Annotated in this window: 47 protein-coding genes and 4 pseudogenes; 39 read left to right on the top strand and 12 right to left on the bottom strand. The window is 60.2% G+C overall.

The features are described 5' to 3' along the window. Nucleotides 1-79: pseudogene (locus ACQKEK_RS22805) on the bottom strand (hypothetical protein); the annotation flags it as partial. Here ACQKEK_RS22805 and rplV point away from each other — a divergent pair. The 22 genes and pseudogenes from rplV to rplQ all read left to right on the top strand — a co-directional run. Continuing rightward, nucleotides 80-322, top strand: a pseudogene (gene rplV / locus ACQKEK_RS22800) (50S ribosomal protein L22); the annotation flags it as partial. A 13-nt stretch (nt 323-335) separates the two neighbouring features. Further along, nucleotides 336-1,022 carry a 30S ribosomal protein S3 gene (gene rpsC / locus ACQKEK_RS22795; RefSeq protein ID WP_046164400.1) on the top strand — a complete coding sequence of 229 codons (687 nt, stop codon included), beginning with the start codon at nt 336-338 and terminating at the stop codon, nt 1,020-1,022. Between the two features lie 12 nt (nt 1,023-1,034). Continuing rightward, nucleotides 1,035-1,448, top strand: coding sequence for a 50S ribosomal protein L16 (gene rplP / locus ACQKEK_RS22790; RefSeq protein ID WP_003176421.1), 414 nt, complete (start codon nt 1,035-1,037; stop codon nt 1,446-1,448). Beyond that, nucleotides 1,448-1,639 carry a 50S ribosomal protein L29 gene (rpmC, locus tag ACQKEK_RS22785; RefSeq protein ID WP_003289209.1) on the top strand — a complete coding sequence of 64 codons (192 nt, stop codon included), beginning with the start codon at nt 1,448-1,450 and terminating at the stop codon, nt 1,637-1,639. The genes rplP and rpmC overlap by 1 nt, the downstream gene beginning before the upstream one ends. Nucleotides 1,640-1,641: 2 nt before the next feature. Then, entirely contained in the window at nt 1,642-1,908 is a 267-nt protein-coding gene (gene rpsQ, locus ACQKEK_RS22780) for a 30S ribosomal protein S17 (RefSeq protein ID WP_025240347.1), read from the top strand. A gap of 23 nt (nt 1,909-1,931) precedes the next feature. Then, nucleotides 1,932-2,300 (top strand): 50S ribosomal protein L14, encoded by a 369-nt coding sequence (gene rplN, locus ACQKEK_RS22775; protein WP_003289207.1) that lies wholly within the window; start codon nt 1,932-1,934, stop codon nt 2,298-2,300. An 11-nt stretch (nt 2,301-2,311) separates the two neighbouring features. Continuing rightward, nucleotides 2,312-2,626: a 50S ribosomal protein L24 gene (gene rplX / locus ACQKEK_RS22770; RefSeq protein WP_019339971.1), complete on the top strand. Its 315-nt coding sequence runs from the start codon at nt 2,312-2,314 to the stop codon at nt 2,624-2,626. Between the two features lie 19 nt (nt 2,627-2,645). Next, on the top strand, nt 2,646-3,185 hold the full coding sequence (gene rplE / locus ACQKEK_RS22765; protein WP_019339970.1) for a 50S ribosomal protein L5: 540 nt from the start codon (nt 2,646-2,648) through the stop codon (nt 3,183-3,185). A gap of 13 nt (nt 3,186-3,198) precedes the next feature. Beyond that, a complete protein-coding gene (gene rpsN / locus ACQKEK_RS22760; protein WP_046164401.1) occupies nt 3,199-3,504 on the top strand; it encodes a 30S ribosomal protein S14 in 306 nt (101 codons plus the stop codon). Between the two features lie 185 nt (nt 3,505-3,689). Next, on the top strand, nt 3,690-4,082 hold the full coding sequence (gene rpsH / locus ACQKEK_RS22755) for a 30S ribosomal protein S8 (RefSeq protein ID WP_003281824.1): 393 nt from the start codon (nt 3,690-3,692) through the stop codon (nt 4,080-4,082). A 12-nt stretch (nt 4,083-4,094) separates the two neighbouring features. Further along, complete coding sequence (rplF, locus tag ACQKEK_RS22750) at nt 4,095-4,628, top strand: 50S ribosomal protein L6 (protein ID WP_499144368.1); 534 nt, start codon at nt 4,095-4,097, stop codon at nt 4,626-4,628. Nucleotides 4,629-4,638: 10 nt separating this feature from the next. Continuing rightward, nucleotides 4,639-4,989, top strand: a complete 351-nt coding sequence (gene rplR, locus ACQKEK_RS22745) for a 50S ribosomal protein L18 (protein ID WP_019339967.1) — start codon at nt 4,639-4,641, stop codon at nt 4,987-4,989. Nucleotides 4,990-4,992: 3 nt separating this feature from the next. Further along, on the top strand, nt 4,993-5,493 hold the full coding sequence (gene rpsE / locus ACQKEK_RS22740; protein ID WP_019339966.1) for a 30S ribosomal protein S5: 501 nt from the start codon (nt 4,993-4,995) through the stop codon (nt 5,491-5,493). Between the two features lie 2 nt (nt 5,494-5,495). Further along, nucleotides 5,496-5,675, top strand: coding sequence for a 50S ribosomal protein L30 (rpmD, locus tag ACQKEK_RS22735; protein ID WP_003281818.1), 180 nt, complete (start codon nt 5,496-5,498; stop codon nt 5,673-5,675). 3 nt (nt 5,676-5,678) lie between these two features. Next, nucleotides 5,679-6,113 carry a 50S ribosomal protein L15 gene (gene rplO / locus ACQKEK_RS22730; protein WP_499144369.1) on the top strand — a complete coding sequence of 145 codons (435 nt, stop codon included), beginning with the start codon at nt 5,679-5,681 and terminating at the stop codon, nt 6,111-6,113. Next, complete coding sequence (gene secY / locus ACQKEK_RS22725; protein WP_046164402.1) at nt 6,114-7,442, top strand: preprotein translocase subunit SecY; 1,329 nt, start codon at nt 6,114-6,116, stop codon at nt 7,440-7,442. 30 nt (nt 7,443-7,472) lie between these two features. Continuing rightward, nucleotides 7,473-7,589 (top strand): 50S ribosomal protein L36, encoded by a 117-nt coding sequence (gene rpmJ / locus ACQKEK_RS22720; protein WP_014854209.1) that lies wholly within the window; start codon nt 7,473-7,475, stop codon nt 7,587-7,589. A gap of 131 nt (nt 7,590-7,720) precedes the next feature. Next, entirely contained in the window at nt 7,721-8,077 is a 357-nt protein-coding gene (rpsM, locus tag ACQKEK_RS22715) for a 30S ribosomal protein S13 (RefSeq protein ID WP_073301056.1), read from the top strand. 30 nt (nt 8,078-8,107) lie between these two features. Beyond that, on the top strand, nt 8,108-8,497 hold the full coding sequence (gene rpsK / locus ACQKEK_RS22710) for a 30S ribosomal protein S11 (protein ID WP_014854207.1): 390 nt from the start codon (nt 8,108-8,110) through the stop codon (nt 8,495-8,497). 17 nt (nt 8,498-8,514) lie between these two features. Next, nucleotides 8,515-9,135: a 30S ribosomal protein S4 gene (gene rpsD, locus ACQKEK_RS22705; protein WP_045430555.1), complete on the top strand. Its 621-nt coding sequence runs from the start codon at nt 8,515-8,517 to the stop codon at nt 9,133-9,135. 22 nt (nt 9,136-9,157) lie between these two features. Then, nucleotides 9,158-10,159 (top strand): DNA-directed RNA polymerase subunit alpha, encoded by a 1,002-nt coding sequence (locus ACQKEK_RS22700; RefSeq protein ID WP_499144370.1) that lies wholly within the window; start codon nt 9,158-9,160, stop codon nt 10,157-10,159. Nucleotides 10,160-10,204: 45 nt separating this feature from the next. Next, nucleotides 10,205-10,591 (top strand): 50S ribosomal protein L17, encoded by a 387-nt coding sequence (gene rplQ / locus ACQKEK_RS22695; RefSeq protein WP_025240355.1) that lies wholly within the window; start codon nt 10,205-10,207, stop codon nt 10,589-10,591. A gap of 492 nt (nt 10,592-11,083) precedes the next feature. Here rplQ and uvrA read toward each other — a convergent pair whose 3' ends face one another. Further along, nucleotides 11,084-13,921, bottom strand: a complete 2,838-nt coding sequence (gene uvrA, locus ACQKEK_RS22690) for an excinuclease ABC subunit UvrA (protein WP_499144371.1) — start codon at nt 13,919-13,921, stop codon at nt 11,084-11,086. Nucleotides 13,922-14,052: 131 nt separating this feature from the next. On the opposite strand from uvrA, the gene ACQKEK_RS22685 reads away from it, so the two are divergent. The 4 genes from ACQKEK_RS22685 (at nt 14,053) to ACQKEK_RS22670 (ending at nt 17,903) form a co-directional block, all read left to right on the top strand. Next, nucleotides 14,053-15,420, top strand: coding sequence for an MFS transporter (locus ACQKEK_RS22685; RefSeq protein ID WP_499144372.1), 1,368 nt, complete (start codon nt 14,053-14,055; stop codon nt 15,418-15,420). Between the two features lie 165 nt (nt 15,421-15,585). Next, nucleotides 15,586-16,086, top strand: coding sequence for a single-stranded DNA-binding protein (locus ACQKEK_RS22680; RefSeq protein ID WP_216706983.1), 501 nt, complete (start codon nt 15,586-15,588; stop codon nt 16,084-16,086). A 10-nt stretch (nt 16,087-16,096) separates the two neighbouring features. Next, nucleotides 16,097-16,981: a sugar nucleotide-binding protein gene (locus tag ACQKEK_RS22675; protein ID WP_499144373.1), complete on the top strand. Its 885-nt coding sequence runs from the start codon at nt 16,097-16,099 to the stop codon at nt 16,979-16,981. Then, a complete protein-coding gene (locus tag ACQKEK_RS22670) occupies nt 16,974-17,903 on the top strand; it encodes an NAD-dependent epimerase/dehydratase family protein (RefSeq protein WP_499144374.1) in 930 nt (309 codons plus the stop codon). Before ACQKEK_RS22675 ends, ACQKEK_RS22670 begins: the two co-directional genes overlap by 8 nt. Before the next feature lie 73 nt (nt 17,904-17,976). On the opposite strand, the gene ACQKEK_RS22665 is transcribed toward ACQKEK_RS22670, so the two are convergent. Beyond that, nucleotides 17,977-18,672 carry an OmpW/AlkL family protein gene (locus ACQKEK_RS22665; RefSeq protein ID WP_499144375.1) on the bottom strand — a complete coding sequence of 232 codons (696 nt, stop codon included), beginning with the start codon at nt 18,670-18,672 and terminating at the stop codon, nt 17,977-17,979. A 198-nt stretch (nt 18,673-18,870) separates the two neighbouring features. Here ACQKEK_RS22665 and ACQKEK_RS22660 point away from each other — a divergent pair, with 198 nt between their 5' ends. Genes ACQKEK_RS22660 through ACQKEK_RS22635 form a run of 6 tightly spaced genes read left to right on the top strand, consistent with a single transcriptional unit; the run spans nt 18,871 to nt 23,749 of the window. Continuing rightward, entirely contained in the window at nt 18,871-19,641 is a 771-nt protein-coding gene (locus tag ACQKEK_RS22660; protein ID WP_499144376.1) for a DUF3450 domain-containing protein, read from the top strand. Then, entirely contained in the window at nt 19,638-20,984 is a 1,347-nt protein-coding gene (locus ACQKEK_RS22655; RefSeq protein ID WP_499144377.1) for a MotA/TolQ/ExbB proton channel family protein, read from the top strand. The genes ACQKEK_RS22660 and ACQKEK_RS22655 overlap by 4 nt, the downstream gene beginning before the upstream one ends. Next, a complete protein-coding gene (locus ACQKEK_RS22650; protein WP_128120957.1) occupies nt 20,977-21,522 on the top strand; it encodes a MotA/TolQ/ExbB proton channel family protein in 546 nt (181 codons plus the stop codon). The genes ACQKEK_RS22655 and ACQKEK_RS22650 overlap by 8 nt, the downstream gene beginning before the upstream one ends. 10 nt (nt 21,523-21,532) lie before the next feature. After that, a complete protein-coding gene (locus ACQKEK_RS22645) occupies nt 21,533-21,946 on the top strand; it encodes an ExbD/TolR family protein (protein WP_045430526.1) in 414 nt (137 codons plus the stop codon). Continuing rightward, a complete protein-coding gene (locus ACQKEK_RS22640) occupies nt 21,946-22,656 on the top strand; it encodes an energy transducer TonB (RefSeq protein ID WP_499144378.1) in 711 nt (236 codons plus the stop codon). The genes ACQKEK_RS22645 and ACQKEK_RS22640 overlap by 1 nt, the downstream gene beginning before the upstream one ends. A gap of 1 nt (nt 22,657) precedes the next feature. Continuing rightward, nucleotides 22,658-23,749, top strand: coding sequence for a tetratricopeptide repeat protein (locus tag ACQKEK_RS22635; protein ID WP_499144379.1), 1,092 nt, complete (start codon nt 22,658-22,660; stop codon nt 23,747-23,749). Between the two features lie 321 nt (nt 23,750-24,070). On the opposite strand, the gene ACQKEK_RS22630 is transcribed toward ACQKEK_RS22635, so the two are convergent. From ACQKEK_RS22630 to ACQKEK_RS22615, 4 genes are all read right to left on the bottom strand, one after another. After that, nucleotides 24,071-24,583, bottom strand: a complete 513-nt coding sequence (locus ACQKEK_RS22630; protein ID WP_499144380.1) for a DUF3299 domain-containing protein — start codon at nt 24,581-24,583, stop codon at nt 24,071-24,073. Nucleotides 24,584-24,591: 8 nt separating this feature from the next. Beyond that, complete coding sequence (locus tag ACQKEK_RS22625; protein ID WP_499144381.1) at nt 24,592-25,857, bottom strand: ABC transporter permease; 1,266 nt, start codon at nt 25,855-25,857, stop codon at nt 24,592-24,594. Between the two features lie 3 nt (nt 25,858-25,860). Beyond that, nucleotides 25,861-26,568: an ABC transporter ATP-binding protein gene (locus ACQKEK_RS22620; RefSeq protein WP_499144382.1), complete on the bottom strand. Its 708-nt coding sequence runs from the start codon at nt 26,566-26,568 to the stop codon at nt 25,861-25,863. Nucleotides 26,569-26,638: 70 nt separating this feature from the next. Further along, a complete protein-coding gene (locus tag ACQKEK_RS22615) occupies nt 26,639-27,217 on the bottom strand; it encodes a DUF2796 domain-containing protein (RefSeq protein ID WP_499144383.1) in 579 nt (192 codons plus the stop codon). A gap of 108 nt (nt 27,218-27,325) precedes the next feature. Here ACQKEK_RS22615 and ACQKEK_RS22610 point away from each other — a divergent pair, with 108 nt between their 5' ends. Next, a complete protein-coding gene (locus ACQKEK_RS22610) occupies nt 27,326-27,667 on the top strand; it encodes a hypothetical protein (protein WP_499144384.1) in 342 nt (113 codons plus the stop codon). 21 nt (nt 27,668-27,688) lie between these two features. On the opposite strand, the gene ypfJ is transcribed toward ACQKEK_RS22610, so the two are convergent. Continuing rightward, nucleotides 27,689-28,549: a KPN_02809 family neutral zinc metallopeptidase gene (gene ypfJ / locus ACQKEK_RS22605; RefSeq protein ID WP_499144385.1), complete on the bottom strand. Its 861-nt coding sequence runs from the start codon at nt 28,547-28,549 to the stop codon at nt 27,689-27,691. An 89-nt stretch (nt 28,550-28,638) separates the two neighbouring features. Further along, nucleotides 28,639-29,073 (bottom strand): DUF411 domain-containing protein, encoded by a 435-nt coding sequence (locus ACQKEK_RS22600; protein ID WP_499144386.1) that lies wholly within the window; start codon nt 29,071-29,073, stop codon nt 28,639-28,641. A gap of 173 nt (nt 29,074-29,246) precedes the next feature. Between ACQKEK_RS22600 and ACQKEK_RS22595 the strand changes: the two genes are divergently transcribed. Then, nucleotides 29,247-29,792 (top strand): DUF4345 domain-containing protein, encoded by a 546-nt coding sequence (locus tag ACQKEK_RS22595; protein WP_499144387.1) that lies wholly within the window; start codon nt 29,247-29,249, stop codon nt 29,790-29,792. A 90-nt stretch (nt 29,793-29,882) separates the two neighbouring features. Here the strand turns inward: ACQKEK_RS22595 and ACQKEK_RS22590 are convergent, their stop codons facing one another. From ACQKEK_RS22590 to ACQKEK_RS22580, 3 genes and pseudogenes are all read right to left on the bottom strand, one after another. Continuing rightward, nucleotides 29,883-30,665 (bottom strand): type IV pili methyl-accepting chemotaxis transducer N-terminal domain-containing protein, encoded by a 783-nt coding sequence (locus ACQKEK_RS22590; RefSeq protein ID WP_499144388.1) that lies wholly within the window; start codon nt 30,663-30,665, stop codon nt 29,883-29,885. 157 nt (nt 30,666-30,822) lie between these two features. Beyond that, nucleotides 30,823-31,431, bottom strand: a complete 609-nt coding sequence (narL, locus tag ACQKEK_RS22585; RefSeq protein ID WP_231108059.1) for a two-component system response regulator NarL — start codon at nt 31,429-31,431, stop codon at nt 30,823-30,825. Next, nucleotides 31,409-33,359, bottom strand: a pseudogene (locus ACQKEK_RS22580) (ATP-binding protein). Before ACQKEK_RS22580 ends, narL begins: the two are co-directional and overlap by 23 nt. Before the next feature lie 296 nt (nt 33,360-33,655). Between ACQKEK_RS22580 and ACQKEK_RS22575 the strand changes: the two are divergent. The 5 genes and pseudogenes from ACQKEK_RS22575 to narH all read left to right on the top strand — a co-directional run. Beyond that, nucleotides 33,656-35,257, top strand: coding sequence for an MFS transporter (locus ACQKEK_RS22575; protein WP_046163936.1), 1,602 nt, complete (start codon nt 33,656-33,658; stop codon nt 35,255-35,257). Between the two features lie 15 nt (nt 35,258-35,272). Continuing rightward, the gene (locus ACQKEK_RS22570) at nt 35,273-35,731 is read left to right on the top strand and encodes a universal stress protein (RefSeq protein ID WP_045430483.1); all 459 of its coding nucleotides are present in this window, start codon (nt 35,273-35,275) and stop codon (nt 35,729-35,731) included. A gap of 14 nt (nt 35,732-35,745) precedes the next feature. Further along, nucleotides 35,746-37,233 (top strand): MFS transporter, encoded by a 1,488-nt coding sequence (locus ACQKEK_RS22565; RefSeq protein WP_499144389.1) that lies wholly within the window; start codon nt 35,746-35,748, stop codon nt 37,231-37,233. Nucleotides 37,234-37,337: 104 nt separating this feature from the next. Further along, complete coding sequence (locus ACQKEK_RS22560; protein ID WP_499144390.1) at nt 37,338-41,093, top strand: nitrate reductase subunit alpha; 3,756 nt, start codon at nt 37,338-37,340, stop codon at nt 41,091-41,093. A gap of 99 nt (nt 41,094-41,192) precedes the next feature. After that, nucleotides 41,193-41,672 (top strand): annotated as a pseudogene (narH, locus tag ACQKEK_RS22555) (nitrate reductase subunit beta); the annotation flags it as partial.

Here is a 41,672-nt window from a genome sequence, read left to right as displayed (position 1 = left end):
AATCGGCGTACTTGTTGGTCAGTACCGAACCCTGGGCTTCCATCACCGCCGGGCTGGTGTAGTTCTCCGAGGCGATCACGAAGCGCTCAACCTGCTGGCTTTCAGCAGTAAGAAAGCCGCCGAGATCATGAAAAAAGTGCTGGAGTCGGCTGTAGCCAACGCCGAGCACAACGAAGGCGCTGACGTGGATGACCTGAAGGTCTCTACGGTCTTCGTAAACGAGGGGCGTTCGCTTAAGCGCATCATGCCGCGTGCCAAAGGCCGCGCTGATCGCATCGTCAAGCGGTCTTGCCATATCACTGTCAAGGTTGCGGACAAGTAACGGAGTCGATCAGATGGGTCAGAAAGTACATCCCACTGGCATACGCCTGGGAATCGTCAAGGAGCACACTTCCGTCTGGTATGCAGACGGTCGTACATACGCCGATTATCTGCTTGCAGATCTGAACGTGCGTGCGTACCTCCAAGACAAATTAAAAAGCGCGTCCGTAAGCCGTATCGACATCCATCGTCCGGCTCAAACCGCACGCATCACCATCCACACCGCTCGTCCCGGCATCGTGATCGGCAAGAAGGGTGAGGATGTTGAGAAGCTGCGTCAGGACCTGACCAAGAGAATGGGTGTGCCTGTGCACATCAACATCGAAGAAATCCGCAAGCCGGAGCTCGATGCAATGCTGGTAGCACAGAACGTCGCTCAGCAGCTGGAACGTCGCGTAATGTTCCGCCGCGCCATGAAGCGCGCGGTACAAAACGCAATGCGTATTGGTGCCAAGGGCATCAAGATCCAGGTGAGCGGTCGTCTGGGTGGGGCTGAAATCGCCCGTACGGAATGGTATCGGGAAGGTCGTGTGCCGCTGCACACCCTGCGTGCCGATATTGACTACAACACCTACGAAGCGCACACCACCTACGGTGTGATCGGCGTCAAGGTCTGGATCTTCAAAGGCGAAGTAATTGGTGGTCGCCATGAAGAGCTCAAGCCTCAAGCGCCTGCGCCTCGTAAAAAAGCTACCAAGTAAGGAGTACGCCAAATGTTGCAACCAAAGCGTACAAAATTCCGCAAGCAAATGACTGGTCACAACCGTGGCTTGGCTCAGCGCGGTAGCAAAGTCAGCTTCGGCGAATTCGCTCTGAAGTCTGTCGCTCGTGGTCGTTTGACTGCGCGTCAGATTGAGTCCGCACGTCGTGCGTTGACTCGTCACGTGAAGCGTGGCGGAAAGATCTGGATCCGTGTTTTCCCCGACAAGCCTATCTCCAAAAAGCCGCTTGAAGTGCGGATGGGTAAAGGTAAAGGCAACGTCGAGTACTGGGTAGCCCAGATTCAGCCGGGCAAAGTGCTCTACGAGATCGAGGGTGTTTCCGAAGAGCTGGCGCGTGAGGCATTCGCCCTGGCTGCTGCAAAGCTGCCGCTCGCCACCTCCTTTGTTAAGCGGACGGTGATGTGATGAAAGCGAATGAACTTCGTGAAAAATCCGCTCAGCAGCTAAACGAGCAATTGCTCGAGCTGCTGCGCGACCAGTTCAATCTGCGTATGCAGAAAGCAACTGGCCAGTTGGGGCAGTCTCACCTGCTCTCGCAAGTCAAGCGCGACATCGCTCGTGTCAAGACTGTGCTCAACCAGCAGGCAGGTAAGTGATCATGGCTGAAGTTGAAAAAACTGTCCGCACGCTGACTGGCCGCGTCGTCAGCGACAAGATGGACAAAAGCATCACCGTTCTGATCGAACGTCGCGTCAAGCACCCGATCTACGGTAAATACGTGAAGCGTTCGACCAAACTGCACGCCCACGACGAAACCAACCAGTGCCGTATCGGCGACAAGGTCACGATTCGCGAGACTCGTCCTATGGCGAAGACCAAGTGCTGGATGTTGGTTGATGTCGTCGAACGTGCCGTCGAAGTCTAAGGGCTAAGGGTCGGAGAAATTATATGATTCAGACTCAATCGATGCTCGATGTCGCTGATAACAGTGGCGCTCGTCGCGTTATGTGTATCAAGGTTCTCGGCGGTTCGCACCGCCGTTATGCCGGCATCGGCGACATCATCAAGGTTACCGTGAAGGAAGCGATTCCACGTGGCAAGGTCAAAAAAGGCCAGGTAATGACTGCTGTAGTAGTCCGTACCCGTCACGGTGTTCGTCGTCCAGACGGCTCCATCATCCGCTTCGATGGCAATGCTGCTGTTTTGTTGAACAACAAGCAGGAGCCAATCGGCACCCGTATTTTCGGGCCGGTGACGCGTGAACTTCGTTCAGAGAAGTTTATGAAGATTGTCTCGCTCGCGCCTGAAGTGCTGTAAGGAGAAGCCGCATGCAAAAGATTCGTCGCAACGACGAGATCATCGTCATCGCCGGCAAAGACAAGGGTAAGCGCGGTAAGGTGCTCCGGGTTCTCGCTGACGACCGTTTGGTTGTTGGTGGTATCAACCTGGTGAAGCGTCATACCAAGCCGAACCCGATGTCGGGCGTTCAGGGCGGTATCGTCGAGAAGGAGGCGCCACTGCACGCCTCTAACGTCGCTATTTTCAATGGCGAAACCAACAAGGCTGACCGCGTTGGGTTCAAGGTTGAAGACGGCAAGAAAATTCGTGTCTTCAAGTCGACCCAAAAGCCGGTTGAAGCTTGAGACTGCTAGGTAGATAACCATGGCACGACTAAAAGAAGTTTATCGGAAGCAGATCGCTCCCAAGCTGAAAGAAGAGCTTCAGCTTGGTAACGTGATGGAAGTTCCGCGCATTACCAAGATCACCCTCAACATGGGTATTGGCGAGGCAATCGGTGATAAGAAAATCATCGATAACGCGGTTGCCGATCTTGAGAAAATCACCGGCCAGAAGGTCGTTGTGACTCACGCTCGCAAGTCTATCGCTGGCTTCAAGGTCCGTGAAGGCTGGCCGATCGGTGTCAAGGTGACGTTGCGCAGTGATCGTATGTACGAGTTCCTGGATCGCTTGTTGTCGATCTCCCTGCCTCGGGTTCGCGACTTCCGCGGCCTGAATGCCAAGTCGTTCGACGGCCGCGGCAACTACAGCATGGGCGTGAAAGAGCAGATCATCTTCCCGGAAATCGATTACGACAAGATCGATGCCCTGCGTGGTCTGGACATCACTCTGACCACTACTGCTCGGACGGATGAAGAGGGTCGCGCGCTGTTGCGTGCATTCAACTTCCCGTTCCGTAACTGATTGGAGTAGGCACATGGCTAAGCAAAGCATGAAGAACCGCGAGCTGAAGCGTCAGCAAACGGTTGCTAAGTACGCCCAGAAGCGTGCCGCGCTGAAAGCAACCATCGCCAATCCGGAGTCCACTCCGGAAGCGCGCTGGGAAGCTCAGGTGGCTCTGCAGAAGCAGCCTCGTGATGCAAGCGCTTCGCGCCTGCGTAACCGCTGCCGTTTGACCGGTCGTCCGCACGGTGTTTATCGCAAGTTCGGTCTTGCGCGTAACATGTTGCGTCAGGCCGCTATGCGTGGCGACGTACCAGGTCTGGTCAAAGCCAGCTGGTAAGAATGGTAGCCCGGCGTTCCTGTCGGGCTTGCTGTTCCAAAATCAAGCCCCTATGGGGCTTGATTCGTTTCTAGACTATCTCTAGAATGTCCGGCTCGCCCGAGCCACGCCTTTGGCGTTCGCTCTTCTAGCAGGCGACACGAGCCTTCGCGGGCTTATTTTTTTGTATTAGGAGCCAAGAGCCCATGAGTATGCAGGACCCGTTAGCGGACATGCTAACTCGTATCCGTAATGCCCAGATGGCTGAAAAGTCCGTCGTAAGCATGCCGTCTTCCACTCTGAAGGTGGCAGTAGCCAACGTTCTTCAGGGTGAAGGCTATATCGCAGGATACAACGTCAGCAGCGACGCCAAGCCGCAGCTGTCTATCGAGCTTAAGTATTTCGAGGGCCGTCCGGTCATCGAGGAGCTGAAGCGCGTAAGCCGTCCTGGCCTTCGCCAGTACAAATCCGTTGATCAGTTGCCGAAGGTTCGCGGCGGTCTGGGTGTTTCGATCGTGTCCACCAACAAAGGTGTGATGACTGATCGAGCTGCCCGCGCTGCTGGCGTTGGCGGCGAAGTGCTCTGCACAGTGTTCTAAGGGGGGATAAGCATGTCTCGCGTTGCTAAGAACCCCGTCAAGCTGCCCGCTGGTGTTGAATTCAACATATCCGGCCAGCAGCTTTCGGTAAAGGGTGCCAAGGGCGCTCTGGAACTGAATGTGCACTCGTCCGTGGAAGTGATTCACGAGGCTGGTGAGTTGCGTTTCGCTGCTCGCAATGGCGATCAGCAGAATCGCGCCATGGCCGGTACTACCCGTGCACTGGTTAACAACATGGTGATCGGTGTCAGTCAAGGCTTTGAGCGTAAGCTTCAGCTGGTTGGTGTTGGTTACAAGGCGCAAGCCAAAGGTCAAATGCTGTCCCTGGCTCTCGGCTTCTCGCATCCGGTGGAATATGAACTGCCGCAAGGCGTTACCGCTGAGACCCCCAGTCAGACCGATATCCTGATTAAGGGTGTCGATAAGCAACTGGTCGGTCAGGTGGCTGCTGAAATCCGCGACTTCCGCCGTCCCGAGCCTTATAAGGGCAAAGGCGTGCGTTACTCGGACGAAGTGGTCCGTCGTAAAGAAGCTAAGAAGAAGTAGGGCATAGCAAATGAGCGTAAAGAAAGTTACTCGTCTGCGTCGCGCTCGCAAGGCACGCCTGAAGATGCGCGAGCTGGAAACCGTACGCCTTTGTGTGTACCGCTCTTCCCAGCACATCTACGCCCAGGTCCTTTCGGCCGACGGCGGCAAGGTCCTGGCCAGCGCCTCGACACTGGACAAAGAACTGCGTGGCGGTGCCACTGGCAACGTCGACGCTGCCAAGAAAGTTGGTCAGCTGGTCGCTGAGCGCGCTAAGGCCGCAGGTGTCACCCAGGTGGCGTTCGACCGTTCTGGCTTCAAGTACCACGGTCGTGTGAAGGCACTGGCTGATGCTGCTCGTGAAGGCGGGCTGGAGTTCTAAGTTATGGCATATAACGAGCAAAAGCGCGACGAAGGCTACATTGAGAAGCTGGTTCAAGTTAACCGCGTCGCCAAGACTGTAAAAGGTGGTCGTATCTTCACTTTCACCGCGTTGACCGTGGTCGGTGATGGTAAGGGCCGTGTAGGTTTCGGTCGCGGCAAGTCCCGTGAAGTACCGGCTGCTATTCAGAAGGCCATGGAGGCGGCTCGCCGCAACATGATCCAGGTTGATCTGAACGGCACCACGCTGCAGTACGCTACCAAGGCGGCGCATGGCGCTTCCAAGGTCTACATGCAGCCTGCTTCCGAAGGTACTGGCGTGATCGCTGGTGGTGCCATGCGCGCCATTCTTGAAGTTGCTGGCGTGCAGAACGTTCTGGCTAAGTGCTATGGCTCCACTAACCCTGTGAACGTGGTTCATGCCACGTTCAAGGGTTTGAAAGCCATGCAGTCGCCCGAGTCGATCGCTGCCAAGCGTGGCAAGAGCGTCGAGGAGATTTCCTGATCATGGCTAACACCGTCAAGGTCACGCTGATTAAAAGCGTCAGTGGCCGTATCCCCAATCACAAGCTGTGCGTTAAGGGCCTTGGCCTTCGTCGCATTGGTCACACCGTCGAAGTTCAGGACACTCCTGAAAATCGGGGCATGATCAACAAGGCTTATTACATGCTCCGTGTGGAGGGCTAAGCCATGCAACTGAACGATTTGCGTTCTGCGCCGGGTGCCCGTCGCGAAAAACTGCGTGTGGGTCGTGGTATCGGTAGCGGCCTGGGTAAGACCGGTGGCCGCGGTCACAAGGGTCAGACCTCCCGTTCCGGTGGCAAGATTGCTCCCGGTTTCGAGGGCGGCCAGCAGCCTCTGCATCGTCGTCTGCCGAAGTTCGGCTTCGTTTCGCTAAAAGCCATGGATCGCGCAGAAGTGCGTACATCCGAGCTGGCTAAGGTCGAAGGCGACGTCGTTTCCGTGCAGAGCCTCAAGGATGCCAATGTCATCAACCAGAACGTACTGCGTGTGAAAGTCATGCTGTCAGGTGAGGTTGGTCGCGCTGTGACCCTGAAAGGCGTCGCCGCCACCAAAGGTGCGCGTGCGGCTATCGAAGCAGCTGGCGGCAAGTTCGAGGAATAAATGGCTAAGCAAGGTGCTCTCTCCGCGCTGAGTAATGGCGGGCTGTCTGAACTCTGGGCTCGTCTGCGCTTTTTGCTGATGGCGATTATCGTCTATCGGATAGGGGCGCACATCCCGGTGCCGGGGATCAATCCCGACAGGTTGGCCGAGCTGTTCCGTCAGAACGAAGGGACCATCCTTAGCCTGTTCAACATGTTTTCAGGTGGTGCGCTGGAGCGCATGAGTATCTTTGCTTTGGGGATCATGCCGTACATTTCGGCATCGATCATCATGCAGCTCATGACAGCTGTCAGTCCGCAGCTTGAACAGTTGAAAAAGGAAGGCGAGGCAGGTCGCCGCAAGATTAGCCAGTACACGCGCTATCTAGCGCTCGTTCTGGCGATCGTGCAGGCTATTGGCATGTCCGTCGGACTGGCCGGCCAAGGCGTCGCATTCAGTAGTGACTTCGGCTTCTATTTTGTCGCTATCACGACGTTTGTGGCGGGTGCGATGTTCATGATGTGGCTGGGTGAGCAGATCACTGAGCGTGGTGTCGGAAACGGCATTTCGATGTTGATTTTTGCTGGTATCGTTGCTGGCTTGCCGGGCGCCCTTGGGCAGTCCTTCGAGTCGGCTCGCCAGGGTGATGTCAATATCATTGCGCTGTTGGCGGTGGGTCTGCTGGCTGTTGCGATCATCGGTTTCGTGGTCTTCATTGAGCGTGGTCAGCGGCGGATTGCCGTGCACTACGCCAAGCGTCAGCAGGGTCGTAAGGTCTTCGCTGCGCAGACAAGTCACTTGCCCTTGAAGGTCAATATGGCTGGTGTGATTCCGGCAATCTTTGCGAGCAGCATTCTGTTGTTCCCGGCTTCGTTGGGTCAGTGGTTTGGCCAGTCCGAAAGCATGAGCTGGCTTGCTGATATCTCGCAGGCGATTGCTCCCGGTCAGCCGTTGAATATCCTGTTGTTCAGTGCCGGCATCATCTTCTTCTGCTTCTTCTATACGGCGTTGATGTTCAACCCTAAAGACGTCGCAGAAAACCTGAAGAAGTCCGGTGCGTTTATTCCAGGGATTCGTCCTGGTGAGCAGTCGGCGCGCTATATCGATGGTGTGCTGACCCGCTTGACCTTGTTCGGTGCCCTGTACATGACGGCTGTTTGCTTGCTTCCTCAGTTCCTTGTGGTAGCCGCAAATGTGCCGTTCTACCTTGGCGGGACCTCGTTGCTGATTGTGGTCGTGGTTGTAATGGACTTCATGTCCCAAGTGCAGTCACACCTGATGTCCCACCAGTACGATTCCCTGATGAAAAAAGCCAACCTGAAGGGCTACGGCAGCGGAATGCTTCGCTGAAGTCGGCTCGTAAGGTTCTAGGAGTTGGTCATGAAAGTTCGCGCATCGGTCAAAAAACTGTGCCGCAACTGCAAGATCGTTCGTCGCGAAGGCGTCGTTCGAGTGATCTGCAGCGCAGAACCGCGGCACAAACAGCGCCAAGGCTGATTGTGAGCTAAGGCTCGGGCCCGGCAGCTAGTGCGCTGCCGGGTTGATTATTTGTTATTACAGCGTTAGTATCTCGCGCCCTTTTCTTGGCTTCCGGGGCGTTGGGTAGCTGTCAATTGGAGTTTCACTGAATGGCCCGTATTGCAGGCGTAAACATTCCGGATAACAAGCACACTGTTATCTCGCTGACCTACATCTATGGTGTTGGTCGCACTCGCGCACAGACAATCTGTGCCGCTACCGGTGTAAACCCGGCAGCAAAAATCAAGGATCTCACTGACGAGCAGGTTGAACTGCTGCGTGGCGAAGTGGGCAAGTTCATCGTTGAAGGTGACCTGCGTCGCGAAGTCAACATGAAGATCAAGCGCTTGATGGACCTGGGTTGCTATCGCGGCCTGCGTCATCGTCGTGGTCTGCCAGTGCGCGGTCAGCGTACCAAGACCAACGCTCGTACCCGTAAGGGTCCGCGTAAGCCGATCCGCAAGTAATCGCATTAGCGCATCGACAGGAATCTAATCATGGCAAAACCTGCTGCTCGTCCTCGTAAAAAAGTAAAAAAGACGGTGGTTGATGGCATCGCCCACATCCATGCTTCTTTTAACAACACCATCATCACTATCACCGATCGCCAAGGCAATGCGTTGTCCTGGGCGACTTCCGGTGGTTCCGGTTTCCGCGGCTCCCGTAAGAGCACGCCGTTCGCTGCCCAGGTGGCTGCTGAGCGCGCTGGTCAGGCGGCACTGGAATATGGCCTCAAGAACCTAGACGTCAATGTCAAAGGTCCTGGTCCGGGCCGTGAATCTGCTGTTCGTGCATTGAACGGCTGTGGTTATAAAATCGCCAGCATCACCGACGTGACGCCGATCCCGCACAACGGGTGCCGTCCGCCGAAGAAGCGCCGCGTGTAATCAGGAGACAGTGAGAAATGGCTCGTTATATTGGTCCCAAGTGCAAACTGTCTCGTCGTGAAGGCACCGATCTCTTTTTGAAGAGTGGTGTGCGCGCGCTCGAATCGAAGTGCAACATCGAAACCCCACCGGGTGTTCACGGTCAGCGTCGTGGTCGTTTGTCCGACTACGGCACCCAGCTGCGTGAGAAGCAGAAAGTCCGCCGTATCTATGGTGTTCTCGAGCGCCAGTTCAGCGGTTATTACAAGGAGGCTGCCAGCCGCAAGGGCGCCACCGGTGAAAACCTTCTGCAACTGCTCGAGTGCCGTCTGGACAACGTCGTGTATCGCATGGGCTTTGGCTCTACTCGTGCCGAATCGCGTCAGCTGGTCTCGCACAAGTCGATCAGCGTCAACGGTCAGACTGTGAACGTTCCGTCTTACCAGGTTAAAGCTGGTGATGTGGTAGCCGTTCGTGAGAAATGCCGCAACCAGCTGCGTATCGCCCAAGCCCTTGAACTGTGCGTACAGCGCGGTCGCGTTGAATGGGTCGAAGTAGATGCCGACAAGAAATCCGGTGTTTTCAAAAATGTTCCGGCGCGCAGTGATCTGTCAGCCGACATTAACGAAAACCTGATTGTCGAGCTCTACTCCAAGTAAGGGCTAGAAAATAGGTGTATCCATGCAGATTTCGGTAAATGAGTTCCTGACCCCCCGCCATATCGATGTGCAGGTGGTCAGTCCGACCCGTGCCAAGATCACACTCGAGCCCCTCGAGCGCGGTTTTGGCCATACCCTGGGCAACGCGCTGCGTCGCATTCTGTTGTCCTCCATGCCCGGCTGTGCTGTGGTCGAGGCTGAGATCGACGGTGTGCTCCACGAGTACAGCGCTATCGAGGGCGTGCAGGAAGATGTCATCGAAATCCTGCTGAACCTCAAAGGTATCGCCATCAAGCTGCACGGCCGTGATGAAGTGACCTTGAGCCTGGTGAAGAAGGGCGCGGGCGCTGTTACCGCTGCCGATATCCAGCTGGATCACGATGTCGAAATCGTCAATGCCGATCACCTGATCGCCAATCTGGCGGCTAATGGCTCGATCAACATGAAGCTCAAGGTCGCTCGCGGCCGTGGCTACGAGCCGGCTGATGCACGTCAGAGCGATGAAGATGAAAGCCGCAGTATTGGGCGTCTTCAGCTCGACGCAACCTTCAGCCCGGTCCGTCGCGTGGCTTATGTTGTCGAAAATGCTCGTGTTGAGCAGCGTACCAACTTGGACAAGCTGGTTATCGACCTGGAAACCAACGGAACCCTGGATCCTGAAGAAGCGATCCGTCGTGCCGCGACCATTCTGCAGCAGCAGTTGGCCGCGTTCGTCGACCTTAAGGGTGACAGCGAGCCGGTCGTGGTCGAGCAGGAAGACGAGATCGATCCGATCCTGTTGCGTCCAGTTGACGACTTGGAACTGACCGTACGTTCGGCGAACTGCCTCAAGGCAGAAAACATCTACTACATCGGTGATCTGATTCAGCGCACCGAAGTCGAGCTGTTGAAGACGCCGAACCTAGGCAAGAAATCTCTGACCGAAATCAAAGATGTTCTGGCTTCTCGTGGTCTGTCCCTCGGCATGCGCCTCGACAATTGGCCGCCGGCCAGTCTCAAGAAGGACGATAAGGCTACGGCCTGATCGACCATAGTCACCGAACTGATCGTTTGGTAAGGAATTTCAATCATGCGTCATCGTAAAAGTGGCCGTCATCTCAGCCGCACAAGCGCTCACCGCAAGGCCATGTTTCAGAACATGGCTGTGTCGCTGTTCGAGCACGAACTGATCAAAACAACCCTGCCCAAGGCCAAGGAACTGCGTCGCGTAGCCGAGCCGCTGATCACTCTGGCTAAGGAAGACAGCGTCGCTAACCGTCGTCTGGCTTTCGACCGTACTCGCTCCAAGGCTATTGTTGGCAAGCTGTTCAACGATCTAGGTCCGCGTTACGCCGCTCGTCAGGGTGGTTACCTGCGTATTCTCAAGTGCGGATTCCGCGCCGGAGACAATGCGCCGATGGCTTACGTTGAGCTTGTTGACCGTCCGGTCACCGGTGAAGTGGAAGCTGCTGAGTAAGTTTTGCTTACTTAAAAAAACCGAGCTTATGCTCGGTTTTTTTATGCGGGTAGATTGGTTCCTTATTACCCTAGTCTGATTGGTGTATTGGCTTTTTGAAGGCGTCTTTCTAGAACGCCAGGCCAATCGCAGGCATTCAGCTGAAGATGACATGAGCGAAACATGGCTGCTTAAGGTATCCGCTCTTCGTTTGCTGCTAGTCACAGTTCGCTAGGCTCGTGGTCATGGGCCCGCTATGTGCCCGCTCTTTGTGTCGCGGACGCGCGCGTTACGGTTGTGGCGGTAGGGAGCGAGACGTTGTCGACCACCAATAGGGTAAGCGACCCTAAGGCGGAGTGAATGCGTTGAGCTACGCTCACCCGTATACCGTGGGTGCTGCTTCTGGCGTATGGGCGGACGTTGAGAGGCCTGGGATTGATCCCGACGGGATAGCTGGATAGCTGGATAGCTGATGTTAAAGGCCGGGCGCTTATGCCCGGCTTTTTTATGCTGTCAGGCTTTGTCGCGCTCCAGCAAGGGTTTTAGGAAGTGGCCGGTATGTGACTGGGGCATTGAGGCCACTTGTTCCGGCGTACCTGTTGCGATGATCTGACCGCCCTTCGAGCCTCCTTCCGGCCCCAGATCGACTAGCCAGTCAGCGGTTTTGATTACATCCAGGTTGTGTTCGATCACCACGACAGTATTGCCGTGGTCGCGAAGGCGGTGGAGCACGTCTAGGAGTTGCTGGATATCCGCGAAGTGCAACCCAGTGGTTGGTTCATCGAGGATGTAGAGCGTCTTGCCGGTGTCGCGTTTGGAGAGTTCGCGTGACAATTTGACCCGCTGAGCCTCTCCGCCTGAAAGGGTGGTCGCGCTCTGTCCTAACTTGATATAGGAGAGCCCGACATCCATCAGCGTTTGCAGCTTGCGCGCCACCGCAGGGACCGGATCGAAGAATTCCCGGGCTTCTTCGATCGTCATTCCCAGTACTTCCGTGATGCTCTTGCCTTTGTACTTCACCTCTAGTGTCTCGCGGTTATAGCGTTTGCCCTTGCATACGTCGCAGGGCACGTAGATGTCCGGAAGGAAGTGCATCTCCACCTTGATCACGCCGTCGCCCTGGCAGGCTTCGCATCTCCCACCTTTGACGTTGAAGGAAAAGCGCCCGGGGCCATAGCCGCGTGAACGTGCTTCCGGCACGCCAGCAAAGAGTTCTCGAATAGGCGTGAAAAGCCCAGTGTAGGTGGCCGGGTTGGAGCGTGGCGTACGGCCGATCGGGCTTTGGTCTATGTCCACCACCTTGTCCAGATGCTGCAGGCCGTCGAACGAATCGTGCGGCGACACTTCAAGAGTGGTAGCGCCGTTCAGGGCCGTGGCGGTGATCGGAAACAGCGTATTGTTGATTAGCGTCGATTTGCCCGACCCGGACACGCCGGTGATGCAGGTAAGCAGTCCAACCGGAATCTCTAGATCGACATTACGTAGATTGTTGCCGCGGGCGCCTTTCAACCTCAGCAGTTTTTCAGGGTCGCGCGGAGTGCGTTTTTCGGGGTAGAGGATCTTCACTCGGCCCGAAAGGTAGCCGCCTGTAAGCGAGGCGGGGTTACTCATTACCTCGTCTGGCGTGCCTTCAGCGACGATCTGGCCACCATGAACGCCGGCGCCCGGTCCGATATCGACCACATAATCCGCCATACGGATGGCGTCTTCGTCGTGCTCTACGACGATGACGGTATTGCCGATGTCCCGTAGGTGGCGAAGCGTGCCCAGCAGGCGCTCGTTGTCCCGTTGATGGAGCCCGATGGAAGGTTCGTCGAGGATGTACATGACGCCGACCAGGCCGGCACCAATCTGGCTCGCCAGGCGGATGCGCTGAGCTTCGCCGCCCGATAGGGTGTCGGCGCTGCGGTCCAGGGTCAGGTAGTCGAGGCCGACATTCACCAGGAACTGGAGGCGCTCGCAGATTTCCTTGAGGATCTTATCGGCAATCTCGCCTCGGCGGCCTGGCAGCGTAAGACCGCCAAAATACTCGGTGGCGTCGCCAATAGGCAGCCCGGTCACTGCGGGCAGCGTCTTGTCCCCGACCCAGACATGGCGAGCTTCGCGGCGCAGCCGGGTGCCTCGACATTCCGGGCAGGGCTGGGTGCTGAGGTATTTGGCCAGCTCCTCACGCACCGAATTGGACTCGGTTTCACGGTAACGGCGCTCGAGGTTGGGAATGATGCCCTCAAAGGGGTGCGAACGTTTGACGATGTCCCCGCGGTCGTTCAGGTAGCGAAAGTCAATATTCTCCTTGCCGCTGCCGCGCAAAACGAACTTCTGCTGGTCGGGCGGCAGTGAGTCAAACGGTTCGTCGAGACTGAAGCCGTAATGCGAGGCGAGTGAGCCGAGCATCTGAAAGTAATAGACGTTGCGGCGATCCCAGCCACGAATAGCACCTTCAGCCAGCGTCAGCTCGCCGTTGACTAGGCGTTTGGCATCGAAGAATTGTTTGACGCCGAGGCCGTCGCAGGTCGGGCACGCCCCGGCTGGGTTGTTGAAGGAGAACAGCTTGGGCTCCAGCTCGCTGATCGAGTGCCCGCAGATGGGGCAGGCGAAGCGAGCCGAGAAGATCATCTCATCGCTGTCATCGCCCTCTTCCATCGAGGCGACCAGGGCTATGCCGTCGGCGAGCTTCAGTGCGGTTTCGAATGATTCGGCGAGTCGTTGCTGAAGATCGCTACGGACCTTGAAGCGATCGACCACAACGTCGATGGAGTGTTTTTTCTGCTTGTCCAGTTTGGGCAGCTCATCGAGTTCGCAGAGCCGACCGTTGACCCGCGCGCGGACAAAGCCCTGAGCGCGCAGCTCGTCGAATACCGCCAGGTGCTCGCCCTTGCGCTCGCGGATGACTGGGGCTAGCAGCATCAGCTTGCGGCCTTCCGGCAGTGCCAGCACCTGGTCGACCATCTGGCTCACCGTCTGGGCCTCCAGTGGCGCGTCATGGTCGGGGCATCGTGGCGTGCCAGCGCGTGCATAGAGCAGTCGCAGGTAATCGTAGATCTCGGTAATGGTGCCAACCGTGGAGCGCGGATTGTGCGAGGTCGACTTCTGCTCGATGGAAATGGCAGGAGAGAGCCCTTCGATGGTATCGACGTCGGGCTTTTCCATTATCGAGAGGAATTGCCGGGCGTACGCCGATAGGGATTCGACGTAGCGGCGCTGGCCCTCGGCATAAAGCGTGTCGAAGGCCAGCGAGGACTTGCCCGAACCGGACAGGCCAGTGATCACGATCAGTTTGTCGCGTGGCAAGGTCAGGTCGATGTTTTTCAGGTTGTGGGTACGAGCCCCACGAATCAGAATCTTGTCCAAAGCAGCCTCGCATGGCGGGCGAAAACCCGAAAGTATACGGCCAGGGGCGACATCACGGCAAAGTAGCGAGCCTGTGCCGAGCAGGGGATGACTGCTAGAATCGCCGCCGGTTAATTCAAGCGAGACCCCACATGCATGATCCTTACAGCGAGGGCATGAGCACTAGCGAAACCCGTGCAGCCTCCGGCTTAGCCCTGGTTTTCGCGTTTCGCATGCTCGGCATGTTCATGGTTCTGCCGGTGCTGGCAACCTATGGTATGGATCTGCAGGGCGCAACGCCGGCACTCATTGGTCTCGCCATTGGTGCTTATGGTTTGACCCAAGCGGTGCTGCAAATTCCGTTCGGAATGATCTCTGATCGAATTGGACGCCTTCCGGTGATCTATTTCGGGCTACTGATCTTTGCCGCGGGCGCTGTGCTCGCCGCAACGGCCGACACCATCTGGGGGGTGATCGCCGGTCGCGTCCTACAAGGGGCCGGCGCGATTTCGGCTGCGGTAATGGCCTTACTATCCGACCTGACTCGGGAACAGCATCGCACCAAAGCAATGGCGATGATTGGCATGAGCATCGGCGTATCGTTCGCGGTGGCGATGGTTGTCGGTCCGCTACTGACAAGCGCATTCGGACTCTCAGGGTTGTTCTGGGTAACTGGAGGCATGGCGGTGCTAGGCATTCTCGTCGTAGCCGTGCTTCCGCGCGCGCCTGCACATATCAGGCACCGCGAATCCGGGGTTGCCAGGCAGGCGCTGGGATCAACGCTTCGTCATCCCGATCTGCTTCGGCTTGATTTCAGTATTTTCGCGCTCCATGCCGTTCTCATGGCCAGCTTCGTGGCGTTGCCGTTGGCGCTTGTGAATGAAGCCGCTTTGCCCAAGGAGGAGCACTGGTGGGTGTACCTTACCGCGCTGGTGGTAGGTTTCTTCGGTATGGTGCCTTTCATCATATATGGTGAAAAAAAGCGACAGATGAAGCGCGTGGTACTTGGCGCGGTAGCTGTACTGGTGCTCTCCGAGTTGTTTCTCTGGTGGTTCGGCAATCGGCTCTGGTCGCTGGTCGCCGGCATGATCGTCTTCTTCATCGCTTTCAACTTGCTGGAAGCTTCGTTGCCGTCGCTGATTAGCAAGGTCGCCCCTGCAGGTGGTAAGGGAACGGCGATGGGGATTTACTCAACGAGTCAGTTTCTCGGCTCCGGCCTGGGCGGCGTGCTTGGCGGTTGGCTCTATCAGCAGGGTGGGCTAGGCCTGGTATTTGCTGGTTGTGCAGCGCTCTGCTCGCTCTGGTTTGCCGTGACTTGGAGTATGCGTGAGCCTCCCTATGTAACGGGGCTTCGTCTGCCGCTGTCGGCCGGGGCAGCGCGTAATCCGGCGCTCACCGAACAAATGATGGCGGTCCCTGGTGTGTCCGACGCAGTGGTCATCACCGAGGAGGCCGCTGCTTATGTGAAGGTGGACCTGAAAGCGCTGGATCGGGCTGCACTGGATCACTTGGTGGCCTGATCGAGCGACGCCACTTGCCCGTCGACAGACTTGTAGCTTTGGGCATCGTCCGGTCGCACCGGTTGGCCGACCTCCGGCGGTAGGGTAAGATTGCCGGTCATTGGTTGTTTCCCGATCACGAGGATTCCAGCCAACTACATTCATGTTTCAGCAAAGGAGTTACCCATGGCCAGAGGGGTGAATAAAGTCATCTTGATCGGCAATGTCGGCGGCGACCCGGAAACCCGCTACATGCCCAATGGCAATGCGGTGACCAATATCACGCTGGCCACCACCGACAGCTGGAAAGACAAGCAGACTGGCCAGCAGCAGGAGCGCACCGAGTGGCATCGTGTTGTGCTGTTCGGCAAGGTTGCCGAGATTGCTGGCGAGTACCTGCGCAAGGGCTCGCAGTGTTATATCGAGGGTCGCCTGCAAACCCGAGAGTGGGAAAAGGATGGCGTCAAGCGCTATACCACCGAGGTGGTAGTCGACATGGGCGGCACCATGCAGCTGCTCGGCGGCCGTGGTGGCAGCTCCGATGACGCGCCTCGTCAGCCTCAGCCACGCCCTCAGCGTGACTCCCAGCCGCAACAGCAACAACAATCGCGCCCGCAGTCTCAGCCGCAGCCTGCCCAGCAGCCGGCCCCGGACTACGACAGCTTCGACGACGATATCCCGTTCTAGAGTTCACTCCATGCGAATGCGCCTGATGCTGTTGGGCGGCGGTAATGCCCTGGGTCAGGCGCTTATCCGCCTGGGTGCCGAGGAGGACATCGGCTTCCTCGCGCCACGCCCGCCCAGTCAGGGCTGGGATGCGCCAAGTCTGACTACTTTGCTCGACGATAACCGCCCGGATATCGTGATCAACCTCGCCTATTACTTCGACTGGTTCCAGAGCGGGCGTGTCGATGAAGCGGTGCTCGCCAGTCAGGAGCGCGCAGTCGAGCGCCTGGCCGAGCTGGGCCAGCATCATCAGTTTGTACTGATGCAGCCATCCAGCTACCGCGTCTTTGATGGGGCCAGAACCACCTCCTACAGCGAAAAAGACGAGGTGGCGCCGCTGGACGCTCGCAGCTGCGCCCTTTGGCGTATGGAGCAGAGTGTGCGTTCGCTTTGCCCACGGCACGTTTTGCTACGGTTTGGTTGGTTGCTTGACGATAGCTCAGATGGCTTGCTGGGTCGGTTCCTTCAACGTCTTGAGCAGAACGACGAGCTGTGTCTCGCTGATGATCGTCGCGGCAACCCTACGCCTGTTGAAGATGCTGCGCGGGTCATCCTGGCTGTATTGAAGCAGCTCGATTGCGAGGCGCCGTTGTGGGGCACCTACCACTATGGTGGGCACGAGGCGTCAACCCCGTTGGTGGTTGGCCAGGCGCTTCTGGCCGAAGCGGCTAACCATCGCCAGCTGGCGGTCGAGAAGCTGACTCCCATCGCCCACGCAGCCTGCTCGGATGCAGCGGACGAGCCGCAGCATGGCGTGCTGGCGTGCAAGAAAATATTCAATACCTTCGGCATCAAGCCGCGCGCCTGGCGCACTGGGCTGCCGAGCCTGCTGGAGCGCTACTATCGACATGGCTGAGTTACCGATTCTGGTTACCGGTGGCGCCGGTTTCATTGGCTCCAACCTTATCGATGCGCTTGTCGCGCGAGGCTACCCTGTTAGGGTGCTGGACAACCTGTCCACCGGAAAACGCGGCAATTTACCGGACGATGGGAGCGTTGAGCTGATTGTGGGTGATGTGGCGGATGCACAAGCCATGCGCAGCGCAGTTCGGGGATGTCGCGCCGTTGTGCACCTTGCCGCGGTGGCGTCAGTACAGGCTTCGGTCGATGACCCGGTTGGCACGCACCAGAGTAATTTGGTCGGCACGCTGAATTTGTGTGAGGCCATGCGCGAGACAGGTGTACGCCGGGTTGTCTTCGCCTCCAGCGCGGCGATCTACGGCAACAATGGCGAAGGCCAGCCCATCGACGAGGACACGCCCAAGGCGCCCTTGACTCCATATGCGGCGGACAAGCTTGCCAGTGAGCACTATCTTGATTTCTACCGGCGTCAGCATGGGCTTGAGCCGGCAGTCTTCCGCTTCTTCAATATCTACGGTCCGCGGCAGGATCCATCCTCACCCTATTCAGGTGTGATCAGCATTTTTACCGAGCGGGCACAGAAGGGATTGCCTATTGCTGTTTATGGGGATGGAGAACAGACCCGGGATTTCCTCTACGTAGGCGATCTGGTAGAGCTACTGCTGCAGGCGCTAGAGCTGCCTGTGGTGGAGGTGGGTGCTGTGAATGTTGGCCTTAACCAGGCGACCTCGCTGAACCAACTGCTTGGTGCAGTGGGTGATGTGCTCGGCGAGTTACCCGAGGTGACATACCAGGCGGCGCGACAGGGAGATATCCGTCATTCGCGAGCTAACAATACGCGGCTGCTGCAGCGCTATCGTTTACCTGAGCCTGCTACCGGAATGCGTGACGGCTTAGCGAAATTGCTAGGTATGTAGCGTTATCCGCAGGCATAGAAAAGGCGCCGAGAGGCGCCTTTGTCTTGTCCGAGATTCGGCAATGCCGACGGATTCAGAACTTGTAGCCGAGGCCGACCATGTAGACCATGGGGTCAACTTCCACGTCAACCTTTGCACGAATGCCTAGGCCAGGGTGGTCAATATAGGCGTCGGTGTCGATATCGATGTAACGGACCTGCGCGTTGAGCATGACCTGTTCTGTCAGCATGTAGTCCATGCCAACCTGAGCTGCCCATCCCCACGAGTTTTTTACTCGGAAATTGTCATAGCCACGATCAGTGAAGTTGCTGCTGACACTTTCATCAAAGAACCAAGTGTAGTTAACCCCGGCACCAACATATGGCTGGAATGCAGACGTGGTTGCCATTGGGTAATAGACAAGGCTGAGGGTTGGCGGCAAGTGTTTAAGTTCGCCGAGATTGCCGTCGGCAATGCCACCAAGGCCGGTACCGGACACTGAGACGCCGTGAGTGAACGGGCTAGCTGCCAGCAGCTCAACTCCGATGTGATCGGTGACCATATAAGCGAAGTTCAGGCCCAGCTGGGTATCGCTGTCGAGGGATGCTTTCCCACCCAGGTCTGTCCCGGCTAGGACTCCACGGTCAACTACTACGCCTGAAGTCTCTTCACGCGGATCAACAGTGATCGCACCAGCACGGACAATCACATCACCAGCCTGATGGGCCTGGGCGAAGGGGGAGGCGAGGGCTACGGCCAGCACGGACGCGGTAAACAGGGTCTTACGCATAATGGAACTCCATCCAGACATGGTGTGTTGCGACTGGTGGCCATGGTAGGGCGTGCGGGCTCGCCGACTTTGATCCAGCTCAACGAAACGTTCCGCTTTATCCTGGCTGCGACGTATTGCCCGGGTTGCCTTCTTTTGCGGATCTAGATGATAATGTTTCTCTTTTCTGGTCTGACCTTCGTCTGCAAGGACCCATCAATGCATGCCCTTATACCCCGCCTCTTGGCGGTCGCCGTGTTGCCCTGCTGCGTGCAGCTCCATGCAGCTCCGCTGGACGCTGCGCTGGAAGAAAGCCAGCAGCTGGCTGCAGAAGCCAAGGCGTCGCAAGCGCGTATCGAGCAGCTCGATGACGCGACGCGGCAGATGCTCACCGATTACCGCAACGCCGTTCAGCAGGCGGAGGCCTTGAAGGCCTACAACGAGCAGTTGGTCGAGCTGACCGCTGCACAGCGCAAGGAACTGGACGGATTTCAGCGTCAGTTGGACAGCATCGAACGCACCCAGGAAGCCGTTGCACCGCAGATGGGGCGGATGATCGAAGTGCTCGAGGAGTTCATCGCGGCAGACCTTCCGTTCCTCCCCGACGAGCGCGCCGATCGGCTCGCCAGCCTGCAGGACATGCAGGCGCGCGCAGACGTCAGTCTCGCTGAGAAATACCGTCGCATCCTCGAGGCCTATCAGATCGAGAGCGATTACGGACGCACCCTGGAAGCGTGGCGCGGTGAGCTGCCGGTCGAGGGTGGCAGCCGCAGCGTTGAATTCCTGCGCCTGGGGCGGACCATGCTGTATTACCAGACGCTGGATGCTCACGAAAGCGGATGGTGGAATCCGCAGACCCGCGCCTGGGAAGTACTCGATGGCAGCGCGCGTCGGCCAATCACCAAGGCCATTGCCATCGCTCGTCAACAGCAAGCCCCAACCTGGCTCGAACTGCCCATCAAGACCCTGGCCAAGGAGGCTGCGCAATGAGCCGCTTGTTGACGTTGTTGCTCATCGGCTTGTTGCCGGCAATGGCCCAGGCTGCCGAACCGTTGAGTCCTGATCAGCTGCTGCAGCGCATTCGCAGCGAACGCGCCGCGGAAGTCGACGCCATGCAAGCGCGCGAGCAGGCCTTCATCCAGAATCGCAGCGAGCAAGCCCAACTGCTGGCGCGAGCCAACGCCGCGCTTGAACAGCAGAAAGCCGAAGCCGAGCGTCTGAAGACAGAGTTCGACCGCCAGGAAGCCGAGTTGGCCGAGCAGGAAAAGCTGCTGGCGCAGCGCGTCGGTCACCTTGGAGAACTGTTCGGTGTGGTGCGGCAGAGTGCTGGTGACATCGCCGGGCAATGGCAGGACAGCCTGCTCAACGCGCAATACCCGGAGCGCCTGCAGCGTCTGCGGGCATTGGCGGAAAGCCGCACGCTGCCGTCGGCTGAGGATCTGGACAGCTTCTGGATGACCCTGCTTGAAGACCTTACGGCCAGTGGCCAGGTAGAGCGTGTCGAGCTGCCGGTAGTGGGCGTCGACGGACAGCGCACCACCCAGCCGGTCCTGCGGGTCGGTAACTTCTCGGCGTTCACTGCCGATGATTTTCTTCGCTACGACAGCGACGCCCGCGAATTGCTGGCGCCTAGCCGCCAGCCTGCCGGCATGGGGATGGTCAATGACTATGTCGACAGCAGCGAGGCGTTGGCCACTCTGCCGATCGACCCGAGCCGCGGCTCGTTGCTGGCCCAACTGCAGCATCAGCCGCAACTGTGGGACCGCGTTCAGCAGGGCGGGCTGGTCGGCTGGGTGATTCTTGCCTTGGGTGCCGTCGGCCTGATCCTCGCCATCTGGCGCATGGTCTACCTAGCACGGGTTGGGCGAGCAGTAAGCCGGCAGACGCGCGAGCTCAATCAACCGCGTGACGACAACCCGCTGGGGCGCATCATCGGCGTGTTGGGACCGAAGCCACAGCTGTCCGATCTCGAGACGCTTGAGCTCAAGCTCGACGAGGCGATCCTCCAGGAAACACCGCCACTCGAACGCGGTCAGCCACTGCTCAAGTTGCTTAGCGCCGTCGCGCCGTTGCTCGGCCTGCTGGGTACGGTGACCGGCATGATCGTGACCTTCCAGGCGATTACGCAGAGTGGCGGTGGTGACTCTCGGCTGATGGCTGACGGTATTTCCCAAGCGTTGGTTACCACGGTGTTGGGTCTGGTTGTAGCGATACCGCTGTTGTTCCTGCATAGCCTGCTGGCCAGCCGCAGCAAGGCGCTGATCCAGCTGCTCGAACAGCAAAGTGCTGGCCTGATCGCACTGCATCTTTCGGGGACTCCGCGTCGTGACTGATCTGCACGGCCAATGGCTGCGTCTGGTCGACAGCGGTTATGCGCTGCTCGACTTCATGGCGGCGGGCGGCGCGGTGATGTGGGCGCTGGCTGCGCTATGCGTGCTGTATTGGACGCTGGTCTTCGAGCGTTTGTGGTTCATGCGCCGGGTGTTTCCGCGCTGGGTGGAAGCCCGTCGCCAGGCCTGGGGGCAGCTGCCCAACGAACCTGGCAGCTGGCAGCGTGCGGTACGCAGTGCCTGGCTCGCTCAGGCGCAGCAACAGCTTTCCGGCCCGCTGCGGATGAGCAAGACCATGGTTGCAATGTATCCGTTGCTCGGGTTGCTTGGCACCGTGACCGGCATGATCGCAGTGTTCGATGTGTTGGCACTCAACGGTACCGGCAACCCTCGCGGCATGGCAGCGGGCGTATGGCAGGCGACCCTGCCGACCATGGCCGGCATGGTGCTGGCTATTACTGGACTGTTCAGCCTGGCGCGTCTCGAACGTATTTCGCGCCTGGCTCTCGACCGGCTGGCCGACCAGCTGCGTCACGATTGAGGATTTACGGATGCGTATGCGTCGTCATCATTATCAGCAGGAAGAAGACACCGGCATCGACTTGACGCCAATGCTCGACGTGGTCTTCATCATGCTGATCTTTTTTATCGTCACCAGCTCCTTCATCAAGGAGTCTGGCGTCGAGGTTCAGCGACCACAGGCCGACACCGCCAGCGCGCAGGACAAAGGCAACATCCTGATTGCGGTAACGGCCGATGGTCAGGTCTGGATCGACAAGCAAGCTGTGGATGTACGCAGCGTGAGGGCTCACGTCGAGCGCATGCGTGTCGACCAGCCGGAAGGCGCGGTAGTGGTGCAAGCCGATCAGGATGCGCGCACAGGTCTTGTGGTCCAGGTGATGGATCAGGCACGTCTCGCCGGGGTTCAGGACGTGGCTCTGGCCGCCAGTTCGGGAGCGCAGTGATGGTTCGTGGACTGACCCGCGTCGGGTTGTCCTTCGTCGCTGCCTGCGTGGTGGCGTTGCTGTTGTTTGCGTTGATGCTGAGCATGGTTAACCCGCCCCGTAGCGAGGTGACCGACGACCCTGTTGCCATCGCCAATTTCGTGCGGATGGACAACCGCAACGAAAGCACTGCGACCCGCTCGCGGCAGCAGGCACCGCAACCGCCTCAACCCAAGACACCCCAGACCCCAACGCCGCCGACACCGAGCATGGCCACGCCGAGTGCCAATCTGCCGAAGCTTGATCTGCCCTTACCGAACATCGATACCGGTGTGTCGATTGCAAGTGCGCCCGCGCCCAGCCTCGCAGGACTTACGGCCGCGTCTGCTCCAGCAGCACCGCCGGCACCAGCAGCGCCGTCAGCGGACGAGACGGCATCGCAATCCGGACCTGAGCAGGAGGTCATGCCGCTCAATGATGTGCGTCCCGAATATCCCTATAGGGCGCGTCAGCGCGGTATTGAGGGCCATATAAAGCTCGCGTTTACCATCACCGCCGCCGGTAAGGTCGAAAATATTCGCGTGATGGAGGCTTCGCCGCCGAACGTGTTCGATCGCGAGGCCCGTCGTGCTGCCGCCCGCTGGCGTTTCGCACCGCGTACCGAAAACGGTTCTGCCGTATCGCGCGAAGCCGTTAAAACCCTGCATTTCCGCCTGCAAGGAGAACGCTGACATGCCCCGTTTGCTGTTATTGATCTCGTTGTTGTTTGCTGTATCGGCTCAAGCGGCGCAGAGCGTCGATCCCTCGGTGTTCAAAGCGCTGGAACGTGCTCAAAGTGCGCAGGAGAAGGGGGACTACGGCGCTGCCCACCGAGCGCTCAAACAGGCCGAGGCGAAACCGGGCAGCGCAGAGGAAGCACTGTTGTGGCGCAGCCGTGCCTATCTGGCCTGGGCTGAAGGCAACAATCGCCAAGCGCTGGACCTGCTCGACAAGGCGATCGCCAGTGGCAAGCTTGACGAGTCGATACTGCCCAACGAGCGGCTCAATCTGGCGAAACTCAACCTGGTCGAACGCCGCTATGCCAAGGTCGTCAGCCTGTTGGGCTCACCGGCCAATGCAAGCGAAGAAGTCCTGCAGATGCTGGTGCAGGCTTATCAGGGGCTCGGGCAACATGCCAAGGCATTGCCACTGGCCGAACGCTATGTCCAGTCCAACCCCAACGCGGCCGACACCTGGTTGCAGTTTCTGGTAGCCGGTAACGCTGAGCTGAAGCGTTACGAGACAGCAGAGCGCTGGCAGAGCAGGCTTCTCGTCCGCCATCCGAATCAGGCCAAGAGCTGGCGGCAATTGGCAGGCTTGCAGCAGATGGCCGGCGATGAGGACAAGGCGCTGGCAACCCTGCGTGCGGCCCATGCCAAGGGACTGCGCTTCAGCGAAGCCGAGCTGGACAATCTGGTATTGCTTGCCGGTGCCGCTGGCCAGCCCTGGCAAGGTGCGAAGCTGCTGCAGGGCATGCTTGAGTCACGCCTTCTAGCCAGCGATGCCAAGCGGCGTGAGCGTCTGGGCATGCTCTGGTGGCAGGCACGCGAGCGTTCGGAAGCGGCGCAGATCTACCGCGATCTCGCGGCTCAATCCGGTAGCGCCAAGTTCTGGCTGAACGTTGCTCAGTTGGAACTGGAGCAAGCCCACTGGCAGGCTGGTCTCGATGCGCTGAAACAGGCCGAGCGCGCAGGCGCCGAGCGGCGCAAGGTTCGTTCCTGGCGTGAGTGGGCCGAAGGCGAGCTCAGCTTCGAGCGGCAGCGCCAGGTCGCGAGTACTCGTTGATCGGGTTGTCTGGACCGCTTGAGAAAGGGGTGCCCAGGCAATTACGGGCCAATCAAGCCTAGCGCGGAGCACGCTGCATAGCAGATGCACACAGAAACCCCGCCACAGTGGCGGGGTTTCGCGTTTATGCGTTATGGACATAGAGCGCTGATCGACACAGAGCGGTTCGGCACAAATAACATGCATCGCCGTCAGCTTCGCTAACGGTTGTTGGCCGCTGCCATATCCTTGGCAATCAGATCCCAGCATGAAAGAAACTAGTTTCAGGAGGGGTATTGCTCGATGCCGCTCAGCTTGCCGATCAGGCTGGGTTCCGCTGCCTTATTCGAGCTCGTAGAGGTAGATCTTCTGCGCTTCCATGCGATAGCCGGCATCGGCCAGTTCGCTGGTGGCGTGTTCGACTTTTAGCGGGCCTTCGATCCAAAAGGGCTGGTACAGCTCGTCCACCTTTACGCCAAGCTCGCTGGTGGCATGCACGATCTGGTTGGAAGGCGGTGGCGGCACGTGAATACAGGCGCCGAAGTAGGGCACCAGCAGAAACTCCGTCACCCGCCCATCCTCGCTCATGTCCAGCGGCACAATGTAGCCGGGCAGCTTGACCTGAACGCCATCTAGCTCTTCGACGACCGGCTCGGCCGGCGATTGCTGAGCCGCTGCCGGGCCCGCTTCCGCAGCGAGCGCATCGGCCAGTTGCGACATGTCGTGAAGCGCCACCGGCGGTGGTGGTGGCGGCGCGTCTGCCGGGATCAGGTCCGACCATTGCAGCTCACGAACATCGGCAGCTGCGAAGGGCGCTGCGAGGGCGAGCAGGGTGGCAAGCAGCAGGCGAGACATGGAACTCCTCATAGTCTGATCGACAGGCCGTCGGCCAGCGACTGCCGATAGGCGCGCCACGCCGGCACACAGCCCATCAACAGCCCAGCCAGCAGTATGCCCGCCAGCAATGACCACTCATAGGCGCTTGGCAGCGCCAGCGGCAGATAAAGACCGTAGTGACTTTGCAGCGGCCCTTGCGCGACCGCAATGGCGACATACAACAGCAAGAGCCCGAACAGTGCACCCGCAAGTGCCAGGCTGAAAGCTTCGACCACCAGCAGGCCGGCGATATGCCAAGGCCGCGCACCAACCGAACGCAAGATCGCCATCTCCCGGCGCCGCTCGTTGAGGCTGGTGAGAATGGCGGTGAGCATGCCGATCAATCCGGTCAGCACGACGAACAAGGACACCACGAATAGTGCCTGTTCAGCGGTGCCCATCAGGCTCCAGAGCTCCTGCAGCGCCACGCCGGGCAGAATGGCCAGCAGCGGCTCGCCGCGAAACTGGTTGATTTCGCGTTGCAGGGTGAAGGTCGCGATCTTGCTGTTGAGGCCAAGCATGAACGCGGTGATCTGTTTGGGTTGCAGATCCATCTGGCGCGCCTGCTCCGCATCGATGCGAGCAGCGCCACGGGCTGGCATGCCGTTCTGCCAGTCGATATGCAACGCCTCCATGCCCGCCAGATTGATATGCAGCGTGCGGTCCACCGGCGTGCCGGTGCGTTTGAGGATGCCCACTACACGAAAGGGCTTGTCGTCATGTTTGACCAGGCTGACCGTGGCGACGCCGTGCGCCAGCACCAACTTGTCGTCCAGCGTGTATTGCAGCGCCTCGGCCACTTCGGCTCCCAGCACCACTTCGAACGGGTCCTCGGCGAACGGGCGACCTTGCGCCAGTTGCAGGAGCTGTTTGCGACCGTAACGGTAATGCTCGAAATAGGCGCCGCTGGTGCCCATCACTCGATAACCGCGATGGGAATCGCCCAGCGAAATGGGTATCGCCCAGCTGACTCGCGGATGCTCGGCGAAATGCTCGAAGCTTTCCCAGCGAATGTTGTTAGTGGCATTGCCGATGCGGAACACCGAATACAGCAGCAGATTCACCGACCCGGAGCGGGCGCCGACGATCAGGTCGGTGCCACTGATGGTGCTGGCAAAGCTGGCGCGGGCTTCGGTGCGCACCCGCTCTACGGCGAGCAGCAGGCATACCGAGAGCGCAATGGCGAATACGGTGAGCAGCGCAGTGAAACGGCGGTTGTTCAGGCTCGCCAAGGCCAGACGCAACAGGTACATGGCCTACATCTCCGGGGCGCGAGCGGCGCGATTGAGGTCTGCCAATGAGAGGCTACGGTCGAACAGTGGCGCCAGGCTTTGGTCGTGGCTGACGAACAACAGGCTCGAGCCGGCCTGTTCGCATTCGGCAAACAGCAACTGCAAAAAAGCTTCTCGACTATCGGCGTCGAGGGCAGAGGTGGGTTCGTCAGCGATCACCAGTTCCGGCTGCCCGATCAGTGCGCGCGCCGCGGCGACGCGCTGTTGCTGTCCGATCGACAGCGCTTCGGCACGTCGATCGAGCAGGCTTTTCGGAATGCCGAGATGCTGGAGCAGGCTTGCCGACGCTTGCGCAACGCTGCCGTACCGCTGGCGGGCGCGCTCGGCTCTTGTCTTGGAGAAATGGCAGGGCAGGCCGACGTTTTCGGCCACCGAAAGAAAGGGCAGCAAGTTGAACTGCTGGAAGATGTAGCCGGTGTGATCGACCCGGAAGCGATCCCGAGCACCGGCAGAGAGCGCGGCGAGGTCGGTGCTGAGCAACTGGACCGTTCCGCGTTGCGCTTTCTGTACGCCGCCAATCAGTCCGAGCAGTGTCGTCTTGCCGCTGCCCGACGGACCCTTGAGAAACAGGCTCTGGTTGCGCGCCAGCGTGAAGCTGGGGATGTCGAGCAGCTCTGCCTGGCCCGGCCAGGCAAAACCCAATTGGTGCAGTTCGAGCAACGGTGCGGTCATCGAGATGATCCGTATCAGGCGAGCCGGTGAGTTTACTGCGTCGGGCCAGGCGGCGGCAGACGGGATCGGATCAGAACGTCGCGCGTGGCTGGTCCGCGTCGAGTTGGGCGCCCTGTTGACCCTTTGGACCGATCAGCTGTGCCTGAATTTTCTGAGTGCCGGGGAACGTCTTGAACAAGCCTTGCAGATCGAGCGCCTGCAGCGCTTGGGGCGTGGCGCAATCGAAGCGGTAGTGCGCGTGAATTTCGCTGTGCTGGCTTTCATGATCTTCGTCGTGCTCGTGCTCTTCGCCATGGTCATGGGCCTCGCCTTCGAATAACGGACTCTCGAGCTCAGTTTCAGCCAGGGTGCAGACGGCTGCTGCAGGCAGGCCAAACAGGCTGTTCGGTTGTTCCAGCTGTTTGCGAGCGTCGGCAATCTTGCGCTTGTCCGCTTCGCTGCTCGGCGCATGCTCGAACCCCACCAGATTCATCGCCGGGCTGCGCAGCTCGATTTCCAGCGTGGAGCCGTCCAGCGCTGCATCCAGTTCCGCAGCGCCATGCTCGTGGGCGCTGAGACTGTCGTGGTGCGCATGGTCGTGATCGTGTTCAGCAGCCAGAGCAAAACCTGGCAGTAAGGCGAAGGGCAGGGCAAGCAGCAGACGGCGCATGGTGATCTCCATATGGATTGAGGGTTACGTTATAACAAACGTGCGTAACGTCTGGCCAGTGCCTACCTCCCATGGGAGCATGCGATCTAGTTTTTCAGGAGAATGGCGATGATTCGAATTCGCGGCCATGTGGGCGATCTAGCGGTGGACCTCAGCATTGATATGGACGATCACGACTGGGCGCAGTTGGCACGTCAGATGCCCGCTGCACAGGTTACGGCTGCCCCGTCGCAGCTGGCTGATAAGCCTACCGTCGATCCTCATTGGCACGATGCGCAGCAGTTGCTGCGAACGGCAGAGAGCATGGACGGGCCTCAGCTGTTGGCCGAGCTACAAGCGCTGGCGGGCAGCGCTCAGATGGGCAAGCGTCTGCTGGTGCGCTTGCGCCACTGCGCGCAAGTCAAGGTCGATAGCGGTGCGGATGCACCTGTCTATCGCTGGGTCGACTGAACGGCGCGACTGCGATCCGGGTTACAGACGCTGCGTCTGGAAGGTATCGCAGCGTGTCGGGTCGCCACTGTCGAACCCGATACGAAACCACTTCACCCGTTGCGCAGAGGTGCCATGGGTGAAGGCATCTGGAACGACTCGGCCCTGACTTTGTTGCTGCAAACGGTCGTCGCCGATCGCGTTCGCCGCATTCAGTGCTTCCTCCAGATCCCCCGCCTCAAGCCAGGCATGACGCTGTTGGGCGTGGTTGGCCCAGACTCCGGCGAAGCAATCCGCCTGCAATTCCTGGCGAACCAGAAGGCCATTGTCGCCCTCCATGCGCGCGCCGCGCTGACGGGCAGCCTGCATCTGTTGCGAGACGCCTAACAGTGTCTGTACGTGGTGGCCGACCTCATGGGCGATCACATAAGCCTGAGCGAAATCGCCCGCGACCGAAAAACGCGACGCCATCTCGTCGAAGAACTGCAGGTCGAGATACACCTGCTGGTCGCCCGGACAGTAGAAGGGGCCAACCGCGGAATTGGCGAAGCCACAGGCCGAGTTCACGCCACCACGAAATAGCACCAGCGTCGGGTCGCGGTACTGCTGGCCGGACTGCTGAAACAAGGCGCGCCAGGTGTCCTCGGTGTCGCCCAGGATGGACTGGACGAAGGCAACCTGCGGGTCCTCACCGTTGGCTGGGGCGTTGCTCTGCTGGGTCGTTGCAGGACCTGATTGGTCAGCCAGCTGACCGAGAATCTGCATGGGATCCTGGCCGGACAACAGGCCGATTACCACCACGACTGCGACGCCCGCCAGGGTCAGGCGCCCGCCACCGATGCCTCCGCTTCGGCCGCGAGCGTCCACCACATTGTCACTGCGACGAGCTTTTTTCCAACGCATGCCTGAGTCCTTCTGCCAGTTCTTACCCTGATCAGACCGGCCTCAGCGTCAGCAAATTCAGCGGCGCTACAAACGTTTCGTCTGTTACGTCAGTCTGCCGGGTACTCGGCCAGCACCGACTGCTCACCTTCGTCGCTCACAGCGATTACTTTGAACGCGTCTTTATGGTCGCCCATTTCCATGCCTGGCGAGCCCATCGGCATGCCGGGTACCGCCGCACCGATCAGATCGGGCTGTGCTCGAAGCTTCAGAATGTCGGCAGCCGGGACGTGGCCTTCGACGAATTTTCCATCGATCACGCCGGTATGGCAGGAACCCAGGCTATGGGGCACGCCGAGGCGGGTCTTGACGGCGGCCATGTCGGGTTCAACGTGGTCGTCGACTTCGAACCCGTTGGCTTCCAGATGCTCTATCCAGGCCTTGCAGCAACCGCAATTGGCGTCGCGGTGCACCTCGATGGCGATGGGCTCGGCGGCTTGAGCGAGGCTGGCGAAAAGAGCGGTGACAAGCAATAAACGACGCATGAAGGTCTCTCCGGCGGGGTTGTGCGCAGCATAGCCCCCTGCTCGCAGGCACCCAAGCCTGCCGGTGTGAGCGAATGTCACAGGAGTCGGCGAACAAGCGTGGAGCGAACCAAAACGGGGCGATCCGGTCGGATATCCATCGTGGTGCGGAGCCGCTGTCAGGAGAGTTTTCGATGCGTTTTGCCCGTTTCGTTCTGCTCGCGCAGGCATTGGTGATGGCCTGTCTCAGTTTGGCCTACTGGCTGTGGCCTCACGAGATGGCCAATCTCAACGGCATGCTGCTGATGGAAACCGCGTCGGTCAGTCACATGCGTGTCTATTACGGCGGCTTGCAGCTGGGGCTGGCATTGTTCCTGATCTGGGCCGCGCGTGCACCGGAGCGAGCCCGGCCAGCGCTGATCATGCTAGTGATGACCATGGCGGCGCTGGTGCTGGGGAGGCTGGTGTCGCTCTGGCTGGATGGCGGTGACTTGGTCGGCTTCGATCTCGCCTCCATGCTCTATCGCGTGCTGGCTGTGGTGTTCGCCGGTCTCGCCTGGCGCGCTATTCGCGAGCGTCCGGAGCCAGAGCCAGAGCCGGAGCGCCTTGAGCCTGCCACCCATCGCCTCGTCAGCGAATCACCGATGCCATTCAAGCTTGGTGACACGCCTCCGGCCGTAGAGCCCGCGTCCGGTGACGCGGCACCGCAGCCGTTCCGTCGAGGGGATCCGCTCGCCTGACCGATGCCGCCGGAAGCAGGGCAGCTTCGCGTTGGCGCTGACGAAGCGCCGTTGCCTCTCGGTTGAACCGGAGGGCTCTGCCTCGTGCACTCATCGGCCGCTACCGGCCAGGCGTTCATAATCCAGCGTTAATTGTTCAAGCTTGCGCAGCAGCGAGTCGCTGGTGGTGACGATTACGGTCGGCACGAAGCGTGAATCGTCCGCCAAGGTGAATCCGGCTCGGGCGAAACGCCATTGGGTATCGATCTTTTCGAGCTGGCTGACGATTTGCGCGGTGTTCTGCGGCGCCGCCTTCAGCTCATTCAACCCCTGTTCGAACTCATTGACTGCAGCATCGAAATCGCCGCGCAAGCGCTGCTCGGGAAGCTTCCAGCTCATGGCCAGGTAAAGCATGGCGATTCGCTGACTGAGCATGCGTTGGCGCCCGCTGCGATTGACCAGACGGGCCGCCTGATTGCCGCTGTGACGCTCGATTTTCCCGACCAGCGCTTCGCTCTGGCTGAGGAAGCGGTCAGCCAGGCGCAGGAGTTCGGCGGATTGGCTGCGGTCCGGGCGGCTCAGAGCCAACTGACGATACTGGTGCCAGGTGTCAGTTGCCTCGTTCAATGCTTTGCGGATATCCCCGTCAGCGGCGTATTCATCGAGCCACTGAGCATTCTCCTCGACGCTGGCAATGCTGTTGTCGAGCTGACTGGCGGCGAGGTCGACACGGGTGTCGGTGCCGATCATCAGGTACGTCTTGGCGATGCGTTGGCTGAGCATACGCTGCATGCCGGCTCGGTTGACCGCTTCAGCGTCGCTGATGCCTGCTTGGCAGGGAAGGCTGCCAAGCAGGCCGAGTAGCAGTGCAATGGTTAACGGAAATTTGAACATGGAGCGCTCCTGACGTCCGGACGGGCGCGATGCTGACGGTTCGGTCAGTCGGCGTGGCGAGACGATAGAGCCGTGCGCGCTAACGGCATTGATGGTTATCAAGGGCGCTGGAGTGTTGTTGCAGCCTGAGCCGTGGCGCACACCGGGCGCATCCGGTTCAGCCTTTGGCCTCGTTCTCCAGTACCCAGACCGCCGCTTCCACCCGCGAACGCAGGCCCAGCTTGTGCAGCAGATTCTTAACGTGGACTTTGACGGTGCCTTCGGTAATGCCGAGCTTACGGGCAATCATCTTGTTGCTCTGGCCCTTGGCAATCAGGCGCAGGACCTCTTTTTCGCGCTTGGTCAGGCTGGAGAATGGCACCTGGCCGGTGGGTTTCGGACGTACCCGGATCGCTTCGGCGAGCACCTGGGTCAGTTCGGGGCTCAAGGCCATGCGTCCGGTCGCCGCCAGGCGGATCTGCTCGACCAGTTGTTCGGCGTCCATGTCCTTGAGCAGATAGCCGTCAGCACCGTTGCGCAGGGCTTCGAGTACATGGCTTTGTTCATCGGAGACGGTAAACATGACGATGCGTGCGTCGATGTCCGCATCGCGCATGCGGCGGGTGGTTTCCAGTCCGTCGATACCCGGCATGTTGAGGTCCATCAGGATGAGATCGGGCTCGGTCTGTTGCGCGAGGTGGATGGCGTCCTCGCCGTTACCCGCCTCACCGACCACCTCCAGATCACTTTCCAGTTCCAGCAGGTCACGCAAGCCTCGACGCATCATGGGGTGGTCGTCGACCAGCAGGATTCGTGCAGTAGTCCCTTCGTTCATGCGTGACATGTTCCTGGCTCCGGGGAAATGTGGCGGTAGGCGGGCGGAAACCTCAGGTACACCAGTGTGCCTCCGGCGGGGCGCCGACCGATATTGATGGTGCCGTTCAGGCTGTTGGCGCGCTCGCGCAGGATGATCAGGCCGTAATGGCCGGCACGCTGCTCCTCGGGGTTGATGCCAATGCCGTCGTCCTCGATCCTCACGTGGATGGTGCCGATGCTGTCCTGGGTCAGGCTCAGCCAGCAGTGCTCCGCCTCGGCATGCTTGACGACGTTGCTAAGCGCCTCGCGGACGATCTGCAGGCAGTGCACTTCCTCGTTGGGCGTGAGCGGGCAGTGATCGAGCTGATAGTCACTCTCGACCTGCAGTCCCGAATTAGCGCTGAACTCTTCGATCGTTGCATACAGCGCCGGTTTAAGCCCTGGTTCGTTGACCTTGATGCGAAAGGTGGTGAGCAGTTCCCGTAGCTGGCGGTAAGCCGCGTTCAGGCCCTGATCGATCTGCTGCACGCTGTCGTCCAGTTGTGCCTGGTCGCTTTGCTTCTGCATCAGACGCTTCAGCCTTGCCAGCTGCAGCTTCTGCGCGGCCAGCGCCTGGGCCAGTGAATCGTGCAGTTCACGGGCGATCACTGCCCGCTCCTCCATCAGTGCCAGGCGTGCCTGTTTCTGGCCCGATTGAGCCAGGCTCAGCGATGCGGCGAACAGGTCGGCCAGGGTCGTCAGCGGTAGCGTCTGCCAGGGCTGCAATGGCTCGCCTGCGCGATAGGCCACCCGCAGCGAGCCCAGATCATCCGGCCCGGAGCGCAACTCGAACGTCAGCAGTTTTTCGCCGCTCGGCAGTCGGCCGCTCTGGTTCACCGGGCAGGCATCGCACTGGGGTAGCTGGCAGTATTCAGGCGGCTGCAAATCGTGCGAAGTCATCGCAGTGTGGCTGCCCGCTTCGGCGGAACGGTTCAGGCACAGCGATATCGGACCGGTGTCGAGGACCTGCTGCACCTTGTTGAGTTGCGCGCCCATCATCTGCGTGGGGTCGTCCGGTTTGCTGTAGAGCAACCGGGCGCTGTCGAACAACAGCTGCAGCGTGGCGTTGCTGCGGGTCAGGGCGGCGGTCTTGTCATCCACCTTCTGTTCCATTTGCGCGTAGAGGCTGGCCAGTTCCTGGCTCATTTGGTTGAGCGTGCGGGCCAGCAGGCTGAGCTCGGTATCGCCGGGAATCTGCACCTGGCCGCTGAAGTCGCCCTTGCCGATATCGCGCGCCATCTTGGTCAGGCTGCGCAGTGGCGTGGCCAGGTTGTTGTGCAGGCCGTAGATGAGCACGAAAGCGATCAGCACGATGACGAACAGGGTGCTGGCCTGCAGTGCGCGGATGACGCTGAGCTTGCCTTCCGATGCCTCCTGCAGCGTACGGACGAAGGTGTCCAGCTCACTGACGAAGGCCGGCGCCTCTCGACGGTAGTCCTCTAGCCGCGCCGGTTGCGCATCAAGCAATGGGCGCATGTCTTGTTCCCAATGCTGCGAAACCGCAGCGTGCAAAGCCGGCAGACGGGTGCTGCCGTGGCGGTGCAAGGCCGAGCGCAACGAGGCGGAGCGCAACGTCTGCTGCAGGGTTTCGATGCGCTCGTAGAGCAGCGCCTGCGAGCCGTGTTCGGCAGTGAAAGCCAGGCGGTAGGCCTGCATGCGCAAACTGCCGGCCTGATTGATCGCCTCGGCATCGCCTTCCAGGGCGTCGGCCAGGTAGAGGTTGGCAAGCATGCTGAGCAGCGAGACACCGATGATCACCACGAAGGCCACCAGCGTATTGAACACGATCGAATGTCGGGTGGAGAGCGGCTCGCTTTCGGTTGAAGGCATGTTCGGCTCGACGGTCAGACGATGCCTCATTCTGCGCCTCGTCGATTCCGCTGACCACGGGTGAGAGCGTACCTCCAATGCGTTTTGGCCCCCTCCAGGCCCCCCGCAACTGACCCTGTGATGCTACCTAACCTACTGATTCGCTAACGGTTTGACTGTTGGAAAAGGAATACCTCGGAAGGGGTAGTCAGGGAGCCTGTGGCAAAACGCCAGTTTCGCTGTATTGACTCCAGTCAAATTCGGATCGATCCCCCCCGCTTAGCGTGCGAGCCATTCCTGAACCCGCTGCGCTTGCAGGCAGGGTCTTGGCGCCAAGAGGATCGACCATGAGCAATATCGAAAAGTGGGACGTGGAGGACCAAATTTTCTGGGACACCACTGGCAAGCGGGTCGCCAATCGCAATCTGTGGATCTCCATCCCGAGTCTGCTGATGGGCTTCGCCATCTGGCTGATGTGGGGCATCGTCACGGTGCAGATGCTCAACCTAGGCTTTCCCTTCGCGCCCGCCGAGCTGTTCACCCTGACCGCCATCGCCGGCCTCACCGGCGCCACTCTACGCATCCCGGCGTCGTTCATGATCCGCATCGCTGGCGGGCGCAACACCATCTTCCTCACCACCGCACTGCTGATGATTCCGGCGGCCGGTGCGGGCATTGCCCTGCAGAGCCAGGACACGCCGCTGTGGGTCTTTCAGCTGCTGGCCTTTCTCTCCGGTATCGGCGGCGGCAACTTCGCCTGCTCGATGAGCAACATCAGCACTTTCTTTCCGAAGAACCAGCAAGGGCTGGCGCTGGGCCTCAACGCCGGCCTCGGTAACTTCGGTGTCACCACCATGCAGATCCTGATCCCGCTGGTGATGACTGCCGGTGTGTTCGGCTTTATCGCCGGTGACCCGATGACACTGGTCAAGGACAGCGGCACCTTGATCGGCGGCATTCCTGCCGGAACCGATACCTGGATCCAGAATGGTGGCTGGGTCTGGCTGCTGTTCCTGGTGCCGCTGGCCTTCGCCGGCTGGTTCGGCATGAACAACCTGCTGGTGATCTCGCCGACGCCGGGTTACCCGCTGAACGCCTTCGGCAAGATTCTCGGTCTCTACGCCGTGGCCTTTTTCGCCGCCGCCGTCGGCCTGTACCTCTACTTGCCTGCGCCGACCGGCCTCGGCGTGCTGAATATGTGGGGCGTGATGCTGCTGACCATCGGCGCGACGCTCGGCATGCTGCGCCTGCTGCCGGGCAGCATCAGCCCGAACATCAAGCGCCAGTTTGCGATCTTCCGCGACAAGCACACCTGGTCAATGAGCGTTCTCTACATCCTGACCTTCGGCTCGTTCATCGGCTTCTCCATGGCGCTGCCGCTGTCGATCACGGTGATCTTCGGTTTCATGAACGAGGTCGGCGCTGATGGCGTGGTGACCCGCGTCGCCAACCCCAACGCACCGAGTGCGCTGACCTACGCCTGGATCGGGCCGTTCATTGGCGCCCTGATCCGCCCGCTGGGCGGTTGGATTTCCGACAAGGTCGGCGGCTCCATCGTCACCCAGGTGATCTCGGTGGTCATGGTTGGCGCCTCGGTCGCGGCCGGCTACGTGATGCAACAGGCCTACGGCTCGGCCCAGCCTGAAGAGTATTTCTTCCTGTTCCTGGTGCTGTTCCTGGTGCTGTTCGCCGCCAGCGGCATCGGCAACGGCTCGACCTTCCGCACCATCGGCGTCATCTACGACCGCGAGAAGGCTGGCCCGGTACTCGGCTGGACCTCCGCTGTCGCCGCCTACGGCTCCTTCGTCGCCCCGATCGTGATCGGTGAACAGGTCAAGGCGGGCACCCCGGAAGTGGCGATGTACGGCTTCGCGGTGTTCTACGCGCTGTGCCTGATCCTCAACTGGTGGTTCTACCTGCGCCCCAACGCCTACGTGAAGAACCCCTGAGTCCGGAGAGCCGCCATGAACATCATGCTTGCCTACGACAACTCGCGGAACGCCCGGAAAGCCCTGGACGCCACCCTCGAGATGTTCGGTCCGCTCAACCCCCTGATCATGCTGATCGGGGTGGTGGAAGACACCCGCGATACCAGCGATTCGGCGGCCGAGCTCTACGAGCGTGAACGCCGAGAATTCCAGGCCTTCCTGCAGGAGGCGGCGGCCAAGGTCAGCGCCTTCGGCCTGGACGTCGACGTGATGCTCGCCGAAGGCGACGCCCGCAAGATGATTCTCAAGGCCGCCGAGCACAAGAAGCCCGACCTGCTAGTGATCGCGCGGCATTCCAACGAACCGGACGGCGGCTTCATCTCCCGCTCGCTGAATCTCTTGGTCGACGAGCTCGACTACATGACCTTCGGCAGCGTCAGCGCCTTCCTGGCCCGCCGGGCGCCTTGCCCGGTCCTGATCCAAGCCTGCCCCTGAGTGAGGAGCTCAACATGAGAGTTTCTACGCTGTTCGAATGGAAGCGCCCCGAGATCCGGGCCCTGCATCTGACCTGGATCGCCTTCTATATCTGCTTTTTCGTCTGGTTCGGCATGGCGCCGCTGGCCTCAAGCATGCTGAAAAGTGTGAACTGGCTGACGCCCGAAGACCTCAAGCTGTTCGCCATCGCCAACGTGGCGCTGACCATCCCGGCGCGCATTCTCGTCGGCATGGCGCTCGACCACTGGGGGCCGCGCCGGGTGTTCTCGGTATTGTTGGTGGTGATGGCCGCGCCCGCGCTGTTCTTCGCCTTCGGTGACACCCGCGTCCAGCTGCTGGTGTCGAGGCTGATCCTCGGCTCCATCGGCGCCAGCTTCGTGGTTGGCATCCATATGACGGCCATGTGGTTCAAGCCCAAGGACATCGGTTTCGCCGAAGGTTTCTACGCCGGCTGGGGCAACTTCGGTTCCGCAGCGGCGGCCATGAGCCTGCCGGCCATCGCCATCCATGCCTTCGGTGGCCCGGAAGGCTGGCGCTGGGCGATTGCCAGCTCGGCGATCGTCATGGCCGTCTACGGCGTGTACTACTGGTTCGCGCTCACCGACGGCCCGGCCGGCACCATCCACCGCAAGCCGCACAAGGCCAGCGCGCTGGAAGTCAGCACCTGGGCCGACATGATCAAACTGATCGTCTGGACCATCCCCATGGTCGGCGTGCTGGGCATCCTGGTCTGGCGCATCGAGGGGCTGGGTTACCTGGGCGCGACCGGCGCGGCGATCTGCTACTCGGTGATCGCGCTGGTGGTGATCTTCCAGGTGGTGCAGATCCTACGGGTCAACATACCGATCCTGAAGAAGGGCGTGCCGGAAGACGACAAGTACCCTTTCAACACCGTGGCCGCGCTCAACTCCACCTACTTCGCCAACTTCGGTGCAGAGCTGGCGGTGGTGTCGATGCTGCCGATGTTCTTCGAGCTGACCTGGGGCCTAACCCCGACCACCGCGGGCATCATCGCCGCCTCGTTCGCCTTCGTGAACCTGGTGGCGCGGCCCATGGGCGGGCTGGTCTCCGACCGCTTCGGCAACCGCCGCTTCGTCATGCTCGCCTACATGCTCGGCATCGCCGTCGGGTTCTTCCTGATGGGGCTGATGAACGCGTCCTGGCCGCTGATCGTCGCCGTCGTCATCACCGTGGCCTGCTCGATGTTCGTCCAGGGCGCCGAGGGCGCGACCTTCGGGATCATCCCCTCGATCAAGCGCCGGGTTACCGGGCAGATCTCCGGCATGGCCGGGGCCTACGGCAACGTTGGCGCCGTCTGCTACCTGACCCTTTACACCTTCGTGACCCCCTCGCAGTTCTTCATGGTGATTGCCGCCGGTGCGTTCGTCAGCTTCGGGCTCTGCCTGCTCTGGCTGAAGGAGCCCGAGGGAGCGTTCTCCGACGAGTACTACGTATCCAGCGTCGACCGCGAGTTGGAGGCCCGCCAGAAGCTCGCGTCCTGACGTTCATAGCCCTGATGCGTCAGTCCCTGAGGCGGGCGCCAGCCGAGATTGATAAGCCGACCGGTCGGGCCAGTGGTTCGCAACCGGAGTGAGGAGAGAAACCAATGAGCCACCTGCTCGATCAACTACGCTTCTTCAACAGGAAGCAAGGCGAGTTCGCCGACGGTCATGGCGAAACCCGCATCGAATCCCGCGACTGGGAGAACGTCTACCGCTCCCGTTGGCAGTACGACAAGATCGTGCGCTCCACCCATGGGGTGAACTGCACCGGTTCGTGCTCCTGGAAGATCTACGTGAAGAACGGCCTGATCACCTGGGAAACCCAGCAGACCGACTACCCGCGTACCCGCAACGACCTGCCCAACCACGAGCCGCGCGGCTGTCCGCGTGGCGCCAGCTACAGCTGGTACATCTATAGCGCCAACCGCCTGAAGTACCCCAAGGTGCGCAAGCCGCTGCTGAAGCTGTGGCGTGAAGCCCGGCGCAGCATGAGCCCGGTGGACGCCTGGGCCAGCATCGTCGAGGACAAGGCCAAGGCCGAGTCCTACAAGAGCAAGCGCGGCATGGGCGGCTTCATCCGTTCCAGCTGGGAAGAAGTCAACGAGATCATCGCCGCCGCCAACGTCTACACCGTCAAACAGTACGGCCCGGACCGTGTCATCGGTTTCTCGCCGATCCCGGCCATGTCCATGGTCAGCTACGCTGCCGGTAGCCGCTACCTGTCCCTGATCGGTGGCGTGTGCCTGAGCTTCTACGACTGGTACTGCGACCTGCCGCCGGCCTCGCCACAGGTGTGGGGCGAGCAGACCGACGTGCCGGAATCGGCCGACTGGTACAACTCCAACTACATCATCGCCTGGGGCTCCAACGTCCCGCAGACCCGTACCCCGGACGCGCACTTCTTTACCGAAGTCCGCTACAAGGGCACCAAGACCGTTGCCATCACCCCGGACTACGCCGAAGTCGCCAAGCTCACCGACCTCTGGCTCAACCCGAAGCAGGGCACTGATGCCGCCCTGGCGCAGGCATTCGCCCACGTCATCTTCAAGGAATTCCACCTCGAGACGCCGAGCGATTACTTCCGCGACTACGCCAAGCGCTACACCGACCTGCCGGTGCTGGTGCGCCTGAACGAGAAGGACGGCAGCTACATCGCCGACCGCTTCCTGCGCGCGTCCGATCTGGCCGACAACCTCGGCCAGGAAAACAACCCCGAGTGGAAGACCATCGCTGTCGACGGCACCACCGGCGAGCTGGTTTCGCCGCTCGGCTCGATCGGCTACCGCTGGGGCGAGAAGGGCAAGTGGAACATCGAAGCCCGCGAAGGCAAGGACGGCCGTGACGTCGACCTGAGCCTGACCCAGATCGATGGCGGCGAGACGGCCGAGGTCGCCTTTCCGTACTTCGGCGGCATCCTCCACGAGCACTTCCAGCACGCTGAAGGCGAAAGCATCCAGCTGCGCCGCGTACCGGTACGCAGCATCACCCTGGCCGACGGCAGCACCACCAAGGTCGCCACCGTATTCGACCTGATGGCCGCCAACCTGGGTATCGACCGTGGTCTGGGTGGGGCCAACGTCGCTTCCAGCTACGACGACGCCAGCGTGCCGGGCACTCCGGCCTGGCAGGAAGTCATCACCGGCGTGGCGCGTGAGAAGGCGATCCAGATCGCCCGTGAATTCGCCGACAACGCCGACAAGACCCATGGCCGTTCCATGATCATCGTCGGTGCGGCGATGAACCACTGGTACCACATGGACATGAACTACCGCGGCCTGATCAACATGCTGATGTTGTGCGGTTGCGTGGGGCAGACCGGTGGTGGCTGGGCGCACTACGTTGGCCAGGAAAAACTGCGTCCGCAGTGCGGCTGGCTGCCACTGGCCTTCGGCCTCGACTGGAGCCGTCCGCCGCGCCAGATGAACGGCACCAGCTTCTTCTACAACCACAGTTCGCAGTGGCGCCACGAGAAGATGAGCATTCACGAAGTGCTCTCGCCCCTGGCCGACAAATCGCAGTTCCCCGAGCACATGCTCGACTACAACATCCGTGCCGAACGTGCTGGCTGGCTGCCGAGCGCGCCGCAGCTCAACCGCAACCCGCTGCAGATCTGTCGTGACGCCGAAGCCGCCGGCATGTCGCCGGTCGACTACGTCACCCAGTCGCTCAAGGACGGCTCGCTGCGCTTCTCCTGCGAGCAGCCGGACAGCCCGGAAAACTTCCCGCGCAACATGTTCATCTGGCGCTCCAACCTGCTGGGCAGCTCGGGCAAGGGCCACGAGTACATGCTCAAGTACCTGCTGGGCACCAAGAACGGCGTGATGAACGAGGACCTCGGCAAGCGTGACGGCTTCAAGCCGCTCGAAGCCGAATGGCAGGACGACGGCGCCATCGGCAAGCTCGATCTGGTCACCACCCTCGACTTCCGCATGTCCTCAACCTGCGTGTACTCCGACATCGTCCTGCCGACCGCGACCTGGTACGAGAAGGACGACATGAACACCTCGGATATGCACCCCTTCATCCACCCGCTGTCCGCTGCCATCGACCCGGCCTGGGAAGCGCGTTCGGACTGGGAAATCTACAAGGGCATCGCCAAGGCCTTCTCGAAGATGGCCGAAGGTCATCTGGGCGTGGAAAAGGACCTGGTCACCGTGCCGCTCTTGCACGACAGCCCCGGCGAACTGGCCCAGCCATTCGGCGGAACCGACTGGAAAACCGCTGGCGTCGATCCGCAGCCGGGCAAGAACTGCCCGAACATGGCGGTGGTCGAGCGCGACTATCCTGCCACCTACAAGAAGTTCACCTCCCTCGGCCCGCTGCTCGACAAGCTCGGCAATGGTGGCAAGGGCATCAACTGGAACACCCAGGCTGAAGTCGATTTCCTCGGCGAGCTGAACTACAAGGTGCGCGAGGAGGGCGTCAGCCAAGGGCGTCCGCAGATCGAGTCGGCCATCGACGCCGCCGAGGTCATCCTCAGTCTGGCGCCGGAAACCAACGGTCACGTTGCCGTGAAGGCCTGGGCCGCTCTGTCGGAATTCACCGGCCGCGACCACAGCCACCTTGCGCTGCCCAAGGAGCACGAGGCGATCCGCTTCCGTGACATCCAGGCGCAACCGCGCAAGATCATCTCCAGCCCGACCTGGTCAGGCCTGGAAGACGAGCATGTGTCGTACAACGCCGGCTACACCAACGTCCACGAGTTCATCCCGTGGCGCACCATCACCGGCCGCCAGCAGTTCTTCCAGGATCACCCCTGGATGCAGGCCTTCGGTGAGCAGCTGATGAGCTACAGGCCGCCGATCAACACCCGCACCATCGATTACGTGAAGGGCAAGAAGAGCAACGGCAATACCGAGATCGTCCTCAACTGGATCACCCCGCACCAGAAGTGGGGCATTCACAGCACCTACTCGGACAACCTGATCATGCTCACCCTGAGCCGTGGCGGCCCGATCGTGTGGATGTCCGAAGTCGACGCCAAGAAGGCCGGCATCGAGGACAACGACTGGATCGAGTGCTTCAACGCCAACGGCGCCCTGACCGCCCGTGCGGTGGTCAGCCAGCGCGTGATGGAAGGCATGGTGATGATGTACCACGCCCAGGAACGCATCGTGAACGTGCCCGGCAGCGAGACCACCAAGACCCGCGGCGGCCACCACAACTCGGTGACCCGCGTGGTGCTCAAGCCCACCCACATGATCGGCGGCTACGCCCAGCAGGCGTACGGCTTCAACTACTACGGCACCGTGGGTTGCAACCGCGACGAGTTCGTCGTGGTACGCAAGATGGCCAAGGTCGACTGGCTCGACGGCCCGAACGGCAACGACCTGCCGCAACCCCTGCCGCAAGACATCTGAGGAATAGGCCATGAAGATTCGTTCACCCAAGGTGGCAGCGCATGGTCCCCGGACCATGCCCGCTCTGAAGATCAAGGCGCCGGTTGTGGAGGTTGCACAATGAAAATTCGTTCACAAGTGGGCATGGTCCTGAACCTGGACAAGTGCATCGGTTGCCACACCTGCTCGATCACCTGCAAGAACGTCTGGACCAGCCGTGAAGGCATGGAATACGCCTGGTTCAACAACGTCGAGACCAAGCCTGGCATCGGCTACCCGAAGGAGTGGGAGAACCAGGACAAGTGGAAGGGCGGCTGGGTGCGCAACGGCGACGGCACCATCAACCCGCGCATCGGTGGCAAGTTCCGCGTACTGGCGAACATCTTCGCCAACCCTGACCTGCCGACCATCGACGACTACTACGAGCCGTTCGACTTCGACTACCAGAACCTGCACACCGCGCCGATCTCCGAGCACCAGCCGGTGGCACGTCCGCGCTCGCTGATCTCCGGTCAGCGCATGGAGAAGATCGAGTGGGGCCCGAACTGGGAGGAAATTCTCGGTACCGAGTTCGCCAAGCGTCGCAAGGACAAGAACTTC

Source organism: Pseudomonas sp. NPDC077408, from assembly GCF_050269105.1.
In the GTDB taxonomy this organism is placed as follows: Bacteria; Pseudomonadota; Gammaproteobacteria; order Pseudomonadales; family Pseudomonadaceae; genus Stutzerimonas.
The sequence above is the reverse complement of the archived record's forward strand: the minus strand, read 5'-3'. Positions and strand labels throughout refer to the sequence as shown.

What these genes read in the sequence shown, in the direction of transcription:
- rplX (WP_019339971.1), top strand. Translation starts at nt 2,312, where the DNA reads ATGCAAAAGATTCGTCGCAACGACGAGATCATCGTCATCGCCGGCAAA.
- rplE (WP_019339970.1), top strand. Translation starts at nt 2,646, where the DNA reads ATGGCACGACTAAAAGAAGTTTATCGGAAGCAGATCGCTCCCAAGCTG.
- ACQKEK_RS22620 (WP_499144382.1), bottom strand. Translation starts at nt 26,568, where the DNA reads ATGACCGCACCGTTGCTCGAACTGCACCAATTGGGTTTTGCCTGGCCG.
- ACQKEK_RS22600 (WP_499144386.1), bottom strand. Translation starts at nt 29,073, where the DNA reads ATGCGTCGTTTATTGCTTGTCACCGCTCTTTTCGCCAGCCTCGCTCAA.
- ACQKEK_RS22675 (WP_499144373.1), top strand. Translation starts at nt 16,097, where the DNA reads ATGCGAATGCGCCTGATGCTGTTGGGCGGCGGTAATGCCCTGGGTCAG.
- ACQKEK_RS22655 (WP_499144377.1), top strand. Translation starts at nt 19,638, where the DNA reads ATGAGCCGCTTGTTGACGTTGTTGCTCATCGGCTTGTTGCCGGCAATG.
- ACQKEK_RS22700 (WP_499144370.1), top strand. Translation starts at nt 9,158, where the DNA reads ATGCAGATTTCGGTAAATGAGTTCCTGACCCCCCGCCATATCGATGTG.
- rpsM (WP_073301056.1), top strand. Translation starts at nt 7,721, where the DNA reads ATGGCCCGTATTGCAGGCGTAAACATTCCGGATAACAAGCACACTGTT.
- rpsC (WP_046164400.1), top strand. Translation starts at nt 336, where the DNA reads ATGGGTCAGAAAGTACATCCCACTGGCATACGCCTGGGAATCGTCAAG.
- rplR (WP_019339967.1), top strand. Translation starts at nt 4,639, where the DNA reads ATGAGCGTAAAGAAAGTTACTCGTCTGCGTCGCGCTCGCAAGGCACGC.
- rplO (WP_499144369.1), top strand. Translation starts at nt 5,679, where the DNA reads ATGCAACTGAACGATTTGCGTTCTGCGCCGGGTGCCCGTCGCGAAAAA.
- ACQKEK_RS22610 (WP_499144384.1), top strand. Translation starts at nt 27,326, where the DNA reads ATGATTCGAATTCGCGGCCATGTGGGCGATCTAGCGGTGGACCTCAGC.
- ACQKEK_RS22615 (WP_499144383.1), bottom strand. Translation starts at nt 27,217, where the DNA reads ATGCGCCGTCTGCTGCTTGCCCTGCCCTTCGCCTTACTGCCAGGTTTT.
- rpmC (WP_003289209.1), top strand. Translation starts at nt 1,448, where the DNA reads ATGAAAGCGAATGAACTTCGTGAAAAATCCGCTCAGCAGCTAAACGAG.
- ACQKEK_RS22595 (WP_499144387.1), top strand. Translation starts at nt 29,247, where the DNA reads ATGCGTTTTGCCCGTTTCGTTCTGCTCGCGCAGGCATTGGTGATGGCC.
- ACQKEK_RS22635 (WP_499144379.1), top strand. Translation starts at nt 22,658, where the DNA reads ATGCCCCGTTTGCTGTTATTGATCTCGTTGTTGTTTGCTGTATCGGCT.
- ACQKEK_RS22630 (WP_499144380.1), bottom strand. Translation starts at nt 24,583, where the DNA reads ATGTCTCGCCTGCTGCTTGCCACCCTGCTCGCCCTCGCAGCGCCCTTC.
- rpsE (WP_019339966.1), top strand. Translation starts at nt 4,993, where the DNA reads ATGGCATATAACGAGCAAAAGCGCGACGAAGGCTACATTGAGAAGCTG.
- ACQKEK_RS22625 (WP_499144381.1), bottom strand. Translation starts at nt 25,857, where the DNA reads ATGTACCTGTTGCGTCTGGCCTTGGCGAGCCTGAACAACCGCCGTTTC.
- rpsN (WP_046164401.1), top strand. Translation starts at nt 3,199, where the DNA reads ATGGCTAAGCAAAGCATGAAGAACCGCGAGCTGAAGCGTCAGCAAACG.
- ACQKEK_RS22665 (WP_499144375.1), bottom strand. Translation starts at nt 18,672, where the DNA reads ATGCGTAAGACCCTGTTTACCGCGTCCGTGCTGGCCGTAGCCCTCGCC.
- rplQ (WP_025240355.1), top strand. Translation starts at nt 10,205, where the DNA reads ATGCGTCATCGTAAAAGTGGCCGTCATCTCAGCCGCACAAGCGCTCAC.
- narL (WP_231108059.1), bottom strand. Translation starts at nt 31,431, where the DNA reads ATGATGCGTCGAGGCTTGCGTGACCTGCTGGAACTGGAAAGTGATCTG.
- ACQKEK_RS22560 (WP_499144390.1), top strand. Translation starts at nt 37,338, where the DNA reads ATGAGCCACCTGCTCGATCAACTACGCTTCTTCAACAGGAAGCAAGGC.
- ACQKEK_RS22565 (WP_499144389.1), top strand. Translation starts at nt 35,746, where the DNA reads ATGAGAGTTTCTACGCTGTTCGAATGGAAGCGCCCCGAGATCCGGGCC.
- rplF (WP_499144368.1), top strand. Translation starts at nt 4,095, where the DNA reads ATGTCTCGCGTTGCTAAGAACCCCGTCAAGCTGCCCGCTGGTGTTGAA.
- ACQKEK_RS22680 (WP_216706983.1), top strand. Translation starts at nt 15,586, where the DNA reads ATGGCCAGAGGGGTGAATAAAGTCATCTTGATCGGCAATGTCGGCGGC.
- ACQKEK_RS22575 (WP_046163936.1), top strand. Translation starts at nt 33,656, where the DNA reads ATGAGCAATATCGAAAAGTGGGACGTGGAGGACCAAATTTTCTGGGAC.
- ACQKEK_RS22660 (WP_499144376.1), top strand. Translation starts at nt 18,871, where the DNA reads ATGCATGCCCTTATACCCCGCCTCTTGGCGGTCGCCGTGTTGCCCTGC.
- rpsD (WP_045430555.1), top strand. Translation starts at nt 8,515, where the DNA reads ATGGCTCGTTATATTGGTCCCAAGTGCAAACTGTCTCGTCGTGAAGGC.
- ypfJ (WP_499144385.1), bottom strand. Translation starts at nt 28,549, where the DNA reads ATGCGTTGGAAAAAAGCTCGTCGCAGTGACAATGTGGTGGACGCTCGC.
- ACQKEK_RS22670 (WP_499144374.1), top strand. Translation starts at nt 16,974, where the DNA reads ATGGCTGAGTTACCGATTCTGGTTACCGGTGGCGCCGGTTTCATTGGC.
- rpsQ (WP_025240347.1), top strand. Translation starts at nt 1,642, where the DNA reads ATGGCTGAAGTTGAAAAAACTGTCCGCACGCTGACTGGCCGCGTCGTC.
- secY (WP_046164402.1), top strand. Translation starts at nt 6,114, where the DNA reads ATGGCTAAGCAAGGTGCTCTCTCCGCGCTGAGTAATGGCGGGCTGTCT.
- ACQKEK_RS22570 (WP_045430483.1), top strand. Translation starts at nt 35,273, where the DNA reads ATGAACATCATGCTTGCCTACGACAACTCGCGGAACGCCCGGAAAGCC.
- ACQKEK_RS22685 (WP_499144372.1), top strand. Translation starts at nt 14,053, where the DNA reads ATGCATGATCCTTACAGCGAGGGCATGAGCACTAGCGAAACCCGTGCA.
- rplN (WP_003289207.1), top strand. Translation starts at nt 1,932, where the DNA reads ATGATTCAGACTCAATCGATGCTCGATGTCGCTGATAACAGTGGCGCT.
- rpmD (WP_003281818.1), top strand. Translation starts at nt 5,496, where the DNA reads ATGGCTAACACCGTCAAGGTCACGCTGATTAAAAGCGTCAGTGGCCGT.
- rpsK (WP_014854207.1), top strand. Translation starts at nt 8,108, where the DNA reads ATGGCAAAACCTGCTGCTCGTCCTCGTAAAAAAGTAAAAAAGACGGTG.
- ACQKEK_RS22640 (WP_499144378.1), top strand. Translation starts at nt 21,946, where the DNA reads ATGGTTCGTGGACTGACCCGCGTCGGGTTGTCCTTCGTCGCTGCCTGC.
- ACQKEK_RS22645 (WP_045430526.1), top strand. Translation starts at nt 21,533, where the DNA reads ATGCGTATGCGTCGTCATCATTATCAGCAGGAAGAAGACACCGGCATC.
- rpmJ (WP_014854209.1), top strand. Translation starts at nt 7,473, where the DNA reads ATGAAAGTTCGCGCATCGGTCAAAAAACTGTGCCGCAACTGCAAGATC.
- ACQKEK_RS22590 (WP_499144388.1), bottom strand. Translation starts at nt 30,665, where the DNA reads ATGTTCAAATTTCCGTTAACCATTGCACTGCTACTCGGCCTGCTTGGC.
- rpsH (WP_003281824.1), top strand. Translation starts at nt 3,690, where the DNA reads ATGAGTATGCAGGACCCGTTAGCGGACATGCTAACTCGTATCCGTAAT.
- rplP (WP_003176421.1), top strand. Translation starts at nt 1,035, where the DNA reads ATGTTGCAACCAAAGCGTACAAAATTCCGCAAGCAAATGACTGGTCAC.